The following is a 57108-nucleotide window of genomic DNA, read 5'->3' as shown; positions in this document are numbered from 1 at the left end:
ATTCGGCTTAGGTCGGGCATCCATCCAGACCACGGACACTCACATGACAAAATCATTTGGTGCGATGTCGATCGCGCAACTCTCCGTTCTCTTCCAGAGCGGCGCCGCCGATCCGGTCAACGTCACCGAAGCGGTACTCGAAGGCATAGCGGCGCATTCCGACCAGTCGATCTTCACCGAACTGCTGGCCGACCGCGCGCTTGCCGAGGCCAGGGCATCCTCGGCGCGCCTGAAGAGCGGTCGGTCGCGTGGGTTGCTCGAAGGCATTCCCGTTGCCTGGAAGGACCTGTTCGACATCAATGGGCGCGCGACGACCGCCGGCTCCAAGGTCCTGCGTTCCGCTTCCGTGGCCAAGGACGACGCCGCTGTCGTTAGCGCGCTCGGCCACGCTGGAATGATCGCCGTCGGGCGCACCAACATGAGCGAATTCGCTTTCTCTGGCCTCGGCATCAATCCGCACTACGGTACGCCGCACAATCCACGCGGCAAGGATGAGCCGCGCATTCCGGGCGGTTCATCCTCCGGCGCGGGTGCCGCGGTTGCCGCAGGCCTTGTCCCGGTGGCGATCGGGACCGATACCGGCGGATCGATCCGCATCCCCGCCGCCTTCAATGGCATCGTCGGCTACAAGGCGACCCGCGGCCGCTATCCAATGGGCGGTGTCTTTCCATTGGCCAAAAGCCTGGATCTGCTCGGCCCCCTCTGCCGAACCGTTCAGGACGCGATCTGGATCGACGCGGCAATGCGAGGCGTCACCGCCGCGCCCGCCATTACCCCCCGTTCGCTCCGTGGCGTGGATGTGGTCGTTCCCGACAATGTCGTGTTCGATGGCGCCGAGGCGGGCGTCGTTGCCGCCTTCGAGCCAAGCCTGGAGTGGCTGATCGCCGAGGGTGCGTCGGTCAGCCGCGTCACGATCCCGGCCTTCGACGAGATCCTTGCGCTGATGGGCAAATACGGCAGCCTGGTCACCGCCGAAGCCTTCGCCCTGCATCGCGAGCGGCTCTCCGGACCGGAGGCCGATCAGATGGACCACCGCGTCGTGCAGCGCACCCGCCTCGGCCAGACGACCACCATGCCCGACTATATCGCCATTCTGGAGGCGCGAGAACGGCTGATCGCCGAGGTCAACCGGCTGGTCGGCGACAGCTTAATCGCCTATCCGTCCGTCGCCCATGTCGCGCCACCCATCGCCGCCCTCGAGGCAGACGACGATCTCTTCTTCGCGACCAACGGCAAGACGTTGCGCAACACCATGCTCGGCAACTTCCTCGACTGGTGCGGCGTTTCGATCCCCTGCGGGACCGGCGACGCGGATATGCCGGTCGGCCTGCTGCTTTCGGCAATCGCCGGCCGAGACGAGGCGCTGCTTGCCGCCAGCCTTTCGGCCGAAGCAATCATCGCGGGAGATTCCGTTTGAAATTCCAAGGCGTTGCTGCCTAGATACGGCGGGGCGAAGAGGAGGAATGGAATGATCGAGGATATCGAGAACGGACGGTTCGCCGTCTCTACGTGGTCGCTGCACCGGGCGCTCGGCGCGGTCTACCCCTATAGCCCCGACCCGGCCAGGGACGCGGCGATGCAGGAGCCTTACGGCACAGGCAGCGTCGAGCTCATCGACGTTCCGCGCCAGCTTGCCGATCGCGGCATTTACAGGCTGGAAATCTGCTCGTTCCATCTGCCGAGCCTCGACGCGGATTATCTGCGGCGGCTGCGGGCAGCACTCGATCAATCCGGCGTCATGCTTCAGACCCTGTTGGTCGAGGATGGCGACCCGAGCCATCCCGCAACGGCGCAGCGTGACATCCGCTGGATCGCCGGCTGGATCGAGATCGCAGCCGCACTCGGCGCGCGCAACATGCGCGTGATCGCGGGAAAGCAGCAGCCGAGCGACGAGAACCTCGCCCGCGCCTCCGGACATCTGTCATGGTTGGCGGAACGGGCAGAAGAGAGCGGTATCCGTGTCGTCACCGAAAACTGGTTCGATCTCCTGCCGTCGCCGCGAGAAATGAACTGGCTGCTTGACGATCTCCGCGGCAAAATCGGCCTCAACGGCGATCTCGGCAACTGGTCGGCGCCGGAGAAATACGCCGGCCTTTCCGACATCATGCGCCGCGCCGAGATCTGCCACGCCAAGGCCAATTATACCGCAGCGGGCATGGACACCGGCGACTATGGCAAATGCCTGGACGCCTGCCGGCAGGCCGGATACGCCGGTCCCTACACGCTGATCTACGATTCCTCGTTCTTCGCCGACGAATGGGACGGCATCCTTCTGCAGAAGGCTTTTATCGAACAATTCCATCAAGATGAGCGGCGCGCCGCGGGCTGAGCTGCTAAAGGAGACTGGCATGCCTGGTTCAACTGCGATCAACGATTTTTCCAAGCTTCTCAGGAGCGGCGAAGGCGGTGGTCTGATTTCCGCATGGATCGGCATACCCGATCCGCTCTTCGTCAATCATCTCTCGCAGGAAGCATTCGATGCCGTCGTGCTCGACATGCAGCACGGCGTCTGGGACATGGTGGCTGCCGCAAACGGCATTGGGCAGGGCAGGCTTGCCGGCAAGCCGGTGGTGGCGCGTATTCCCGTCGGTGACTTCTCGACCGCGTCACGGCTGCTCGATGCCGGCGCCTCGGGGATTATCGCGCCGATGATCAATTCGGTCGCGGATGCGGATGCCCTGGTCAAGGCGACCAAATACCCGCCACTCGGCGAACGCAGCTGGGGACCGACGCTGGCGATGAACCATACCGGCCTCGCCGCCACGACCTACCTGGCGACAGCGAACATGGAGACCGTCGCGATCGCCATGATAGAGACGCGTGCGGCGCTCGAGGCCGCCGATGACATTCTCGGTGTTGAGGGCATCGACGGCATCTTCATCGGCCCATCCGACCTTTCCATCGCGCTTTCGAACGGCGCGCGGCTGGCGCCCGATACGGCGGAGATGGACGTCGTGCTGAAGCAGTTGCTCGATCGGTGCCGCGTGCATGGCAAGTTCGCGTGCATCTTCGGCAGCAATGGCGAGCGCGCCGGACAATTGCTGAAGATGGGCTTTGATCTCGTTATCGCCGGCGCGGACACGCAGCAGCTTCGCGCAGGCGCCGCGAATGCCATCGCCACGGCCCGTAAGGGACAGGCAGGCTGAGCTACTTCTTCTGTGCCAGCCAGATGACGTGGCGCGCGCCGCCACGTTTTCCGTTGGCGCGCGAATTGACGGCCTCGACCGCAAAGCCGCTGTCGCGCACGCGGCGCGTGAAGCCGGCATCGGGGCCGGACGACCAGACGGCGAGCACGCCGCCGGGGCGCAAAGCGTCGCGCGCGGCCTTCAACCCGCCGAAGTCGTAAAGCCCATCATTCGATTGGCGGGTCAGTCCATCCGGTCCGTTGTCGACATCAAGCAGGATGGCGTCGAATCTTGCCCGGCTGGAACGAATGAGTTCAGCCACATCTCCCTGGTGAATGCCGACGCGGGGATCGTCAAGGCATCCCTTGAACACTTCAGCCATCGGCCCCCTCGCCCAGCTGACGACGGCGGGCACGAGTTCGGCGACGACAACCGCAGCGTCCTTCGGCACGACGGCCAGCGCCGCGCGCAGCGTGAAGCCCATGCCGAGACCGCCGATCAGGATGCTCGGGCGCGGCCGACCTTTCAGCTTATCATAGGAGAGCGTCGCGAGTGCTTCCTCGGAACCGGAGAGGCGGCTGTTCATCAACTCGTTCGATCCGAGCATGATGGAGAATTCGCTACCGCGCTGCTTCAGGCGCAATTCGCCGGCCTCGCCGGGAATGGGAGCGGAATCGAGCTGGATCCAGGGCAGCATGTCTTAGGCCTCGCGTTGAGCCGCCCCACTAGCACAAAAGATCGCGCCAGCGAAACGCAAACACGAGGCCCGGAGCCAGGCTCTCAGCCGGATCACTGTCCGTTGATGCAGGCCGGATTGGTCGACTTGCGGTTGGCCGCATTGCGCTGTTGGGGCGGACAGCGTGTCCACTGCGCCGGTGCCGAACTCGTGGTGCTTTCGGTCTCGAACGAATCGAGGGGAATGGAAAGACCGCTCGACTGTTCGTCCTTCGGACCTGTTCCAAGCGGCGCGGAGCCGTCGAACCGGCCACTGCTGTCCATGCCCATGTTCATCTGCGCGAACGCGCTGCCGGCAAGGCTCATGATGACGACAGAGGTAATTGCGAGAAGCTTGCGCATGCTGGAAACTCCTTCACGTTCAATACCATGAAGAAATAGCGCGCGGTCGGTCATGTTCCAACCGCGTGCTAATACCTATTTCGCGCAGGCTCAGCGCGCCGCCCAGTTTGCCCCTCGGCGGAAGATGGCGCGCATTTCGGGAACGGAAAACTCCTTGGCCTGATGGCCGAGCGAGGAATAGAAGACGCGCCCCTTGCCGTACTTGCGCTTCCAGGCGACCGGCATCACCACGCCATCGATCCAATAGGCGTGATCGCCGGTAAACGTCGTCGTCGCAAGGACTTCGTTGGAGGGATCGACGTGCATGTAATACTGCTCCGACGTGTAGTCGAAATCGGCAATGCCTTGCATGACGGGATCGTCCGGCCTGACGATATTGACCCGGTAATCGATGATGTTGCCGGGATGCGCGACCCACTGGCCGCCGACGATGAACTGGTATTCCACGCAGTCGCGGAAGCTGTCGCCGGCGCCGCCGTGATAGCCTGCAAGACCGACACCGCCTTCGATGGCCGCCGCGAGGTTCTTGATCTCTTCCTTTTCGATCTTCGACATCGTCACGATCGGCACGACAAGGGAAAGGTCGTGAACGGATGGGTCGGCGAAAGCCTCGGTGGTATGCTCGACATAGACCTTGAAACCGTCTTCCTCGAGCATGTCCTTGACGATGGCGGCGCATTCCTGCGGCTCGTGGCCGCTCCATCCGCCCCAAACGATCAGTGCTTCACGCATAAAATTTTCTCCTCCATCATTACTTGCCCAGACGTCCGTCGACGAGGGATTCCGAGATCGGCGCAGGCCGCTCCGTCTGCGTGGTGATCGTCACGGTACGGCCGGTTTCCGATGCGGTCTGGAAGGCTTCCATGACCTCCAGCACATGCAGCGCCAGGCTGCCGTTCGCGCGATGCGGCCGGTTCTGACGGATCGCATAGGCGAGATCGGCGACACCGATCGACCGGTAGTTTCCATCGGCGTAAGGCGCTGTCAGCGGCTGGCTTTCGAACGACCCGCCCTTTCGCAAGAGCTCGACTTCGCCGCCGAAATGATTGGGATCCGGCACGATCAGCGTTCCCTCGGTGCCGTAGACCTCGAGCGGTACGTGCTTGTGGCCGGCGACATCGAAGCTCATGCCGATCTGCACGACCGCACCATTGGCAAAGGCCATCAGGCCGGACACATGGGTCGGCACATGCACGGGGATATGCTCGCCGTTTCGTGGCTCGCTGGTGATGACGCGCTCCTTGCGCGGCGTAACCGCGAAGCCCGCGACCTGCGCCACCGGCCCGAACAGATTGACCAGATCGGTGATGTAGTACGGTCCCATATCCAGCATCGGATCGCCGCCGACCTCGTAGTAGAAGGCGGGATTGGGGTGCCAGCGCTCGTGGCCGGGGCACATGAAAGTGGCGGTGCCGCCCACTGGCTGGCCGATCACGCCCTGGTCGATCAGCGCCCGCGCCGTCTGGTGGCCGCCGCCGAGAAAGGTGTCGGGCGCCGCGCCGATGCGTAGCCCCCTCCCCTTGGCCGCTTCCGCCAGCTGCTTGCCTTCGGCGAAGTTGATGCCGAGCGGCTTTTCCGAATAGGTGTGCTTGCCGGCGGCAAGCGCCTGCAGGCCGACGGCGACGTGCGCCTTCGGAATGGTCAGATTGACGATGATCTCGACCGACGGATCCGCGAAGAGCGCATCGACGCTTCTGGCCGGCACGTTGAACTCGGCTGCCTTTGCCTGCGCCAGTTCGCTGTTGAGATCCGCCACGCCCCTGATGTCGAGAATGGGGAAAGACGCCATGGCCTTCAGGTACGCGCCCGATATGTTGCCGCATCCAATGATGCCTATGCCGACTTTATCCATGATTTCCTCCCATAGATTTTGGTTCTGAAAGCCTCAGAGCGCCGGGCCGGTTGTGTTCCACGGCGACTCGTAAAGTTCATAAAGGGCCACGGCCGCGCCCCTGAGCCCAGAAGTCGTCGCTGGAATCATCGAAGACGAGTTCCGCGACGCCCTTCAGCGAGGGTGGTATGGCCAGCGCATACGCGCTGCGCAGGCTGGCCAGGAAATGCTCTCCAAGCGCGAGGCTGGACCCCACCAAGATCACGCGCGGCGGCGCGAAGAGGGTCACGATATTGGCAACCGCGACACCGACGGCCTCCCCCGCCCGGATCGCCGCGCTGATCAGCGCATTGTCCTCGGCCTTGATCAAAGCCTGCGCGTGCGCCATGCCGCGTCCGAGGCGGATCGCCTCGGCAAAACGTCCGCCCGCCGGCTGCTCGCCGAGAATTTCGCTTTCGCCCGCCTGGCTCGACAACCGCACGATCCCGAGCGGCCCCATGCCCAGCACGAGATCGCCGAGATTGTGGCTGAGACCACCGGCGCCGCGAAACAGCTGGTTGCCGTGGAGCACGCCGAGCCCCAGCGTCTGCTCGAGCGAGATCAGCACCATGTCTTCCAGATCGCGCGCCTTGCCGAACCAATGATGTGCCAGCGTGATCGCATGCGCGTCGCTTTCGACGATCGTCGATGTGTTCAGCCGTGCGGTCATCTCGGCGGCGAAATCAACGTTGACGTCCCGGAAGATCGGGCTGCTGCGAATGTGGCCGGTGCGATGCTCGATGACACCGGGAAGGCTGAGGCAGACGCTGTCGACATCTTCAAGCGACAGACCGGCATCGACGACACAACGCCGCACGCCGTCCTCGACCAGATCGGCGATGACGCCGATCGGCTGGCGATCGATCCGGATCGGCAGAGCAAGCTTCGAGAGCACGTCGCCGCGAAAATCGGTGACGACGAAGACCATGCGGCTGGCCGCGATCTTGGCTCCCACGACACGCGCAGCATCGGGATTGAGCTCCAGCATGACACGCGGCCGTCCCCGCGCCGCTTCGTTGCGGATGTCGCCTTCATGGCGCGGCAGGATGAGCCCGTCGTCCAAAAGCGAGGCGGTGATGGCCGAAACCGTGGTGGTCGACAGTTGCGTGCGTTCACTGATCTCGACGCGCGCGATCGGCCCATGGCGGCGAACCGTGTCCAGCACGTTCAGGCGATTGATCGCACGCATCAATTCGGGGTCTGCGGTCTTCATCTATCGTGCACGGCTCTTCTGGCGACCGCCGAAGCAGCGCGTTATTTTTGTCGGAATGCGAATTAAATAACGTGGAGATTCAGCCCTCTGTCAAGGCGAATCTGCCAAATTCGCCCAAGGGAGTTGACATTCTTGCAAAGCTGCCGATCATTTATTCCGCATAAGGGACAAAATTGTAGAGGACGATTTTCCCTTGAGGAGGAGACCTTATGTTCAATGATCAAAGGGCGAAAGCCCTGCTCAACAGCCGCGCCTTTGTCCGCTCGACCGCGACCGCCCTGGCACTTCTGATCGCCGCTGGCAGCGCCATGGCCGAGACCACGATCAAGTGGATGCATCTCGAGATCGATCCAACCTATATCGGCGTCTGGAAACAGATCGTCAAGAATTACGAGGCCGAGCGTCCGGGCACGAAGATCGAGATGCAGTTTCTCGAAAACGAAGCCTTCAAGGCGAAGCTGCCGACGCTGCTGCAGTCCAGCGACGCGCCGGATCTCTTCTACAGCTGGGGTGGCGGCGTGCTGAAACAGCAGCTGGCGACGGGCGCACTGCTTGACCTCAGCGAGGCGATGAACGCCAAGGATGGCGCATGGCTGAAGACCTACAATCCCGCCTCCGTCAAGGGCCTTACCTATGACGGCAAGATCGGCGCGGTCCCCTACTCCGTCGGCACGGTATCCTTCTTCTACAACAAGGCATTGTTCGCGAAGGCAGGCGTCGACGCGACCACGATCAAGACCTGGGACGACTACCTAGCCGCCGTCAAGAAAATCAAGGATGCCGGCATCGTGCCGATCGCCGGCGGTGGCGGCGAGAAATGGCCGATCCATTTCTATTGGAGCTATCTGGTGATGCGCAACGGCGGCCAAAAGGTCTTCGACGCAGCCAAGAATGGCGAGGGTGAAGGCTTCAACGACCCGGCGATGATCAAGGCCGGCGAGCAGCTCGCCGAACTCGGCAAGCTCGAGCCATTCCAGCCCGGCTATCTCGGCGCCACATGGCCGCAGACGCTCGGTGTCTTCGGCGACGGCAAGGCGGCGATGATCCTGGGCTTCCAGAACACCGAAGCCAACCAGCGCACCAATTCCGGCGACAAGAAAGGCCTGAGTGCCGACAATATCGGCCGCTTCGCCTTCCCCGCAGTCACCGGCGGCGCGGGCGCGGTCACCGACACCCTGGGTGGCCTGAACGGCTGGGCGGTGACGAAGAAGGCGCCACCGGAAACGCTCGACTTCCTCGCCTACCTCACCAATGCCGAGAATGAGCGGACCATGGCCAAGGCCGGCATGATCATCCCGGTCGCGGTCGGCGCCGAGGATGGCGTGACCGACCCGCTGGTGCATCAAGCGGCCCAGCAGCTGGCGGGCTCCACGTGGCACCAGAACTTCTTCGACCAGGATCTCGGCCCTTCGGTCGGCCGCGTCGTCAACGACGTGTCGGTTGCCATCGTCTCCGGGCAGATGACGCCCGCCGATGGCGCCCAGCAGATCCAGGACGCCTTCGAGCAGGATCAGTTCTGATCGAGACCATCGCGGCGCGGGACAGGATCTCGCGCCGCCATTTCATGTCAGGAAGGTGAGGTCCCCATGGCCAATGTCAGCGCCGCCACCACGATCAGACCCGCGCGCATACCGGCCACCCAGTCCGCCCGGCGCAAGCATCCGGCCGTATCCGGCCGCCTGCCCGTGCTGCTCCTCTTCCTGCCGCCGGCCCTCCTGCTGTTTTCGATCTTCGTGATCCTGCCGATGGGGGAAGCGGCCTGGTACAGCCTTTACAAATGGGACGGATACGGCCTGCCGACGCAATATGTCGGCATGCGCAACTTCGAGCTTCTGTTCAAGAACGGTGCTTTCCTTACCGCGCTGAAAAACAACGCGATGATCATGGTCATCTCGATCGCGATCCAGATACCGCTCGCCATCTGGCTGGCGATGATGCTCGCTCACCGCATTGCCGGCGTGGTCGTCTTCCGGCTGATCTTTTTCCTGCCCTACGTGCTCGCCGACGTCGCGGCCGGCCTGATCTGGCGCTTTGTCTATGACGGCGATTACGGGCTCTTCGCCTCGATCGCCGGCCTGCTCGGCGTCGCGACGCCCTATGTGCTGGCAGACAAGGATCTCGCGATGTACGCGGTTCTGGCCGTGATCGTCTGGAAATACTTCGGCTTCCATATGATGCTGTTCATCGCCGGGCTGCAATCGCTCGACAAGAGCGTGCTGGAGGCCGCCGAAATCGATGGCGCCAGCGGCTGGCAGCGGTTCCGCTACATCACCCTGCCGCTTCTCGGATCGACCGTGCGGCTCTCGGTGTTCTTCGCAGTCGTGGGTTCGCTGCAGCTGTTCGACCTCATCATGCCGCTGACGGGCGGCGGTCCGTTCAACGCCACGCAAACGATGGTGACCTTCCTGTTCAACTTCGGCGTCGCCCGCATGCAGGTCGGGCTCGGAAGCGCCGTCGGCGTGGTGCTTTTCCTGATCTGCGTCACACTCGCCTTCAGCTACAAACGGATATTCATGCGCCATGACTGACGTCGTTTCATCCGACCGGCTCAATGCCGGCACCAAGGCCTATCTCTATACCTCGCTGGTCATCATATCGGCCATCGTCCTGATCCCGCTGGTGACCACGGCACTTGGCGGTTTCAAGGACCTGGGCGACCTGCGCACCAATCCATTCGGCCTGCCGGTGGAGTGGCAGGTCAAGAACTACACCGACATCTTGTTCGGCGATCGCTACTGGCGGCAGATGGCCAATTCGCTGCTCATCGCCGCGCTGACCGTCTTTCTCACCGTATCGGTTTCGGCAATGGCGGCCTTTACCTTCGCGCATGTCCGCTTCTTCGGCGCCGATTTCCTGCTGAACTACTTCCTGATCGGGCTGATGTTTCCAGCCGCCACCGCCATTCTGCCGCTCTTCATCCGCATCCGCGATCTCGGGTTGCTCAACACATATTGGGGCGTGGTACTGCCGCAGGTCGCCTTCGGGCTTGGCATGAGCATTCTCCTGTTCCGGAATTATTTTCGCAACCTTCCGGAGGAATTGTTCCAGGCAGCTGTCGTCGACGGCTGCGGCTACATGCGCTTCTTCTGGCATATCTGCCTGCCTCTCTCGCGACCGATCATCGCGACGGTCAGCATCATTTCCTTCGTCGGCAGCTGGAACAGCTACATCCTGCCGCTGATCATGCTGAATTCCGAGAAGATGTATCCCTGGCCGCTCGGCATCATGGTCTATCGCGGCGAATTCGGCACCGCCTGGCAGCTGGTGCTCGCCTTCATCACGCTGACCATCATGCCAACCGTAATCGTCTTCTTCCTGGCACAAAAACACATCATCGCCGGCCTGACCGCGGGCGCGGTCAAGTCGTGACGTTCAGCCGACGGCGTCAGCCAAAGACAAGGCCGCCGTCGACGATCAGGTTCTGGCCGGTGATCGCCCGAGCCCAGGGGCTGGCGAAGAACAGCACGGCGTCGGCGGCCTCCTCCGGCGTCGTCACGCGGCGCAGCGGCGTGCTGCCGGCGATGAGATCGAATACCGACTCGGGCGTTGCGGCGCTGGCATCGGTGGTCCGTAGCAATCCACCGGAGACCATGTTGACGGTGATGCCATCGGGTCCGAGCTCAGCCGCGGCGGTGCGGGTCAACGCCAGCAACGCGCCTTTCGCCGCCGTATAGTCGTGATAGGGCACGACGGGGTTCTGGAAGAGATTGGTCCCGATCGTCACGACACGTCCGAAGCCGGCAGCCGCCATGGCAGGGCGCGTTGCCTGGATGAGGTTGAGAGCGCCCTTCACCGCGGTATCGAGCTGCGCTGTCATCGCTTCCCAGCTGAGCTCGCCGAGTTTCAGGCGCGCGTCGCCGTTGAAGCTGAAATCGGCGAGCGCATTGTGCACGACCGTCGTCGGCGGCCCCAGCCTGCGCGTGACATCGGCCAGCATTTCGCTCACGGCCGCGCCGTCGCGGATATCGGCCTGAAACGCATGCGCCCGTTCGCCGAGGCTTTCCGCCAACGCCTCGGCCTGTTCCCGGCTGTTGCGATAGTTGATCGCCACCTTCGCCCCCTCGCGGGCAAAAGCCCGGGCGATCGCCGCCCCGAGCCCGCGCGCTGCGCCGGTTACGATCACCGTCTGCTCACTGAGCGGCAATGTCATTTCGCGTATCCTTCCTCTGTCGTCCAAAGTGCGTGAAAGTGCTGGACCGGGCCATGTCCCGAGCCGACGTCGAGCCTGTCGGCCGCGCCACCGCGCCGGCGAGATACGACTTCGCGGCGGCCACCGCTTGCGGCAGCGCCACGCCGTTGGCGAGCTCCGCCGCCAGCGCGCTCGACAGCGTGCAGCCGGTGCCGTGGGTGTTTGCCGTCGGGATCCTGACGGCCTCGAACCAGGTGAGACCATCTTCCGTTGCCAGCACGTCGGGGCTCTGGTCGCCCCCGAGATGGCCACCTTTCACAAGGACGGCGGCTGGACCCAGCGCGCGCAGCGCCTCGGCCTGCTCGCCCATCTCCCGGCGGCTCTTGGCCACATCGATGCGCAGCAGCGCGGCCGCTTCGGGTAGATTGGGTGTCAGCAGCGTCGCAAGCGGCAACAGCCGGCGCAGAAGGACATCGACGGCGGAGGGATCGAGAAGCTTCGCCCCACCCTTGGCCACCATGACCGGATCGAGCACGATCGGGATATCAGGATGAAGCTGGAGCACGTCGGCGACCGCATCTGCGATTTCGGCACTGGCGATCATGCCGATCTTGACCGCATCGACGCGGACATCCGCGAACACGGCCTGGATCTGATCGGCCACGAAGCCGGGCGGGACAAGGTGAACGCCGGATACGCCCCGCGTGTTCTGCGCGGTCAACGCGGTGAGCGTCGCCATGCCATAGACGCCGCGCGCCGCGAATGCCTTCAGGTCAGCCTGGATGCCGGCGCCGCCGGATGGATCGGAGCCGGCGATGGAGAGAGCATTCCGGATCATCGCGACCTCCCCTGGATAGCCTCTGATAGCTCGCGGGCGGCACCGTGAGGGTCCGATGTTCCACAGATCGCCGAGACGACGGCGATCCCATCGGCGCCGGCGGCAAAAACACCGCTGACATGCGCCAGCTTGAGCCCACCAATCGCGACCGACGGAACCGGGCAGACGGCGGCGAGACGCGCCAGGCCGTCGAACCCGATCGGCGGCTTGTGGTCCGGCTTGGTCTGCGTCGCGAAGACCGGCCCGATACCGGCATAGTCGACCGATGCGGGATCGACAGCCCTCGCCAGGACCTCTGTCTCCACCGACAGGCCGAGGATCATGTCAGGCCCGATCCGCTCGCGCGCGGCGCGCACGACCATATCGTCCTGGCCGACATGCAGCCCATCGGCGCCGATCGCGATGGCCGCATCGACATCATCGTTGACGACAAGCAGTGCACCGGTGCCGGCGAGCGCTTCCTTCAGAACAAGGCCGGTCTCGATCATCCGCGCGGTGGAGGCGGTCTTGTCGCGGAGCTGCACCACGGTGGCGCCACCGTCGACGGCTCGCCTTGCGGTTTCGACCATGCCAATGCCGGCGCAGAGCTCGGGATCGAGGACGAGATAGAGCGATAGATCGATCCTTCTCATAGCATCCGCACCCGTGCATTTTTGTCGACGGCGATGCCGTCGATCGCAGCGAGGGCGTCGAGGAACCGCCAGGAAAATGATCCCGGCCCGTCAGCGACCCGCGCCGCCTCTTCGCCGGCGACGGCGAACAGCGCGAGCGCCGCGACTGTCGCCTCGAACGGCGCATCGGGCCGGCTGGCTGCGAAGGCGCCGACGAGGCATGTCAGCGAGCAGCCGAGCGCCGTCACCTGCGGCATCAGCGATGAGCCGCCCTCGATGCGGCAGCCGCGCGCGCCGTCGGTCACGAAATCGACCTCGCCGGTGACCGCCACGATGGCGTGGTACTTGCTCGCGATTTGGCTTGCCGCAGCTTCGGCCTGTTCCACGGGGTCACGGCTGTCGACGCCATGCCCCCGGCTTTCGCCACCGGCGAGCGCGATGATTTCGGACGCGTTGCCGCGAATGATGGTCGGACGAAGCGCCAACAGGTCCGCGACGGCCCGTTTGCGAAAAGCGGTCGCGTAGTGCGCGACGGGATCGAGAACCCATGGCCTGGCGCTGGCGCCCGCCGATGCGGCGGCGGCGCGCATGCCGTTCATCCAGCTCGGCGAGAGCGTGCCGATGTTAACAGTCAGCGCGCCGGAGATGGCCGCGAACTCGCCGGCCTCTTCCTCGGCATGCACCATGGCGGGCGAAGCGCCGGCTGCCAGCAGCACGTTGGCGGCGATATTCATCGCGACGAAATTGGTGATGCACTGAACGAGCGGCTTTCGCGCGCGCATGGCATCGAGCATAGAACCGGGAGATCTGTCGTCTTTCATCATGCCCCTTTCGGGCGGGGCAAGACGCGGGAACCCTGATAGCAATGCCGAAGGGTCCGAGCGACTCCCTCCGCCAGCATTATCTGGTTCAGGTTCGAAGGGTACTTCTCAGTCTGCCGTCGGCAAACGCCCCTGTCTCTCAATGGCTCTGTTCTGTCAGAGAAGACGATTGCTGTCACGCGTAAAATGATGGCGGCTCAAAGCCGCCGGTCAGGCGCCGTTCTCCTTGATCGCTTCCATTGCAACGAAGGTCGACGTGTTGGCGACGAAGGGAAGACTGGAGATCTTTTCCCCCAGAACGAGGCGATAGTTGGCGATATCGGACGTGCGTATCTTCAGGAGATAGTCGAATGCGCCCGCGATCATGTGGCACTCCTCGACTTCCCGCAGCTTGCGAACCGCGACGTTGAACGCGTTCAGCGCATTCTCCCTGGTATCGGAGAGTTTCACCTCGGTAAACGCCACATGGTTGCGGCCGAGCTTGTTGACGTCGATGATGGCGCGGAAGCCGAGAATATAGCCATCCTCTATCAGCCGCTTGAGCCTGACCTGGCAGGGCGTATTGGAAAGACCCACGCGCTTGGCAAGGTCTGTCACCGACATCCGGCCATCGGCGACGAGCGCGTCGAGTATGCGCTGATCGAATTGGTCGATTTCCCTGATATTTCCGGCGCTCATCACAAGAATTCCCCTCCGCACGAATATTGATTAGCGCGTTAGATAACTAAACGCTCGAAATCAAGTGAAATTGACTTTCTGAAATCTGCTAGCTTCGCGACATTGGCGGATCAGGAGCCCAGCATGACAAACACCACCGACGCGGTAGCGGCCGAAGTCACACTAGAGCAGGCAAACGGCTCTGCAAATCCCTTTGACGGTTTCGCCCCGCCAATCCGCCAGCAGAGCGACCTGCGCCGCGCGATCACGGCCGCCTACCGCACGCCGGAAACGATCTGCGTGCCACGTCTGGTTGAGGCCGCCGCCCTTCCCGATCACGTCAGAAAGGCCGCTGCCGACACCGCCCGCAAGCTGATCGAGGCGTTGCGCGCCAAGCACAAGGGCACCGGCGTCGAGGGACTGGTCCACGAATATTCGCTCTCCAGCCAGGAGGGCATCGCGCTGATGTGTCTGGCCGAGGCGCTGCTGCGCATTCCCGACACGGCCACGCGTGACGCTCTTATCCGCGACAAGATTTCCGAGGGCGACTGGAAGGCGCATCTCGGCGGCGGTCGCTCGCTCTTCGTCAACGCCGCGACCTGGGGCCTCGTCGTCACCGGCAAGCTGACATCGACCGTCGCCGACCGCAGCCTTTCGGCCGCGCTGACCCGGTTGATAGCCCGCTGCGGCGAACCGGTGATCCGCCGGGGTGTCGACATGGCGATGCGGATGATGGGCGAGCAGTTCGTCACCGGCGAGACCATCGACGAAGCTCTTCAGCGGGCGAAGCCGCTCGAGCAGCGCGGCTTCCGCTATTCCTACGACATGCTGGGCGAAGCCGCGACCACGGGCGCCGACGCGAAGCGCTACTACAAGGATTACGAGACCGCGATCCACGCCATCGGCAAGGCGTCTGATCGCCGGGGCATCTACGAAGGGCCGGGTATCTCGATCAAGCTTTCGGCTCTGCATCCACGCTACGCGCGCGCGCAGAGCGCCCGCGTCATGGACGAGTTGCTGCCGAAGGTGAAGGCGCTGGCGCTGATCGCCAAGTCCTACGATATCGGCCTGAACATCGATGCCGAGGAGGCCGATCGCCTCGAACTGTCGCTCGATCTGCTGGAGACGCTCTGTCTCCACCCCGATCTGGAGGGCTGGAACGGCATGGGCTTCGTCGTGCAGGCCTATGGCAAGCGCTGCCCATTCGTGCTGGATTTCATCATCGACCTGGCGCGCCGTGCCGGCCGCCGCATCATGGTGCGCCTTGTGAAGGGCGCTTACTGGGATGCGGAAATCAAGCGCGCGCAGGTCGATGGCCTCGCGGACTTCCCGGTGTTCACCCGCAAGATCTACACCGACGTTTCCTACATCGCCTGTGCCAGGAAGCTTCTGGCGGCAACCGACGCCGTCTTCCCGCAGTTCGCGACCCACAACGCCCAGACGCTGGCGACCATCTACCAGATGGCAGGTTCGGACTATTATGTCGGCAAGTACGAGTTCCAGTGCCTGCACGGCATGGGCGAGCCGCTTTACGACGAGGTGGTTGGCCGACAGAACCTGAACCGCCCCTGCCGCATCTACGCGCCCGTCGGCACGCATGAAACGCTGCTTGCCTATCTCGTGCGCCGCCTGCTGGAGAACGGCGCCAACTCGTCCTTCGTCAACCGCATCGCCGATCCTGAGGTTTCGATCGAAGACCTGATCGCCGACCCGGCCGAGATCGTCTCGAAGATGCCGATCGCCGGACAGAAACACGACAAGATCTCGCTCCCCGGCGAACTATACGGAAACCGCATCAACTCCGCGGGCCTCGATCTCTCCAGCGAAGCGGTGCTCGACCACCTGTCCCGTCTCCTGGGCGAAAGCGCCGCGGAGGGCTGGCGCGCGCTGCCGAGCCAGGCGACCGATATCAACGGCGCCCGCGACGTGCTCAACCCCGCCGACCACCGGGACGTGGTGGGCCAAGTTCGCGAGGCAACGCCATCCGAAGTCACGGCCGCGATGCAGGCGGCGCAGGCGGCAGCGGCATCCTGGGCCAGCGTCTCGCCCGCCGACCGCGCGGGGCTCCTCGACAGCGCGGCCGATATCATGCAGACTCGCATGGAAACGTTGCTCGGCCTGATCATCCGCGAAGCGGGCAAGTCGGTACAGAACGCCATTGCCGAAGTGCGCGAGGCGATCGACTTCCTGCGCTACTACGCCGAGCAGGCCCGCCGAACGCTGGGCCCGTCGCACGCACCGCTGGGACCCGTGGTCTGCATCAGCCCCTGGAACTTCCCGCTGGCGATCTTCAGCGGCCAGGTTGCAGCCGCGCTCGTTGCGGGCAATCCGGTTCTGGCGAAGCCCGCCGAGGAGACGCCGCTGATCGCCGCCGAAGCCGTCAGGATCCTGCATGAGGCGGGCGTTCCGCACGATGTCGTGCAGCTGGTCCCCGGCGAAGGCAGCGTCGGTGCGGCGCTTGTCGCGGCGCCGGAAACGGCGGCCGTCATGTTTACCGGCTCGACCGAAGTTGCCCGCCTGATTCAGGCCGAACTTTCCAAGCGGCTCTCGGCCGATGGCAAGCCGATCCCGCTTATCGCCGAAACCGGTGGCCAGAACGCGATGATCGTCGATTCCTCTGCGCTCGCCGAACAGGTCGTGGGCGATGTCATCGCATCGGCCTTCGATAGCGCCGGCCAGCGCTGCTCCGCGCTGCGCATCCTTTGCCTTCAGGACGATGTCGCCGACCGCACGCTGACGATGCTGAAGGGCGCACTGCGCGAGCTGACGATCGCCAACACCAATCGCCTCTCCACCGATATCGGTCCCGTCATCACCACCGACGCGAAGGAGATCATCGAGACCCACGTAAAGTCCATGCAGGCGCTTGGCCGCCAGGTCGAACGCATCGAGCTGCCGACGGAGACACAGCATGGTACGTTCGTCGCCCCGACGATCGTGGAACTCAACAACATCGCAGAGCTGAAGCGCGAAGTGTTCGGCCCCGTTCTGCACGTCATCCGCTGGCGCCGGCAGGATCTGGACCGGCTGGTCGATGAGATCAACGCCACCGGCTATGGCTTGACCTTCGGCCTGCACACACGCCTCGACGAGACCATTGCCCGCGTGACTTCGCGCATCGAAGTGGGCAACGTCTACGTCAACCGCAATGTCATCGGCGCCGTCGTCGGCGTCCAGCCCTTCGGTGGGCGCGGGCTTTCCGGCACCGGCCCCAAGGCCGGCGGACCGCTCTATCTCGGCCGGCTGGTGAAGACCCCACCGATCCCGCCGCAGCACAGCTCGGTCTATAGCGATCCGGCGCTGTCGGATTTCGCCAAGTGGCTCGACGAACACCAACGGCATGACGAGGCGGAGATGGCCCGCAATCTCGGCAGCCAGTCGGCTCTTGGCCTGGAGAGCGAGCTCACCGGCCCCGTGGGGGAACGCAACATCTACGCGCTGCACGCGCGCGGCACCATCTTCTGCGCACCGGTCTCGGAAGTGGGGCTGCATCGTCAGATCTCTTCCGTGCTGGCGACCGGCAACAAGGCGTTCATCGAATGCAGCGACAGTCTTCGCGGCAGCTTGAAGGATCTTCCCGTCAGCGTTTCGCAGCGCATTGTCTTCGGCAATGGCAGGAGCACCAACGAAACCCTCTCGGGGGCGCTCATCGAAGGCGACAGCGCGCGCATCGCCTCGATGCAGCAGGAAATCGCCGCCATGTCCGGCCCGCTGCTCCTGACGCAGGCCGCGTCGACGGCGGAGGTGGAGCGCAATCCGGAGGCCTATTGCCTCAACTGGCTGCTGGAAGAGGTCTCCACCTCGATCAACACGGCTGCCGCCGGCGGCAATGCGAGCCTCATGTCGATCGGCTGATCTTCCTGAGCTGCAATCACGTCACGCGACGTCGCGTGACGTGATTGATTGTGCGCCACAATCCGAAACCGCGTGACATTCCTGTTCCGCGTTCCTACCAATGGAGCGAAGCACGGAACAGGATCGACCAATGACCGGATCATTCAACCAGCCCATCGATGCAGCCGAGGTCCCGCGCTTCGCGGGTCAGGCGACCTTCATGCGCCTGCCAACCGCCGACACGGCAAAGGGGCTGGACATCGCACTCGTCGGCATCCCCTGGGACGGCGGTACGACGAACCGGGCCGGTGCGCGACACGGGCCAAGGGAAGTGCGCAGCCAGTCGAGCCTGATGCGCCGGGTGCATCATGTCTCCGGCACCGAGCCCTACAGCATCGCCAATATCGCCGATGTCGGCGATCTCTCCGTCAATCCGATCAATCTGATGGATGGTCTGAGCCGCATCGAGGCAGGGATTGCCGAGATCGTCGCCGCTGGCGCGATCCCGCTCTCGGTCGGCGGCGACCACCTGACCACGCTGCCGGTTCTGCGCGCTGTCGCCAAGGCTCGCCCCGTGGGCCTCATCCATTTCGACGCCCATTCCGACACCAACGACACCTACTTCGGTGACAACCCCTATACGCACGGCACACCGTTCCGGCGCGCGATCGAGGAAGGCTTGCTGGACCCGAAGCGGATCGTCCAGATCGGCATTCGCGGTTCGGTCTATGAGCCCTCGGAGCATGATTGGGCGAGAGCGCAGGGTGTGCGCGTGATCTACATGGAGGAGTTCGTCGAGCGTGGCGCGAAGGACGTGATGGCGGAAGCGCGCCGGATTGCCGGCGACCAGCCCACCTATGTCACCTTCGATATCGACAGCATCGACCCATCGATGGCGCCGGGAACCGGAACGCCCGAGGTCGGCGGCTTTACGACGCGGGAAGCGCAGCAGATGATCCGGCTGCTTGCCGGCGTCAACATCGTCGGCGCCGATGTCGTCGAGGTCGCGCCACCATTCGACGTCGGCGGCATCACCGCCCTCGCCGGCGCGACGATGATGTTCGAACTCCTCTGCGTCATCGCCAAACAGGTGGCGGACAAACGCTGATTAGCTCTCCGGCCGGGCGCTCAAGTTCCCGGCCAGTCTCCTGTAGCCGCCGCGCCAGTAGAGCAACGGCTCCACGTCCTCGCGCGTCTCGATCGCGCGCACGCGGCCGATCAGAATGGCGTGCGAATGGTGGTTGAGAACCGTGTCCAGATCGCAGTCGAGCACCGTCAGAGCGTCCGACAGTGCCGCGGTCCCCGTCGCTAGCTCATGCCATTGCGCGCCCTCATAGCGCTCGGCGCCGCGACGGCCATCGAAGCCGGCGAAGGATTGCGCGACGTGCTGCTGGTCGGCGGAAAGCACATTGACGCAAAAGCGACGATACTTATCGACGGCGGGCCATGAGGAGGACGACCGATTGACGCTGACGATCACGGAGGGCACGTCGGCGGAGAGCGATGAGACCGATGTCGCGGTGAAGCCCGTCCGCTCGTCTCCCTCTCCGACCGTGATCACGCTGACGGCGCCGGCCAGATGCCGCATCGAGAGCTTGAACGCCGTTTGATCGACGACAGGTTTGTGCAGCATCGCCAGCCCCTCATTCTCGGCTTTTCGCGAAGCGATTGGCGGGCATCGAGAGGCCGAGGTTTTCGCGAAGCGTCGCGCCCTCGTACTCCTCGCGGAACAGGCCACGGCGACGCAATTCCGGAAGCACGAGCTTGACGAAATCATCGAGGCTCGCCGGCAGCGTCGGGAACATCAGGATGAAACCATCCGCCGCCCGCGTCTCGAACCACTCTTCCATGAAATCGGCGATCTGCTTCGGGGTGCCGGTGATGCCGTTGCCGGTGTGCTTTTCGGCATAATGGCGCACCAGTTCGCCGACGGTGCGGCCGCTCTTGACGAAATCGACGAGCTCGTCGAACAGGGCGCGCGATCCCTTCGGCGCTTCAGGAAGCCGGTCCATGGGGAACGGCTGGTCGAGCGGCACGCCGGTCAGATCCGCCTCCAGGAATTCCGACAGCATCAGCCTGCCGACATCCGGGTGCATCTTGTCGATCAGATAATCGACCTTTGCCTTCGCCTCCGCTTCCGTCTCGCCGACATTCAAGACGACGCCGGGCATGATCTTCAGGTCATCGGGATTGCGGTCATAGGCCGGCATCCGCGACTTGACGTTCTGGTAGAAGGCACGATTGCGATCGATGTTCGACGCCAGACTGAAGACGATTTCCGCCGTTCGCGCCGCCATGTCCATGCCCGGTTCCGAGCCGCCCGCCTGGGCGATCACAGGCCGGCCCTGCGGGGAGCGGGCTATGTTGAGCGGGCCGCGCACCTGGAAATGCTTGCCCTTGTGATTGAGCGTGTGATGCTTGGTCTTGTCGTAGTAGACGCCGCTTTCGCGATCGAGCAGCAGCGCGCCCTCCTCGAAGCTGTCCCACAGGCCGAACACGACATCCACGAATTCGTTGCCGCGCTCGTAGCGCAGCGCATGCGGATCGAGACCTTCCCGGTTGAAGTTATAGCCGGTCTCGTCATGATCCGACGTGACGACATTCCAGCAGGCGCGGCCGCCGCTCAGGTGGTCGATCGAGGCGAACAGGCGCGCGACGTTGAATGGCTCGTAGTAGCTGGTTGATACGGTGGCCACCAGCCCGAGCTTCTCCGTCGATACCGCGAGCGCCGACAAAAGCGACAGCGGCTCGAAGCGGTTCATCTTGGTCGGAATGCGCGACAGCGCATCTGGATCGCCGACGGCGGCGGCGGGCGAATCCGCCAGGAACATGAAGTCGAGCTTCGCTGCTTCCGAGCGCTTGGCGACGTCGAGAAGATGGCTGAAATTGTTGGCGCCGTCGACGTTGCTGTCGGGATGCAGCCAGGAGGCCGGATGAAAGCCGAATGTGTAGACGAACGTGCCCAATTTCATCTTGTCGCCGCGCGCCATCGTCGTCTCCCAAAAGTTGACCGCCATCAATTGCGCAAGCTAACGCCACGCGACTTTTTTCATCAATATCGCGCAGCTATCTTCCGTTTTAGTTTTTCTAAAGAGTCGATTGTGCCGAGACCTGCCCCTGCTGTCGCGAGAGCGCGATCATCCAATCGCGGAACTCCGGCCCATAGGCCCTTTGAAGCGCCGATCGGTCCCAGGCCAGAAAATAACTCTCGCGCAGTGGGATGCGGATATCGACAGGAATGACGAGCGTCTGCGCCTCGAGTTCATCCGCGATCATCGACATCTGCGCGAGCACCACGCCGCGCTTGTTGACCGCCGCATCGATGGCGCTACTGGAAAGCGTAAAGGAGAGCCCGGGTGTCGTCTCCTTAAGATCGACGCCGACCTTCGAGGCGAATTCCGACCAGCGCGGATAGGGCGTGAAATGCCGCTCCCACTCCACATGCAGCAGCGGATAGCGCAACAACTCCGCAGCCGTCGGCCTGCCCGCTGCGATCAATGCCGGAGAGCAGGCGGGAACCACCCAGTCGCGGAAGAGCTCGGTGTAATGATCGTGCTGCAGCACGTCGGAGCCATAGCTGACGCGAAAATCGACCTCGTCGAACCCCATGCGCGGCTCCCGGTCGCGGCCGATGACACGGATATGGGCGGCCGGGTGAAGGGCCTGCCAGTCGAAAATGCGCCGTCCGATCCACTTGTTCACCACCGAGGACAGGGCGCTCAACACCAGCGCATTCTCGTTTCGCGCACGCTCCAGCACCTGCTGCGCGATCGCGAACTGCTCGAAGCCCTTGGTGATCTCGCGGTGATAAAGGCGGCCCCAGACCGTCAGCTCCGCGGTCCGGCCGCTGCGCTCCAGAAGTGTTACGCCGAGAAAGCTCTCGATCTTCCTGATCTGCTGACTGATCGCACCCGGCGAGACGTTGAGCTCTATCGCCGCCGCCGTGACGCTGCCGCAACGCCCGGCCACCTCGAAAGCCTGCAGCGCCTTCAGCGGGAGCGCCCTGAATTGTTGCTCATCGGTCAAGTCGGGCCTCGTCAGGGTTGGCGCCGCGAGCGCTTTTCAGCCGGCTGGAAGACGCTCGCGAACTGGAATCGATCGCCGGGATGCATGATCTCGACATGCGTCACCATACGCTCGTTCTGCCACGTCTGGCGAATGAGATTGAGGCAGGGCTCGCCACGCTCCATCAGGAGCACACGCGCCGTCGATGCGTCGGCCGAGACCGCCCGGATCACATGTCTCGCCTTCGACCATGGCACCTGCGACAACAGCCATTTCGCCGGCGGGGCGCCAGCAAAGCTCTCATCTCTTGCGAGCGGCACCGTGTCGAGCAGGATCAGCCGGCGCTCGATGGCGATGGGCTTTCCGTCAACGATGTGCAGGCATTGAAGCCTCAGAACCTCCGAGCCTTCGGGCGCCTGCAGCTGCGCCGCCTCGGCCGTGTCCAGCCGTTCGATCTTGCGCGACAGGATTTCGTGCCGGTGCTCGTATCCGGCAAGGGCCGCCTCGGTGCTTATATCCTGGATATCCATCACCGTCCGGTCGATCTGCGGCGAGGCGACGAAGGAGCCGGCCTTGCGTCGACGCACGATCAGCCCGCGCTCGACGAGGATGGCTAGCGCCTTGCTGACCGTCATGCGCGAGCACTGATATTGCTCCACGAGATCATGCTCTATGGGGATGCGATCTCCGGGCCGCCAGTCACCACTCAGAATCCTCGCCTCGATGTCCTTGAAAATTCGCTGATGAATCGCGCCCAATACGTCACCTTTCCTCCGGCGGGAGACAGAAATCCGCGAATACCGATCCGGCCGCCGCTTATCCCTGGCACACGTGCCCGGCACAAAAATTGCTTTCCTGGAGTTTGGCGTTGACACACTAGGCCAGCCTATATCTATTTGTATAGTCAAAAGCGGACCAGAGAAGTGCGCTCAAACGACTAAAAAATCGGGAACTCGTGCTCCTCCACCGGGGGAGCAAACACTGGAGAGAATGAAGATCATGATCGCAAACTCATTGCTCAAGGGCCTTGTCGGCGCCGCATTCCTGTTCGGCGCAACGCTTTCCGCGCACGCCGCTGATACGCTTGCCGCCGTCAAGGCAGCCGGCACGCTGAAGGTCGGCACCGAGACCGCCTTCGCGCCGTTCGACTTCATCGATGCCGGCGAGCACGCAGGCCTCAACGTCGATCTCTTCGCCGAAATCGGCAAGGAACTCGGCGTCAAGATCGAGTGGGTCGCCCTTCCCTGGGATGGCGTCTTCCCGGCGCTCGAAGCCGGCAAGTTCGACGTGGTTGCCGGCCCGGCAACGATCACCAAGAAGCGCATGGAACGCTACCGCTTCACGCCGCCGATCGCCGAAGCAACGATCGCGATCCTGAAGAAGGCCGGCGACAGCTCGATCAGCAAGCCTGAGGACATTGCCGGCAAGAAGATCGGTGTCGGCAAGGCGACCTCGCAGCTCGATCAGCTGAAGGAGTTCTCCGATACGCTGGCGACCAAGGCCGACATTCGCGAATATCCGGCCTTCACCGAATCCTACGCCGACCTCGCCGCCGGCCGCATCGCCGGTGTCGCCAACTCGCTGCCGAACATCGCCTTCGTCGCCAAGCAACGCGAGGGAACCTTCGAAGTCGTTCAGCCGCCTTTCGGCAAGAAGTCCTATTTCGGCTTCATCGGCCTGAAGGATGCCGATCATGCGCCGCTGATGGACGCGATCGACGGCGCCCTCCTGAAGATCAAGGCTGACGGCCGCATGGCCGAGCTGCAGAAGAAGTGGTTCGGCGCCACCTTCGATACCCCTGACGCGGTCAAGGACCCGGCGTTCTGATTTTACAGACCAGCGATCGATCGCGCTCCGGCGATACCGGGGCGCGATCAGGTTTTGTGAGCGCCAGACAGGCTAAAGCCACATATGTCCCTAAAACTCTTCGAATTGCTTCTGCAGGCGTCGATCTACACGGTGACGATTAGCGTCGTGTCGATCCTGATCGGTTTCGCGATCGCCATCGGGCTGTCAGGCATGCTCCTGTCGAAGAAGACGCTTTTCGTTCTTCCTGCCCAAGTTTTCATCAGCTTCTTCCGTGGCGTGCCTCTGCTCGTCCAGCTTCTGCTGATCTACAATCTGCTCCCCGCCATCGGGCTCAACGTTCCGAGCATCGTCGCGGCGATCGCCGGTATGTCGCTCTGCACCGCAGCCTATCAGGCCGAGAACCTTCGCGGTGGCTTTGCCAGCGTATCTGTCGGACTGATTGAATCGGCCGAGATGGTCGGCATGACACCGGGCCAGATCTTCCGCCGCATCAAGGCGCCGATCGCGCTCCGGCTGACATTCCCGGCCCTCGTCAACGAAGCAATCCTCATTCTCAAGGCATCGTCGCTGGTCTCGGTGGTCGGCATCATCGAGTTGACCCGCATGGCGCAGGATCTTGCCGGCAGCACCTTCCTGCCGCTGCAGATCTTCGCGGCCGCGGGCCTCATCTATCTCGGCATCAACTGGATCGTGGCGATTGCCGGCGGTCTGATCGAGCGCTCCCTGCCGGGAGTTCCGCGATGACATTCGATATCAACGTCATTCTCGACCAGATGCCGGCCATCGTCAGCGGCGCAGGCGTGACGCTGATGACCTGGATCGTCGGCACCATCGCCGCCGCCGTCCTCGGCTTCTTCGTCGCGGTCGGCCGTCGCTTCGGCGGCATGGTGCTCGACAAGGCGCTCGGCCTTGCCGTCGCGGTGCTGCGCGGCACGCCGTTCCTGATCCAGATCTTCCTCGTCTATTACGGCGGCCCCTTCATCGGGCTTTCGCTCGATCCGATCCCGGCGGGACTGATCGGCATCTCCATCTACGGCGCGGCCTATTACAGCGAAATCTTCCGCTCCGGCTTTCTCGCCGTCCCGAAAGGTCACATCGAGGCCGGCGAATGCGTGGGCATGACGCAGGGGCAGATCATCCGGCGCATCCTTCTGCCCGAAATGACGATGCTGGTGCTGCCGCCCTCGCTCAACATGGCGGTTCTCCTGATGAAGGAGACGGCGGTTCTCTCGATCATCACCGTGCCCGAGCTGACGGCGACGCTGAGCGCCATCGGCGCGCAGCAATATGCCTTCGTTGAAGCGCTGTCGGTGCTGGCGCTGTTTTACTGGGTCCTTGTCGAGATCACCGGCAGGCTTGGCCATCTCGTCGAAACGAAACTCACACGATTCAGGTTTTTCAACGCATGAGCCTTCCCGCGATCGCAGTCAAAAATCTCGTCAAGACATTCGGCGACACCACCGTTCTTCACGGCATCGACCTCGAGATTCCGCAAGGCCAGGTCTCGTGCCTGATCGGCCCATCCGGCTCCGGCAAGAGCACGCTGTTGCGCTGCATGGCCTTTCTCGAGGAGGCGACATCGGGGACGATCGCCATCAACGGCGAGACGCTTGGCTTCACGGAAAACGCGCAAGGCGTGCGAGAGCGCATTCCGGCCGGGGCCAACCGCGCGATCCGGGCACAGATCGGCATGGTGTTCCAGCAGTTCAACCTGTGGCCCCACATGACCGCCCTCGGCAATGTCAGCGAGGCGCTGAAGCTGGTGCAGAAAATGAACAGGAAAGCGGCCGAGGAGCTGGCCATGGCGCAGCTCGTCAAGGTCGGGCTCGAAAGCCGCGCCGGGCACTATCCGTCGCAGCTATCAGGCGGGCAGCAGCAGCGCGTGGCGATTGCCAGGGCGCTGGCGCTGAAGCCGAAGATCATGCTTTTCGACGAACCGACCTCGTCGCTCGACCCGGAGCTGACGGGCGAAGTTCTGAACGTCATGCGCGATCTCGCGGCGGAGGGGATGACGATGGTCGTGGTTTCCCACGAGATCGGCTTCGCCGCCACCGTCGGCCAGCAGATCACCTTCCTCGACCACGGCAAGGTGCAGTTCTCCGGACCACCTCAGGAGGTCTTCAGGAAGCCGCGCAATCCGCGTCTGGAACAGTTCCTCGATACCTATCTGGATCGCGGCGCCTCGATGCTGATGTAGGCGGTTCGGTTGCGCAACATGTCGCGCTATCATTCTGAGACGAGCCGCCCGTCGGAGCGACCGCTGACCGCGCCTAGACCAGATACTTGTTGAACCAGGCGACCGTGCGTTCCCACGCGAGCTTGGCGGCCGCTTCGTCGTAACGCGGCGTCGAATCGTTGTGAAAGCCGTGATTCACGCCGGGATAGACATAGGCCTCGTACACTTTCTTGTCGGCCTTGAGCGCCGCCTCGTAGGCCGGCCAGCCGTCGGTGATGCCCTTGTCCAGTTCGGCATAATGCAGCAGTAGCGGCGCCTTGATGCGTGCCACGCTGTCGGCGCTCGGCTGACGTCCGTAAAACGGCACGGCGGCGCCGAGTTCCGGATAGGCGACGGCCGCGGCATTGGCGACACCGCCGCCGTAGCAGAAGCCGGTGATGCCGACCTTGCCCGTGGTGAGGTCGCTCTTCATCAGAAACTCGATCGCGGCGAAGAAGTCGTTCATCAGCTTTTGCGGATCGACCTTCTGCTGCAGTTCGCGGCCCTTTTCGTCATTGCCCGGATAGCCGCCGACAGACGTCAGGCCATCGGGCGCCAGCGCGATGAACCCGGCCTTGGCGACACGCCGCGCGACGTCCTCGATATAAGGATTAAGGCCCCGGTTTTCATGAACGACGACCACGCCCGGCACCTTCCCCGTGGCCTTCGCCGGCCGAACGAGATAGCCACGCACATCGCCATTTCCCTTGGGCGAGGGATAGGTGATGTATTCGGCGATGATGTCGGGATCGGTGAACTCCACCTGCGTCGCAAGCGCATAGTTCGGGCTCATGGAGGAGAGGATTGCGGCGGCGGTCAGGCCTCCGACCGCGAATTTGCTCGCTCGGTCTAGGAATTCGCGCTTGGTGATCCTGCCGTGCGCGTAATAGTCGTAGAGTTCGAGCAACTCTTGGGGGAAGTCCTTCGCGGTCATCCGGTTCATGATTGATCCTCCATCCATCCGTTCCGGCGGCAATATTACACGAGCGCTTCCCCTCGTCAGTTCAACATTGCGAGACCGCCGTGCCGACAACACGGATCATATGAGCGCCGCCGAAGCCGCCAGGCCGTCATCGTGTCAGTTGCTTCCTGTCACTCGGTCCAGCGCGCCGAGAAGCGCGCCTGCGGGAGGTAGCTGAAGTCGCGATCGAAGGGAAAGGCTGGTCGCGCGCGGCGGTTGCTGACCAGCCCCTCGATGTCCTGATTGACCACGCCCTGCGTCAGCGCCATCAGGTTGGGGTTGGCGATCGGCGCCAGTTCCGGCGAGAGGTAGCCGGACTTGACGACCAGAAGCCGCACCGCCTTCGGATCAAGTCCGAGCAGGGCGAAGTCGGCGATGTTGTGATAGGGCCGGCGGCGCGCGGCGAGCACGACGGTGATCCCGCCGATGCGCACGACCGCCTGGCGCTCGGCGGCCACACCCGTATCGGACAGCAGCACCACCTCCGCCTGCACCTTGGCCGGCGTGCTCGAGCCATCGAGGCTGCCGCCGATCGTCAGGGCAAGCGTGGCGCCCTTGCCGGCGGCAAAGCAGGCCTCGACGGCGGGGCGGTCGGTGATCCCCGCGATCAACGCGCCGTCAAAGCCGCGCGCGATCAGCGCGTTCAGCACGTCGGCACGATCGCCAACACCGCCACCCGTCGGGTTGTCGGCGGAATCGGCAAGGATGACAGGCGAGGTCTCGGCCTTCTCGGCGATATCGAGCATCTCCGCCAGCGGCCCGGTGACGGGACCGAAGCGGAAATCCTCGCGTGCGTTCCAGTAGGAGAGCGCGATCTCTTCCGCGGCCTTGGCAGCGGCACCCTTGCTGGTCGCCGTGATGACCGCGCAGGCGGTTGCGCGCGGCTCGTCGGCCCAGACATAGCCGACCATCAGATTGGCGTCGAGAACGCCCGCTCGTTGATCGAAGACCGGCAGCGCCTCATAGAGCGCCTTCGCCGGCTGATCTTCCGTCGAAGTGCGCTCGCCGGGCCAGAGCACCGGCACCGGCGCCCAGGCGACGCCAGGGCGCGTGCCGCTTTTCAAGGCATCGACCAGCATCGACCAGGCGCGCACCATCGTCTCGCGTACATCGATATGCGGCGCGGTCCGGTAGGCGGCGAAGATATCAAGTTGATCTATGATCTTCTGGCTGACATTCCCATGCAGGTCATAGCTCGCCGCCACGACGACATCGGCCCCGACCACGGCGCGAGCAGCCGAGATCCAATCGCCCTCTGCGTCGTCCATGCCCTCGACATTCATCGCGCCATGCATGGCGAGATAGAGCCCGTCGATCGGCAATGCGGCCTTCAAGAGAGTGAGGAACTCGCTTTTGAAGGCTTCGTAGGCGACGCGCGAGACCGGGCCTCCAGGCACGGCGCGCGCGTGCAGAAGCGGCAGATGTTCGACGCCTTCGGCCTTCAGAAAGTTGAAATACTCGGCCCCCAGAAGGTCCGCGCCCTTGAGGACGCGAAAATCCTCGATGGCCATCAGCACCGGCGAATAGGTGCTGCACTCCGTATGAATTCCGCCAACAGCGATCCGCATCGTCAGCTCCTTAAAGTTTCGGGCTCAGCGGCACGATGGCCGAGAAGCGATCCCAGTTCTTCTTCGCCTTCGGCGTCCAGGCGGCCTCGGCAATGGCAGGCAGGCGCGGGAAGACAAGACGGTTGAAATAGCCGCGTGACAGGAAGTGCTCCGACCAGATGCAGGCCTGCACGCCCTTCATCCTGTCCTTCAGCTCTTCGGGGAAATCGCCCTCGGCCTCATAGCCATATGTGTGGGCCGGCGGCACCGTTCCCGCCCAGCTGGCACCGGGCTCCTGGAAGGCCTCGGCCTGCACCATGTCGAGATAATAGGCCTGGCCGGGGGTCATGACCACCTCGTAGCCTTCCCTGGCAAGCTCGATGCCGACATCAGGGTTTTCCCAGGCCATCAGCAGCGTGTCCTTGGCCGCGACGCCGCCGCCATGGGCGACCTCGTTCCAGCCGGCGAGCTTGCGCCCGCGCGCAGTCAGCATGTCCTTGACGCGCTTCAGGAAGTAGGATTGCAGCGCGAAGGTGCCCTCGATGCCTTCCTGCTCCATCAGCTTCTTGGCGAGCGGCGACGCCAGCCAGGAGCCGTTCGCCACCTCGTCGCCGCCGATATGCAGGTACTTCGACGGGAAGAGCTCGACCATTTCGTCGAGCACCTTTTCCAGGAAGGTGTAGGTCAGCGGAATGGCCGGGTTCAGCGCATTGTTCGGATAGCCCTGGACCGAATGATAGCTGTCGGGTGCTTCCTGGCCATCGGTCAGCTCCGGCAGCGCCACGAGGGTCGCCGTGCTGTGGCCGGGAATATCGATCTCGGGAACGACCTCGACGCTCAACGTCAGCGCGTGCGCGACGATCTCGCGGACATCCCCCTGCGAATAGAAGCCGCCGACCGGCTCCGCGCCATTGCCGAGCTGCGGCAGGAGCGGTGCGTCCGGCCCGCGCAGCACGCCGGTCGTCGTGAGCTCCGGATAGGCCTTGATCTCCAGGCGCCAGGCTTCGTCGTCGGTCAGGTGCCAATGGAAGATATTGAGCTTCAGCCAGGCCAGAATGTCGACCAGCCGCTTGATGTCGGCCGCCGGATAGAACTGGCGCGAGACATCGAGATGGCAGCCACGCCAGCCATAGCGTGGCTTGTCGGCGATGGTGCCCGAGATCGGGAAACGGAACGTGCCGGGGCGGCTGCGCGCGCCCTCCAGCATCTGCGCCAGCGACGTCAGGCCATACTGCCGACCGGCGGCGTCCGCATAGGCGAGCGTGATTTCATCGGCCGAGAAAGTGAGCTTGTAGCCTTCGGCCGCAATGGCGGCATCGGTGATGAAACGCAGTGCGCGACCCTGCGGCGACGGCTGGAGATTGAACGGCGCATGCGCGCTTTCGAACAGGCGGCGGACCAGCGAGGTGACCGTGGACATGGCGCGCAGATCATCCGAGGAGGCACCGGCCGCAGGATAGAGCGCGACAGGAAAGCCGTCGCCCGGCTTGGCGTCGATCTCGGCCGGCCAGGGCTGCAGCGCGAATGGCAGGTCGAGCTTGCCCTCCGGCAACAGCACCGGTGGCGGCTCGCTGACGCGGCCTTCGAGCAGGAGATCGGACACGGCGACCGCGACGTGACTGCCATCGGCGAGCGTGACATAGGCCGACTTGGCGCCATCGGTGCAGTGCTTGGCCGGGCGGTGCAGACCGCTCACCGTAAAGGTCCAGCCTTCACCCGGCGCGATTGACAGGCCTGTTGGTGGCGCGAATTCATGGAAATTGGCGTTGCGGCGCAGGAAGGTCGCGTTCTCGCAAGCTTTCTTATCAATCACCCGTGTCAGCGACGTGTAGACGATCTTGAAGTCCGCGAGCGGCGCATCCGACAGGTTGAAAAGGGTGAAGGTGAAGCGACCATTCGGACCGCCGTCCGGCTGCCAGGAGCTCTCCAGACGATAGGGGACCGTGTCCATAACTGTTCCTCTCGGTATTCTTTTTTTGATCAGTAGTCAGCGGATTGGGAGAAGGTGCGGGCGAGTTCCGCTTGCCCGCGGTGAGGCCGCAATCGACGGGCAGGCAGACACCGGTAATGCCGTTCGCCTGCGCACTCGCCAGGAAGCCGACCGCGTTGGCGACATCCTTCGGATCGACGACACGCTGCAGCGGATACCAGCGGCGCGCTTCCTCGAAGACATTGGGGTTGGCGGCGGCGCGGGCTTCCCAGGCCTGCGTGCGCACCGTGCCCGGCGCGATCGCGTTCGAGCGGATGCCGAACTTGCCGTATTCGACGGCGACCAGCTTGGTGAAATGCAAAAGACCGGCCTTGGCGGCGCTATAGGCCGGATGGCCGAAGACGTGCATGCCGTTGACCGAGGCGATGTTGACCACCGAGCCCTGCGTCGCCTTCAGGAGATCCGCGACGGCGCTGAAGCAGAGGAACGGCGCCTCGAGGTTGAGCGCGTTATCGGCGCGCCAATCCTCCGGCTTCGTCGACTGCAGGCTGACCGCGCGCGCGGCACCTGCATTGTTGACCAGTGTTTTCAGCGCGCCGAGCGACGCTGCGGCCTTGGCCATTTCGGCAACGCTGTGTTCGCTCGTCACATCGCAGCTGACGGCGACGAAGCGCTCAGCCGAACCCAGCGCACGCGCGGCCTTTTCGGCGGCAGCGCCGTCGATATCGACAAGCAGGATGACATCATGGTCATCCGCGAGCCGGCTGGCGATGGCACGGCCGATATCGCCCGCAGCGCCGGTCACGATCGCTACCGATTTTGTCATTCTCAGTCCTTTCCTGACATGAGATCCTCAGTCCCCGAGCAGCTGACGGTCATCGCCGTCACGGTGGGCAACGAGTTGTTGTTTGATGCGTCGAAGAGTGACCGCCGCCTGCGGGATATTATAGGCGACGAGGCTGGCCAGGATATCGACGGCGGCCAGATAGGCGATGCGCGTCGAGGTCGGCCGGAAGATGTTGTTTCCCTCGGCAAGATCGATCGGAATGACGATGTCGGCGGCCTTGGCGACGAGGCTATCGGCCTGCGTCAGCGCGATGGTCGTGACCCCGGTCTCGCGGGCGAGCGTGAAGGAGCGTACGAGCTCGGTGTTGCGCCCGGAGAATGACGAGCCGATGATGACATGCGTCGACTTCGCCGCAGCCGCCAGCATCAGCTGCATGCCGTGGTCGGAGCTCGCGGTGACATGCAGGCCGAAACGAAAGAGGCGGTTCTGCAGCTCGCTGGCGATCATCGAGGAATTGCCGCCCGAGCCGAAGGCATAGATCATCTCCGCCTTGGCGATCTTCTCGGCCGCCTGCTCGATGGCGGCAAGGTCAAGCGAGCGATGCAGCAGGAACAACGCGTTCTGCGCCTTGGTGATGATGTCCTGGGCGACGTCACCGGGATCGCGGCTCTTCGGCTCGGGCCTGAGATAGCGCATGCCGACATAGGCCGTGCGGGCGAGCTGAACCTTGAAATCGGAAAAGCTCTCGCAGCCGACACGGCGACAGAAGCGGGTGACAGTGGGCGGCGAGACATCCGCCTTTTCCGCCAGCTCGATGATCGAGGCATTGACGGCGAATTCGAAGTCGTTGAGCAGTATCTCCGCGATACGGCTTTCCGACGGCGAAAGCCGGGCCTTCTCTTCCTGCAATGTCGAGAAAATGTCCACGCCCGGCTCCCCTTGGTCTATCGCGCTATTTGTCTTTCGCTTTATACGCGACGCAATCGATTTCGATCTTGCAATCGACCATCATCGACGATTGCACACAGGCGCGTGCCGGCGGGTGCTCGCCGAAATACTGCTGATAGATACCGTTGAAGGTCCAGAAATCACGGGGATCGTCGAGCCAGACGCCGCAGCGCACGACATGCTCGACGCCATAACCGACCTCTTCCAGGATCGCGATCACGTTCTGGATCGTCTTGTGCGTCTGCGCGACGATATTGCCGTCGATGATCTCACCATTTTCCATGGCAACCTGACCCGACACATAAAGCCAGCCGTCGGCTTCGACCGCACGGGCAAACGGCAGCGGCTTTCCGCCTGCGCCGGTCTGAACGGTGCCATAACGCTTGATGGACATTGACCGATCCTTGCAAATTATTTTCGTGATAAGTTGACAAGTGACCATATTAAGCGGAATTTGACCAGAGAAAAACGTCATTCATGAAAAGAATTTCAATCGGGAACACCATGCGCGATCCTTTCAAGAACCCCTTCCCTGCTTCCGATACTGCCCGGCATTCGATCTGGGAGATGCTCGTTCACCGCGATATCGACGCCTTCCTCGCCGCCGATTGGTCGATGGTGAAGCACGATTTCGTCGAGGACGGCTTCATCGGTATCGACGGCCGCAGGCAAGTGAGCCCCGACAAGTGGCGCCTCGCCTTCCCGACGCTCGCCGCCTATCGCGATGAGTGGGTCCGCCAGGCCAAGGATTTCGCGACGCAATCCTTTGCCGAGGACACCCGCACCGCTATTTTCACCACGACCACGCTCGAGGATATCGAGATCGAGGGCGACATGGCGCTGGTGCGCAAGAAGTTCGACGGCGGCATCGCCAAGGCCGATGGCAGCCGCGATATCATGCAGTGGCAGACCCTTTATTATTGCCGCCTGCACGAAGGGCGTTGGAAGATCTCGGGCTTCACCGGCTATCTTCCGAACCCGATGGGTTGATCAACACAAAGGCCGAGACATTGCGGATTTTCACGGCGGCTCTCGCAACCGAGACCAATACCTTCTCCCCCATCTGCGTCGATCGGCGTGCTTTCGAGGCGTCACTCTATGCGCCGCCGGGCCAACACCCGGAAACGCCGACGCTCTGCACCGCACCGATCACCGTCGGCCGGCGCGTATGCGCGGAGAAGGGCTGGACGCTGATCGAAGGCACCGCGACCTGGGCGGATCCGGCCGGCCTCGTCAGCCGCGCGACCTATGAAGGCCTGCGCGACGAAATTCTCGGGCAGCTCCGCGCCGCCATGCCCATCGACGCCGTGGTGCTTGGCCTGCACGGCGCCATGGTCGCCGCAGGCTATGAGGACACGGAAGGCGATACGCTGACACGCATTCGCGAGATCGTCGGCGCCGACATTCCCGTTTTCGCCGAGCTTGATCCGCACAGCCATCTGACGGCAAAGCGTTTCGCCGCGGCCAATGTTTTCGTGTACTTCAAGGAGTTCCCGCACACCGATTTCGTCGATCGCGCCGAGGACCTTTGGGGTATCGCCGTCGATACGATCGAGGGCCGCGTCAAACCCGTCATGTCCGTCTTCGATTGCCGGATGATCGACGTGTTTCCGACCTCGCGCGATCCGATGCGCTCTTTCGTCGACAAGATCATGCGAATCGAGAAAGACGATCCCGATGTACTCTCCATCTCCGTGGTTCACGGCTTCATGGCGGGTGACGTGCCGGATATGGGCACCAAGCTTCTCGTCGTCACCAACGACCGCAAGGACAAGGGCGATGCGCTGGCGCATGAACTCGGCATGGAGCTCTTTTCAAAGCGCGGCACCTTCATGATGCCGCAGATCGACGAGAGAGAGGCTGTGTCGCAGGCGCTGGCGGCAACCGCGTGGCCAGTCGTGATCGCCGACATGTGGGACAACCCCGGCGGCGGAACAGCCGGCGACGCGACAGTGGTTCTAGGCGAACTCCTGGCGCGCGGCGTCACCGATGCGGCGATCGGCACCATCTGGGACCCGATGGCGGTGCAGATCTGCATGGCGGCCGGGGAAGGCGCAGAGATCCCGCTTCGCTTCGGCGCCAAGTCCGCACCCGGTACCGGCAACCCGATCGACGGCCTCGTCAAGGTCATCAAGATCGTGCCGAACGCCGAGATGCGCTTCGGCGAGAGCTTCGCGCCCTTCGGCGATGCGGCGCATATCGTGCTCGATGGCATCGACATCATCCTGAACTCGACGCGCGCCCAGAGCTTCGATCCGAGCCTGTTCTCAGTCATGGGCATCGACCCGACGCGGAAGAAAATCCTCGTCATCAAGTCGACGAACCACTTCTACGCCTCCTTCTCAAAGATCGCGTCCGAAATCCTCTATTGCGCAGCGGGCACGCCTTATCCTAACAATCCAGCGAAGACGCCGTATCGGCGCGCGCGCAAGGATATCTGGCCCATGATCGCCGATCCCCACGGCGCTTAACATGGAGTAGCGTGAGATGCACAACAGCCCATTTGCCGTCGTCGCCAAGCCCGGCGACAAGGTCGCGGACCTTTCGACGCCTCGCCCTGTCATCGACGAGGATCGGATGGCGGCCAATATCGCCCGCACGCAGGCCTATATGGACGCGCACGGCATCGACTTCCGCCCGCACATCAAGACACACAAGATCCCGGCACTGGCCGCCCAGCAGGTCGCCGCGGGCGCCAAGGGCATCAATTGCCAGAAGGTCACCGAGGCCGAAGTCTTCGCCGAAGCTGGTTTCGGGGACATCCTCATCACCTTCAACATCATCGGCGCCGAGAAGCTCGAACGCCTCGCGGCGCTGAACGAGCGCATTTCCGGCCTGAAGGTGGTCGCGGATAGCGCCTATACCGTCGACGGCCTTTCGGCCTATTTCGCGGCGCGCAAGCCGCTTGTGGTGCTGGTCGAGTGCGATACCGGCGCCGGACGCTGCGGCGTGCAGAAACCCGCTCAAGCAGCAGCGCTTGCCAAGCGCATCGACGCGGCGGCGGGCCTGGCATTTGGCGGGCTCCTGAACTATCCGAAACCGGGCGCCGCTACCGAGGTACAGGCGTTTCTTTCGCAAGCGCTCGCGTTGATCGAGGCCGAGGGCGTCACCTGCCCCATCGTCAGCAACGGCGGATCGCCGAGCCTCTTCGACGCGCATCTGGTCCCGGCCGCGACGGAACACCGTGCCGGCACCTATATCTATAATGACCGCTCCATGGTCCGCGCCGGCCATTGCACGGAAGACGACTGCGCCATGCATATCCTCGCGACGGTCGTTTCGCGCCCGACGGGGGATCGCGCCGTGATCGATGCGGGGTCGAAGGCGCTGACATCCGATCTGCTCGGCTTCACGGATTATGGTCAGGTGGTCGGCTATCCGCAGGCTTCGATCACCGGCCTGTCTGAAGAGCACGGCGTGATCGACCTGTCGAAATGCGAGGGCGCGCGGCCTGCGATCGGCGACAAGATCCTGATCATCCCGAACCATACCTGTGTCGTCTCCAACCTTTTCGACACCATGGTTTTCCACCGCGACGGCGTCGTCACGCGCGTCGAGGACGTCGCGGCGCGCGGGCTGGTCTGGTAGCCAGAACCACGCGTCGGCGGCCGTTCGCCGGCCGCCGACGCCATCGTACGAGACCTCCTTGAAGTTTGCCTTGTCCGGCGCATCTTATGGATGCGCCAATATTCCGGCGATGTCCTGGGAGGTCATTCATGAGAATTCTGATCGCATTGGGAATAGCAGCAAGCTTCGCGTGCGTTTCGGCCGCGCAGGCGCCGGCGCAGTGGCAGACCTATTCCGGCGTCCGCGTCGATCCTGACCCGACCATTCTCGCCCGCTTCGACCGCACATATCCTTATTGCGAGCAGGAAGCGTTTCGCCGCGGCTCGACCGACGTCAACAGCCTGTGGCACGTGACGGCGTTGCGCAACTGCATGTATCGCCACGGCATCGTTGACCGGGGCTCATACTCCTACCCGGCCAACGCCTTGTTCTACAATTTCATCGATCGCTGATGACGCGACCGGCGCTCGCGATCAGGCAAGCGCCGTCGGGTTCAACAGATTGAGATCGATATCGGTCAACGCCACGTGGCGTTCGAACGCGATGCCGGCGCCGTCGAAGAGGTGGCAGTCCGCAGCGTTGATGCCGACCAGCATGGGCTGCTCCGGGCGCACGCCGACGCTGCCGGATAGCGTGGCGCAGAAGTTCTCACCCTCGCCATCCAGCGCGGCATAGGCAACGGTCTGCGCGCCGAGACGCTCGATGACGCTCGGGGTGATCGTGAGCGAGATATCGCCCGATGCGAGCTGGATATGTTCAGGACGGACGCCGAGTGTCAGCGCCTTGCCCACGACACCCTCGCGCGGCGTGACCGGCACCGTCAGCGTCTGGCCCTTGTAATCGACCGTCACGCTCTTGTCGGCTGCACCGGTGCAGGTGACTGGCAGGAAATTCATCTTCGGATTGCCGATGAAGCCGGCCACGAACATATTGGCGGGCTTGTGATAGAGTTCGAGCGGCGCGCCCGTCTGGGCGATCTCGCCGGCGTTGAGCACGACGATGCGGTCGGCCATCGTCATCGCCTCGACCTGATCGTGGGTGACGTAGATCATCGTCGCCTTGAGCTGGCGGTGCAGTTTCGCGAGTTCGATGCGCATGTCGGAGCGCAGCGCGGCGTCGAGGTTGGACAAAGGTTCGTCGAACAGGAAGATCTTCGGCTCGCGCACGATCGCGCGGCCGATCGCCACGCGCTGGCGCTGGCCACCCGAGAGCATGCCCGGCTTCTGCTGCAGACGCTGGTCGAGATGCAGGATGCGGGCGGCGTTTTCCACCTTGGCCTTCAGCTTCCCCTCTTCCATCTTCCTCGACGCGCAGCGGAAAGGCGATGTTTTCGAAAACGCTCATATGCGGATAAAGCGCGTAGGACTGGAACACCATGGCGATGCCGCGCTTGACGGGTGGCAGATCGTTCACCCTGACGCCGTCGATCACGATGTCACCCGCCGAGGTTCCGTCCAAGCCTGCGATCATGCGAAGCAAGGTGGATTTGCCGCAACCGGATGGGCCGACGAACACGACGAACTCGCCATTGTTCACCTCGAGCTGAACGCCCTTCAGAACCTCGAAGTCGCCGTAAAATTTCTGAACCTTGTTGAGAAGTAGCTGTCCCAAAACCTGTCTCCGCTCACCGCCACGCGCGGCGCATACTCTCGATAGCGAAGGGATCGCGGGTGTTGCGCCCCGCGATCCCCAACAAAGGCTTACTTGAACGCCTCGATATCGGTGGCGGCCTTCTTGAGGGCGTCGGCCGGCTCGGCCTTGCCCGTCACGACGGACTGGACCATCTCGATCATGGAATTCTGGAAGCCCTTGTAGTCCTTGAACAACGGCTCCGGGCCACCATAGGCGATGCCGTCGATGAACGGCTTCCAGAAGGGCTCCTTCTTGACGAATTCATCGACCTGGGCCGACGGACGCAGCGGCGTCAGGCCGGCGCCACCCTGGAGTTCATACTCGCCCTGCGGACCCGGAGAGGTGATGAACTTGGCGAACTCGGTTGCCTTTTCCTCGACGCCCGAACCCTTGAAGATCGCCAGGCTGTCGGTAATGAGCAGCGTGCCCTGGCCCTTGGCGGAGGGACCGAGCGGCAGCGGCGCGACGCCCCATTCGAGCTTCGTGTCCTTGAGGCGATAGGCGGCGCCCGAACCGGCCTGGATCATGCCGACCTTGCCGTCGAGGAAGATGGCGCGGATTTCGTTCTGTTCGTAGGCGGTGGCACCTTCGACTGAGTAAGGCGTGATGTCCTTGTAGGCCTGGAGAGCGGCAAGAACCTCAGGGCTGTCGGCCTTGATGTTGCCCTTGTCGTCGATGATCGTGCCGTTGTTGGTGTAAACCCAATGCATGAACTGGTGCATCGTGTTGTCGAAGGTCTTGGCTGGCAGACCATAGCCCGGAATGCCCGTCTTTTCCTTGATCGCCTTGGCAAAGGCGATTTCCTCGGCCCAGGTCTGCGGCGGCTTTTCCGGATCGAGACCAGCCTGCTTGAACAGGGCCTTGTTCCAGTAGAGCGCCTTGGTCGAGAAGGCGATCGGAACGCCCCACTGCGTGTCGTCGAACGTCACCGTGCTGACGATGCCCGGATAGTAGCTCTTCTTCTCGTCATCGCTCATCGGAACCGGGACGATCAGGTCGTTTTCCGCGAATTCCTTCAGCGTGCGCGAGCCGACATAGGCCATGGCCACGGGCGTTCCCGCCGCGGCAAGCGTCGTTGCCTTGTCCTGGCACTGTTCCCAGCCCACGACCTCAGGCTTCACCGACCAGCCGGCGTTCTTGCCTTCCCATTCCTTGATGTATTTTTCATGGATCGGGTCGATCTTGTCGCCGCAATAAATCCACGAAATTTCCTGATTGGCGGCCTGGGCCACAACGGTGCCAAGCGCCGTGGAACCAAGCAGGGCCAACGCTGCGAGCCCAGTTCTAAAAGTCATGTTCACGAAAGTCACTCCCGTTCTCTGGTGGTTGTTTATTGTTTCACCGCGCCAGCGGTAAGCCCGCTGACGAGATAGCGTTGCAGGAAGAAGATCACGACCAGAGCCGGCGCGATGCCGACGAAACTTGCGGCCATGAGCTCATTCCATACGACCTCCTGCCGGCCGAAATAGGCGAACAGCCCGACCGGCAGCGGCATGTATTCCGTTTTTGAGTTGAACGTCAGCGCATAGATGAACTGCTGCGCGTAGGCTTCGATGAACGAAGAGATGGCAACAACGACAATGCCGGGCATGGCGATCGGCAGAATGACCCGCCGCAGCGTATAGAACTGGCTGGCTCCATCGACATATGCCGCCTCGTCGAGTTCGCGCGGAATACGACGCATGTAGGTGTAGAGTAGCCAGATTCCGGTTGGGATGATGAACGCGACACCCGGCACGATCATCGCGAAATAGGTGTTCAGCACCCCAAACGAGCGCATCAACCTGAACAGGGGGATCAGCAACACGGCACCGGAGAACATCTTGACCGCAAGAAAGCCGCCGAGAAGCAGACCCGCGCCCCTGAACTCGTAGCGGGCGAAAGCGTAGGCGGCAGGCACGACGAAGATCAGCACGACGATGGTGATGATCCCCGAAATCAGGAACGAGTTGAAGATATACCAGGCGAAACCGGGCACGCTCACCCACATCGTCCTATAGGCCTCGAACGATCCGTTTTCGGGAATGAACCGATAAGGCGACGAAAACAGCTGTGACAGCGGCTTCAGCGACACCAGGAACCCCTCGATGAAAGGTGCAAGCACGAAGGTGAGGAAGATCAGGATTCCGAGATAGATCCCGACGATTTCGTACCAGCGGTAACGGTTGATCATCGACGTCGACTGGCTCATCGCTTTTCTCCCCCGGTAAAGCGGCTGGTAATCCTGAAGTAGCAGAGGCAGAAGATCGACAGGAAGATGCAGATCAGAACGGCGCGGGCCGCCCCTTCCCCGTATTTGTTCGAACCGATCGCGGTCTTGTAGGTGTCGATGATCATCGTCGTCGTTTCACCATTCGGTCCGCCGCGCGTCAGAATCCAGATGATGTCGAAGGAATTGAACGTCGAGATCAGGGACAGCATCGACATCGTTACCATCGACGGAACGAGAAGCGGCAGCGTGATGCGGCGGAAGCGGTACCAACGGCCGGCCCCATCCGTCCATGCGGCTTCGTAGAGATCCTGCGGCACCGATTGCATGGCGGCAAGCATATAGAGCGTGACCATCGGCACGCCGATCCACACGTCGGTGATGATCGTCGCCCAGAAAGCCGTGTTGCCGTATGCAAGAAAGGCGACCGGACCATCGACGAAGCCCATGCGCTGCAGCATGCCTGAGATCATGCCGAACTGGCCGTTATACATCCAGCCCCACATGAAAATGCCGATAGCCATCGGTACGATCCACGGCGGCATGGTCAAAATTCGAAACAGAGCCCGTCCCGGAACTGCTGCATTGAGCATAGCCGCGCCGAATGTGCCAATGATCATCTTGATCGAGACGGAAAAGAACGTCCAGATGAAGGTCCGGAGGATGACCTGAAAGAAGGTGTCGTTGAAAATCTTGCTGTAATTCGCCCAGCCGACCCAGTTCGTCGTCCTCTTCAGCGACGCGTCGGTGAAGGACAGAATGAAGGTGTCGACCAGCGGATAGGCAACGATGACGGTGACATAGAGCAGAGCCGGCAGAAGCAGGATCCAGGCGAAGATGAGTGTGCTACGTTGAACGCTCATTCCGCCGTCTCCTTATGCCGCCCGTGCGTGAAGCGCCTCGTCGAACCGGTCCCATACGGGACGCAGATCCACGACCGATCGCTTCATGCGGGCCTCGTCCATCGAAAGCGCAAGAATACCCGCCTCCAGCGCATTAAGCGTCGACACAGGCAGCACCGTGCCGGTGCGAACGCTGTCGAGAATATCGACGGCCATCTGTTCGTCGGCACCATAGTGCTGCGACAGCTCGGTGGCGGCGTAGGTGTTTTCGACGACCTTCTTGCCGGTCAGTTGCTCATGCACGTCCAGATAGCCGCGAACGAAATCGCCTTCGGCCATGCCGCGCGATCCCATGATCGCAAAGCGGCGGAACTGGTCGGGTACGTTGAGATTGGTGTGGAAGTTCATGCCGACGCCGTTGGCGTATTCGACGATCGCGACCTGATAGTCGATGATGTCGGCGTCACTGTCGAACACCTTGTCGGTGCCCTTCCAGCCGCTCGGCTTGCGATGGAACAGTTCGAGATCGTTGATGCCTTCGCGGGCCGGATCGTTGTCAGGCGTGAAGCTCTTGCGTCCGCCGAAGCTTGCGACCCGTTCGGGCCGCGCGCCGACGATGCCATTATACAGGTCGAGATCGTGGCAGCACTTCTCCAGCATGAAGCTGCCGGAATAGCGCTCGTAGCGGCGCCAGTCGCGCATGAAGAAAGCGCCGTGATAGGGCTCGATGTGCTCGGATGCCTCGATCGAAACGATCTGGCCGAGATTGCCCGCCGCCTGAACCGCCTGCAGGTCGCGGTAAAGCGGCGAGTAGCGCAGCACCAGCCCGACCATAAGCCGCTCATGGCCGAACTTGGCCATCAGACGCGCGAGCTCGACGCTTTCGGCAATCGTCGTCACGATCGGCTTTTCGCAAAACACCTTGAGACCGGCTTCGAGACCGATACGGATATGTTCGAGATGGAAGAGATTGGGCGAGCCGATCATCAAGAGATCGAGCTTCTCGTTGGCGATCAGCTCCTGCGGAGAGGCATAGGATTTACCAACGGAAATGCCGTTTTCGACGAGACCCGGCAGGCCCGCGGGCTCGGGATCGACATAGCCGACGATCTCGAAGCTTTCATCAATGGACTTGAAGACATAGCCAAGATAGCCGAGCCGGAATCCTAGCCCGATAATTCCCACTTTCATGCTGTTCTCGTTCCCATTTACGTAATTTATTTTCGTCAGGTTGAGACAAAAATTCGATCTCGTCAACAAGAAACACGGAAAAAGTTGGAACTGTGAAATTGATTTTCATAATGGTTGTTCGAAGACTGTTTTGATTTTCACCATCGGCGTGGCGACCACCATCCACCCGGCCTCGGCCAAGAGCATGCTCGCCGCCCATCTTTACGGGGCGGGCGTCGCGACATGCCGTCCGCATTCCAGGCGCGCTCGATTTGAGCATTGACAGAATTGGTGCCGTCTCTCACAAGTTCGAGGAAACATACCAACATCGATTGCGAGGCGTGTCAAATGAACGATCCCACCGCGAATATCGATGCATTCGACATGAAGATCCTCAGCGCCATGCAGCACGACGCGACCTTGTCGCAACGCGATCTGGCGGAGAAGATCGGCCTCTCGCAGAACGCCTGCTGGCGACGACTGCAACGGCTGCATTCGCTCGGGCTGATCCGCGGATCGCACAGCGACATCGACCTCAAGGCTCTGGGCTTCGACCTGACGGTCTTCGTCATGATCCGCACCCGCCATCATTCGAAGGACTGGAGCGAGGGTTTTCGGGCGCATGTCGAGCGGCTGCCCGAGGTGATCGACTTCTATCGCATCGGCGGCGATTGGGATTATCTGATCAAGGTCGTCACGAAAGGCATGTCCGGCTACGACGCGTTCTACCAGAAGCTCATCACCAATTTCGATCTCGCCACCGTCACCGGCTTCTTTTCGATGGAGGCGATCATCAACAATCGCCCGGTGGATTTGACCCGATTGCGCTAGCGACCCGGCCCGGTGACGCGTGGATGTCGGCGACCGACAACGTACGCAGCGCCTTACACTTTCCAGTCTCTCGACGCCGCTTCTACAGCCGAACAGCAGCATCTAACTTTGACGACGCTAAAGTGTCGCGGCCAAATGTAGCCATCGCTACTGTAAAGCAGGGGAAACACCGAGCCGGCGGTTGAGAAATTCCTTGAAACGCGTCACAAAACTGCCGCACTTACAAACCGCGCGCTGCGAAAGCGTGCTGACCCGAGGTCCATTGCAATGAAAATCGGCGTTCCGAAAGAAATAACCGTCGGCGAGGCGCGTGTGGCGATGACGCCGGACTCCGCGCTGCAATTGCAGAAACTCGGCTATGACTGCGTCATCGAAACCGGCGCGGGTCTCGCCGCCGGCTTTTCCGACGAGACCTACCGTGCTGCCGGCGTCGAAATCGCGCCCTCGGCCGACAGTCTCTGGGCATCGGCCGACGTCATCGCCAAGGTGCGTCCGCCGGAGAGCACAGAGACCGAAAGGCTTGGGCCCGAGAAAACGCTGATCTCCTTCTTTTATCCGGCTCAGAACGCGGCACTTCTGGAGCAGGCGAAGGCGACCGGCGCCAACATCGTGGCCATGGACATGGTGCCGCGCATTTCGCGTGCCCAGAAGATGGACGCCCTGTCGTCGATGGCCAACATCGCCGGCTATCGCGCCGTCATCGAAGCCGGCAATAATTTCGGCCGCTTCTTCACCGGCCAGGTGACGGCCGCCGGCAAGGTTCCGCCGGCCAAGGTGCTGGTCATCGGCGCCGGGGTCGCCGGTCTTGCCGCGATCGGCACCGCCACCTCGCTCGGCGCCATCACCTATGCCTTCGACGTTCGCCCCGAGGTGGCCGAACAGATCGAAAGCATGGGCGCGGAGTTCGTCTTCCTCGATTTCAACGAGAGCCAGCAGGACGGCGCCGCCACCGGCGGCTACGCGGCCCCCTCATCGCCGGAGTTCCGTGAGAAGCAACTGGCCAAGTTCCGCGAACTCGCGCCGCAGATCGATATCGTCATCACCACGGCGCTGATCCCGGGCCGCGATGCGCCGAAGCTGTGGCTGGCCGACATGGTCACCGCCATGAAACCCGGTTCCGTCATCATCGATCTCGCGGCCGAGCGCGGCGGCAATTGCGATCTCACCGTCGCCGACCAGAAGATCGTCTCCGACAACGGCGTCACCGTCGTCGGCTACACCGATTTCCCAAGCCGCATGGCCGCGCAGTCGTCGACGCTCTATTCGACCAATATCCGCCACATGATGACGGACCTGACGCCGGCCAAGGATGGCAAGCTCGTCCATAACATGGAAGACGACGTCATCCGCGGCGCAACCGTCGCCTTCAAGGGCGCGATCACCTATCCGCCGCCGCCGCCGAAGATCCAGGCCATCGCCGCCCAGAAGCGGCCCGACAAGCCAAAGGAGCCGACCCCCGAGGAAAAGCGCGCGCGCGAGGCAGCCGCCTTCAAGGCGCAGACCAAGAGCCAGGGCTTCCTGCTCCTGATCGGCACGGCACTTCTGCTCCTGGTCGGCGCCTATGCCCCGGCAAGCTTCATGAACCATTTCGTGGTGTTCATGCTCGCGTGCTTCATCGGCTTCCAGGTGATCTGGAACGTCTCACACTCGCTGCATACGCCGCTGATGGCGGTGACAAACGCGATTTCGGGCATCGTCATTCTCGGTGCGCTGCTGCAGGTCGGGTCCGGCAACTGGCTGGTCGTCACCCTTGCCGCGCTATCGGTTCTCGTCGCGACGATCAACATCGTGGGCGGTTTTCTTGTCACGCGGCGCATGCTCGCCATGTTCCAGAAGTCCTGATCGGGCCAGGGATATCAAGGGATTTTCATTATGACGATTGGTATCGTTTCGGCCGCCTATATTTCCGCGGCTGTGCTTTTCATCCTCTCGCTGGGCGGCCTCTCCGGTCAGGAAAGCGCCAAGCGCGCCGCCTGGTACGGCATCGTCGGAATGGCGCTCGCCATTGTCGCGACCATCTTCGGCCCGGGCGTCGGCAACTGGCTCATCATTCTGCCAATGATCCTGGCGGGTTCCATCGCCGGCTACTTCGTCGCGAGCCGTGTGCAGATGACGGAGATGCCGCAACTGGTGGCAGCGCTCCACTCCTTCGTGGGCCTTGCCGCCGTGTTCATCGGCTTCAACGCCCATATCGAGTCATGGCGGATCGCCGGCATGGATGAAACCGCGCGCGCGGCCCTCGACGGCTTTGCCGGCATTCTCGCCCGCAAGACGCCGGTCGAGCTCGCCATCATGAAGGTCGAGGTTTTCTTGGGCGTCTTCATCGGCGCCGTCACCTTCACGGGCTCTGTCGTCGCTTTCGGCAAGCTCGCCGGCAAGATCGACGGTAAGGCGACGAAATTGCCCGGTGGCCATTTCCTAAATGCGAGCGCCGCGATCCTGTCGCTGATCCTGCTGCTCATGTATGCGAACGGGGCCGGTGTGTGGACCCTGATCCTGATGACGCTGCTGGCGTTCTTCATCGGTTACCACCTGATCATGGGCATCGGCGGCGCCGATATGCCTGTCGTCGTCTCGATGCTGAACAGCTATTCCGGTTGGGCGGCGGCCGCCATCGGCTTCACCCTGGGCAACGATCTCCTGATCGTCACCGGCGCGTTGGTCGGCTCCTCGGGCGCGATCCTCTCCTATATCATGTGCAAGGCGATGAACCGCTCCTTCGTCTCGGTCATACTCGGCGGTTTCGGCACGACGACCAGACCGGCGATGGAAATAGAAGGCGAACAGATCGCCATCGATGCCGAGGGCGTGGCCTCAGCGCTCAACGATGCCGACAGCATCGTCATCGTGCCGGGCTACGGCATGGCCGTCGCGCAGGCGCAACAGGCGGTTTCCGAGCTCACGCGCAAGCTGCGCGCCGCCGGCAAGACCGTCCGCTTCGCCATCCATCCGGTCGCCGGCCGCCTGCCGGGGCATATGAACGTGCTGCTCGCAGAAGCGAAGGTTCCTTACGACATCGTGCTTGAAATGGACGAGATCAACGACGACTTCCCCGAGACCGACGTCGTGATCGTCATCGGTTCGAACGACATCGTCAATCCGGCGGCGCAGGAAGACCCGAACTCACCGATCGCTGGCATGCCGGTTCTGGAAGTGTGGAAGGCCAAGCAGGTCTTCGTGTCGAAACGCGGTCAGGGCACGGGTTATTCCGGCATCGAGAACCCGCTGTTCTACAAGGAGAACACGCGCATGTTCTATGGCGACGCCAAGAAGAGCATCGACCGGCTGCTACCCGCGATCGGGTGAAGCCCGATCAGGGAGCCGAACACTCGATGGTCGGCTTTCAGTTGTGAGAGGTGCGTCGGAGATGCACAGACGGCAAAGGCTGTGACCACGGCGAGCGGATAGTGCTCGCGCATCGCCTTGCACAGCTTCTCGGTCATTGCGGTCTTGCCCGAACCCACGGGACCACCGATACCGATGCGCGGAGGACCGTTCTTCGACACCATCTGATCTCAACCTCCCAAACCGATGGCGCGAATGGGCGAACACAAGCCGAAGGGATAACACGTTCTTTATGCGTAAATCGTCCAGGAGATGGGCATCCCGTCCCTAATCTCACGCCAGGCCAAGACCGTTCGTTGACAAGGCGGCAACCCGGCAAATATCTCGCGAAGCTCTGTCCATGGAGAGGCAAGATGCGTCGAAACATATGGATTGCCTTCGTTTCCTGCCTGCTGCTGACCACGTCGCCGTCAGCCCCCGCCTATGCCGTGACCGTCAACATCAACGTCGGTTCCGATCTCAATTTCGGCCGCGCGATCAGTTGCAGACAGGGGCAGCAACTGCTTGAGAACCGCGGCTTCCGCAATGTCCGGCGTATCGACTGTCGGGGTCGGACGTTCATCTATCATGGCCGACGCGGCAGCAGCGATTTCGAGATTGCCCTCAGCGCGCAAACGGGCCGCGTGATCCGCATGACCAGGCTTCGCCGATAGTCTAGGCAGCCAATCATCCCGAGCCTGCTCCGAGTTTGGCTTCCGGCTCGCTCGGCGCACCGAGGATTTCCGCTATCCAGCGCGTCGAGGAAAAGCGCGCGCAGAAGGTGAGGATCGCGATCGTGATCGGCACGCCGATGAAGGCACCGAACACGCCCCAGACAAACGACCAGGAAAAGACCGAAAACAGCACCAGGAATGGCGACATCGCAAGCGCATAGCCCGCAACGCGCGGTTCGATGTAGCTCCCGATGACGAATTGTATGATGTTGAGCCCGGCGAAGATCAGGATCGCGGCCTCCGGCGATCCGAATTGCGCCAACGCATAGGCGCTTGGAAGCAATGTCGCCACGAAGGGGCCCATGAACGGAATGTAGTTCAGCGTGAAGGCGATGACGCCCCATTCGGCCGCGAAGCGCAGCCCGAAGAGCGCGGAAAGCACCCAGACGAGCGTGCCGGTAACAAGGCTCATGACCGTGCGCACCGCCATGTAGCGCCGCAGCTTGGCGGCCGTCTGCAACGCACCGCCAACGATCGCATCCGCCTTATCGTCGCTGAGGGCTTTTCGGATGTTGCGCGCGACGGCCTCGGTGTCGAGCAGCCCAAGGAGCACATAGACGACAACAACGATCCAGAAGGAAATCATCGTGTTCAAGCGGGCCGTCGCTCCCTGCAGGACGCGAAGCAGCGCGCCGAAATTGAAATAGTCCGCCCAGACGCCGGCGATGACGATGCCGTGCCCGTCGAGCCATTGCACGAGATTGCCATAGAGCAACTGGAACTGCGCCGCTTCACTCACGACGGAGCGACCGATCCGCCCGAAGCCCCAAGCGGATATCGAGGCGAGAACGATAAAGACGCAGACGATCACCGCCACCACCAGCGCAAGGGCGACCAGCTTGGGCAGAACGCGCTGCAGGCTGCTCTGAAGCGGCCAAACGAGACCGATGATGAAAAGCGCGCCTGCGACGGGCGCGAAGACGCCAGCCGCCGTCCGCAACACCCACAAGACCGCAACCGCGGCGATGATGGTCAAGAGAGCGATCACGGCTCGGCTGTTCATCCCGTCGACCTCTCCTCCAATTTCCGTGAACCGTGCCCCATCCTCACAAATATCGTTGGGCCGACAATGGGTTGGCCGTCCCAAAAGCATGCCTGACGTCTCTATTCACTGGGACGACGAATTGCCCGCGCGCCGGTGAGCCGCGTTGCCGATACCTAGTTGAAGGGCCATATCCGCGGCACGAGGAAGACGGCGACGATGAAGAACCATGCCATCAGGGGCGTGCCGAGCTTCCAGTAGTCGCCGAAGCGATATCCGCCTGCCCCCATGACCATCATGTTGGTCGTTGTCGCGATCGGCGTCATGAAGGATGCCGATCCGGCGACGCAAAGGCTCATGAGCAGCGGCTGTGGCTGGATGTTCATGGCCGCCGCCGCCGCCATCGCGATCGGAATGACCAGCATCGTCGTCGCCGTGTTGCTCATGACCTGCCCCAGCACGGCTGTGAGCATGAAAAGACCCGCGACGAGAGCGCCAGGCCCGGCCGAGCCGAGCGCGGAGACAAGTTCGTCGGCCACGAATTTCGCCGTACCCGATTGTATCATCGCCGTCGAAATCGGCATCATCGCGCCGATCAGGATAACCGTCGTCCAATGCACGGCCCGATAGGCCTGCTCGACCGTGATCGCGCCGGAGGCAACGAGCAGGCAGGCGCACAAGATGCCGGCGACGGCGGGCGGCACGATGTTCGACGCCAGCATGATGACAAGCGCAATCAACGTCGCCACGGCGACCTTGGCGCCCGGCCCCATCGGCACGGCATGGCGACGGACGAGATCGGGGGAATCGACGACGAGGACATCGGGATCGTCGAGGCGCAGATCGAGCGCCTCCCAGCTGCCTTCGAGAAGGATCGTATCACCTGCCTTGAGCCGCGGATCGGCATAGTCGATTTCCGCTCCGCCGCGATGCACGGCCAGGACAACGAGATCACCGCTCTCGGTGGCAAGGCCGGGAAACATCGACTGCCCTATCAGCTTGGATCGCGGAGGCACCATCACCTCGGCCAGGCCGGACCTGCGATTGAACGCGGCATTGCCACTTCCCTCGGGCGCGTCCTCGCGAACGGCCAGGTGAAGCCGCCCGGCCACCTCCGCGACCGCCTGGGCGGTACCGCGCACAAGCAGATAATCATCGGCTTTCATGGCCCTGTCGCGAACCGGCAGACCGGACGCCGACGCCTGGACGGCCATGACCTGCACGTCGCTGGCAGCATCAAGATCGATGGTATCGGTCGACAAGCCAACCAGCGGCGAATGCCGCCGGATCGAAGCCGGAAGAGGCCATCCTCCAGGCCGTAATGCTCGACCAGCGTCTGGGCATGGCCGCTGAAATCGGCGGGCAGAAGTGCGTGCGTCTGACGGGGCAGCAGATACTTGCCCAGCAACAGGACGATGAGGACAGTGCCGGTGAGAAGCGGCACGCCGACAAGGGCGAATTCGGTAAAGCCGAACCCTTTAAATCCGGCATCCTCAAGCGCTTCGGACACGAGGAAATTCTTCGGGGCGCCCGTCAGCAACAGGTTCGCGCCCGCATGAGCGGAGAAGGCCAGAGGCATCAGCAATTGCGCGGGCGACTGATTTAGCCGCACCGCCGCGAACACCGCGACGGGTATCAATGCCGCCACGGCCCCGCTGCCGCTGAGAAGCGACGTCAGGCCACCGACGGCGATCATGAGAACGAGCAGAAGCCGGCTGCGGTTGTTGTGGCCGGCGAGCGAGATGAGCGCTTGCCCGCACCACGCCGTGACGCCGGTTCTTTCGAGCGCGGCACTCACGACGAAGAGGCTGGCGACGAACAGGACGGCGCGGTCGCCGAAGCCGGCCAACGCTTGCTCCAGAGTGACGAGCTCCGCGGCCCAGAGCGAAAGCGCCGCCGCGAAGGCGACGGCGATGACGGGCAGCCTGTTCCACGCGAAGAGAATGATCGTCGCAAGGATTATGAAACCGGTGCTCTGGATCGCGGTCAAATAGGGCCTCCCCCGCCTAAGGCGTGGTATCGACGAAGCCTTTCCTGCATGGCGGCGTCACGACGTCGCCGCTGGCGCTGTCTCCACTTCCGCCTGGGCGGCGGACAGTGCCTCTCGCAACGCGGCCTCCCTGGTCTCGTCGAAGGACGTCTGCAGGAGCTCGCCGCCGACGCCCCTGAGATCGGCCAGCACCTTGTCGGTCGTCATCTTGCGCACCAGCAGGAACAGCCCGGCGGTACCCGGCTGCAGAACAGACGCGGCCTTCTTCATGAATTGATCGTTGATCCCGCCGTCGCTGAGTTCGCCGGCAAGCGCACCGGACGCCGCGCCCAGCGCGGTCCCCACCAGAGGCATCAGAAAGATCGCCCCGATCAGCGTTCCCCATAGGGCGCCGGAAGCAGCACCCCGCGTGGTGAGATTGACGAGCTGATTGAGTTTGATATGCGCCTTTTCGTTCTTCACGACGACAACGGCGTCTTCAAGTTCGATGAGGTATTCCTGTTGCAGCGACAGCACCTTCTGCCTGATCTCCTCGGCCTTGGCCTCGGTCGGGAACCCGATGAAAATCAGATCGCTCATCTCCGCCTCCTTTTGCTGAAAAGTCGACCTTTGGGGATACCGTGCAGCTGCCGCGAAATAGGGGTTGAAGAGCAATCGGAGCGGCCGAGCGAACACGGTTATCGCGACTACGCTAGCAATTGCGGCGACAATAATGATGCGCGGCAAATCCCAATATTGCGCTCGTCGTCCCATTTTCGTCTGGACAGAAAACGCGTCCAGCGACATCGGTCTACGGGCTGGTCGCCATGTCGAAGAGCAGGATGGGAGCGGCAACGGCAAAGGTCGCGGCTGCGCCGATCGCATCGACCGCCGTCGTGGGCCTCGCAAGGTCGGCGTCGGAGATCTGCTGCCCCTGCACCAGTCGATCGCCGATCAGGCGAACGGCTTCGGGGCTCGTGGCGAACAGCGCGTGATTGACCCGATCTCCCGAACTCAGCGCGCTCAGATCCAGCACCGTGACACCCTGCAAATCCGAGAGTGCTCGCCGGTAGTCGTCCTGCGAGGGGTCAATGCCGCCTAGACGGGCATCTCCGCGTGCAATGAACCGCGACAGGCGAAGCGCCAGGTCATTGCGCGCGGAGAATATCGTTATCTTGGGGCGTTTCGGCCCCATATCCTCGACCTGCCTGCGAAAGACCCCGACATCCAGGTCCGGAGACGCAAGAATGAGGCTCGAGACCTTGCTCGGCACGCCGCCGCGTCGCAAGGCGACCTGCCTGATCGCCTCGACCGCCAGCCAGGCGCCCATGGAGTGGGCAAGCACGACCACCTCGTTGATCGACTGGCTGTCGATCGCGGCCTGAAGCAGGTTCGCCAGATCCGATCGGGAGTAGGAGGCGTTATCGAGGTCGCGCTTATAATCGAGAAAACGCCCGCGCGACGGCCATGAAAACAGGATCGGAACGGCATCCGCATCTGAATCGTGCACGAGCTGCGCGAAACGGAAAACAGCGCGGTCGAAAGTCGTACTGTAGCCATGGACGAAAACGAAGGCGCGTCGCTTCTGTGGCCCTTGCGCACGAAACGCGGCGCCGATATCGGCGCGATTGATGGGGGTTACCGATGTCGCCGCGAAGGTCCGTTCGGGATCGGCGGGCGAGCGGCGGGGAAGCTCGAGCGTCCCCGCCTCGCGATTGCGGGGCACGGAAATGCCAATCCGGGTGTAGGACACGGATGTACCTCGCTCCCCGCCATATAGCACCGCCGGATCATCGACCGGAGCCCGGGTCGTCGCCGCGATGAGCGTGATCTGATCGGCGTTTTTCGTCGGAGGGGTAATGTTCAAAAGCCCTGGCTGCGGGCCGGCGCAGCCCGCAAGGCCAGCAAGAAAAACGGATACCATGACGAGCCGCCGCCAGCGCATCTCTACCTCGGCAGGTCACGGCGGCAACGCCAGACCCTTCCGTCGAAAAGCATGGTTACCATAGGAAAGACACACTCCACGACCCCTCGCGCTTACCTGCCGCCAGACCTCGGACAGGGTCAATAGCCGCAGTCGCGAAATCGCCTGGCCCCGAATAGTTCGGGACGCATGGCGTAGCTTCGGGACGCCCGGCTCATGACATATCGCATCGGCCGGCCCATCGTGAAGGTCGATCTCACATGCACCGACGGCCATCAGCGCGTTTGAAATCGTCTCAGGATTGGGTCTTCTCAAAGGGATAGTGGAATTGAATCCGGTAGCCCTCGTTGCGATCATCGTCGCTGCAGCGATCGTTCTATTCATGTGGAACAGGCTGCCGGTCGCGGTTGTCGCAATGCTGGTCTGCCTGTCCTTGTGGGCATCGGGAATACTCAGTCTCGAGCAGGCGCTCGCCGGCTTTGGCGATCCCGTCGTGATCTTCATCGCGACGCTGTTCGTTGTCAGCTCGGCGCTCGAAATCACCGGGGTAACCGCCTGGATCGGAAAGCACCTCATCCGGGCGGCGGGCGAAAAAGCCGCGCACGCTTCGTCGTTCTGATGATGGGCCTCACAGCGATGCTGACGATGTTCGTCGGAACGACAGGCGCTGTCGTGGCGCTTTTGCCTGTGGTTATCGTGATTTCGGTCCGGCTTGGCCGAAAGTCCTCGCAACTCCTCATGCCCCTCGCCTTCGCGGCGCATGCGGGCTCGATGCTGGCGCTGACCGGGACGCCGGTGAACGTGCTTGTTTCGGACGCTGCGGTCGACGCGGGGTTTGCAGGCTTCGGCTTCTTCGAATTCGCCCTTGTCGGGCTCCCGCTGCTCCTCGGCAGCATGGCGATCGTCGTCCTCCTCGGCGCGCGGCTTCTGCCGCAACGCAACGGCGCCGTCATCCCCGCGGATTTCAGCCGGCATGCCCGAACGCTGGTCGAACAATATGGGCTTGGCAATGATATTCACCGCCTGCGCATTCGCGGCTCTTCGCATTACGTCGGCAGAGCGCCGTCGACGATCGACCTGGCACCCGACGAAGGAATGCAGCTGGTGGCGGTGCATGAGGGTGACACGGCCAGACCGATCAGCCGGCCGCATATCGCCGAAGGCGATCATCTTCTGTTGCGCGGCGATGCCGATGTCGTCGCGAAATTCGCGGCGGACACGCACCTGTCCTTCCGCGACCATACGGGAGGCGCTGACGATATCCTCTTCACCCACAAATCGGGACTGGCGGAGGTGGCGATTCCGCCCCGCTCAGGCCTGATCGGGCAGCGCGTCTTTCCAGGGATGGTGACGGAGAGCGGCGATCTGATCGTCCTCGCGGTTCAGAAGGCCGGAGCACCGATCGATGAAATCGAGCCGCAGAGCCAGGCGGGCGCAGTCGTGCTCGGCGCCGGCGATACGATGCTGTTGCAGGGAACCTGGAAGGCGCTGGACACGCGCCTCAGCGACCCGGATGTACTGACCGTCGGCTCGCCGGATCTCGTTCGCAGACAAGCCGCGCCAATGGGCGGCGAAGCAAGACGGGCCGCCTTCATCTCGGCCGCGATGATCCTTCTTCTTGCGACCGGCCTCGTGCCTCCGGCGGTGGCGGGTCTGCTTGCCGCGGGAGCGATCCTTCTCTCGCGAATCCTGACCCCGGAGCAGTCCTACCATGCGATCGGCTGGACGACCGTGGTGCTCGTCGCGGCGATGAAGCCGCTCGGCACCGCGATGACGGAGACCGGCGCCGCGCAACTGGCCGCCGATCAACTCCTTTCCGTCGTCGGCCAGAGCAGCCCGACCATGCTTCTGGCGGGTCTTTTTCTGCTGACCGCCTTGCTTGGACAGTTCATCAGCAATATGGCGACCGCCTTGATCGCGATCCCGATCGGGGTTGCCGCTGCAGCCGGCATGGGCATTTCTCCGCGCCCTGTCCTGATGAGCACGGCCGTCGCGGCGGCGGCGGCCTTCCTGACGCCGATCGCGGCGCCGGCAAACGCGTTGGTCATGGGACCGGGCGGGTACACTTTCGGTGATTACTGGAAACTGGGCTTGCCGCTCCTTGCCTGGTTCTTCGTCGTTGCCGTCTTCATCGTCCCGCTCATCTGGCCGTTCTAGGTATCGAGCACGATGCCGTCATGTTGTCGATGCCTCAGCGGCGCATCGCAAATCACGTTGCGGCCGGGCAGCGTCGGCCCAATGAAATGAAGTCAGGGAGGATAACCCATGCTGCGGATCGGAGAGAAGTATCGCCACCTTATTCACGGCGCGGGGTGCGGCTGCTCGCATCCGGATCTGCAGAGGGCCTCGCGCAGGATGGATGCCTTCTCGCGACGTGACCTACTATCGGGGCTGGCGGCGACCGCCCTTGTTGGCGCGCTGTCCGCGCCGAGTCTCGCACAGACGGCTTCCAAGCCGACCGAGACCCTGCTGAGCAACGCCCGGCTTTTCGACAGCAAGGCCGGCGCGGTGATCGATAATGTTCAGGTTCTGATCAGCGGCAACCAGATCGCCGATGTCGATCGGTCCCGCTCGCCGCCGCCGGAGGGTGCGACTGTTCTAGACTGCCGCAACGGCGTCATCATGCCTGGGCTGATCGACGCGCACTGGCACACGATCTTCGCTGGGGTTCCGCTGAACCAGCTGCTGGGCGCGGATCCGGGCATCGTCTTCGCCGCATCGACCGCCGAAGCCGAGCGCACGCTGATGCGCGGCTTCACGACGGTGCGCGATCTTGGCGGCCCCGTCTTCTCGTTCAAGCAAGCGATCGACGGCGGCCTTATCCCCGGACCGCGCATCTACCCGTCCGGCGCGATGATCACCACGTCAGGCGGGCATGGCGACTTGCGTCTACCCAACGAGATCCCGAGGGATGGAAACAGGCTGAGCAGCAGCGAGCTCTTCGGTGGCGCCGCGATCGTCGATGGCATGGATGACTTGAAACTTCGGGTACGCGAGCAGCTGCTGCAGGGCGCATCACAGGTCAAGATCGTCGGCAGCGGCGGTGTTTCGTCGCCACGCAGCCCGCTGGATATGACCACCTTCAGCGAGGAGGACCTGCGAGCCGCGGCCGGCGTCGCCTCGGACTGGAATACCTACGTCACAGTCCATGCCTACACGCCGCGCGCCGTTCAACGCGCGCTACGGGCAGGCATAACCTGCATCGAGCACGCCCATCTGATCGATGAAGAGACGGCGGCCATGATCGCGGAAAAGGGCGCGTGGCTGAGCACGCAACCCTTCCTGACGATGGCGGACGCGGCGTCTCAAAGCGGACCTGGCGTCGAGCGTGCCAAGCAGATCTTCCTGGGAACCCCGATGCTCTACCAATACGCGCGCAAATACGGCATCAAGACCGCCTGGGGATCGGACGTGCTTTTTTCTCCGGAGCTCGGACCGCGGCAGAACATCATGCTGACCCATCTCGGTAACTGGTACCGGAACGCCGAAGTGTTGCAGATGGCGACATCAGGCAACGCGCAGCTGCTCGAACTATCCAACATGCGAAACCCTTACCCCGGCAAGCTCGGCGTTGTCGAGCAAGGCGCTCTGGCCGATCTGTTGGTCGTCGACGGCAATCCGGCGGAAGATCTCGCGCTCGTGGAGAACCCGCAAAAGAATTTCCTGGCGATCATGAAGGACGGACGCCTACACAAGAACATCCTTTGAAATCGGCGGCTCATGCCCAGACCGGATGGTGAGGCTGCCCATCCCCACCAACACGTTAGCCGGGAAATGTTGTGTGTTTGCATCTTTATTTTACATATCGAAAATTGTATGAATGGCCTTCGTTTGAGGTTTACCTTCTGCACACAGTCAACATTGTCGCCCTGATGCAAATCGGTTTCATTCGTCTTGCACCGGCGCGTGCTTCGATACTGGTCACTTCATGTTTGCTTAGTCTTGTGTTCAAGGGGCGATATCATGAATGCACGGGTGGAGTTGGGTTCGACATCGACCGCGGCTTTCGCGGACGAGCCACTGAGATGCGCAATCGAATGTGATACCGCCTGCGCTCGCGCGCCAGAGCGCTTCGAATGCTTCCGGAACTGGCACTCTTCCGTCATCGATGTGGGTTTGAAGAGCGGCGAGACAATTACCTTTGAAGCAACCGAGAATATCTGGCAACTCGGCGATATCGTGCTTGCCGTTATCAATGCGTCTCCCGATCATCTGCTGCGCTGGGAGCACAAGAAAAAGCCGGCCGTCGACAATTGGGTCGTATCGGTCAAGGACACTTGCGCATCCTGCACCGCCGATAGCGCCTCCCGGCGGAGGCTTCACTTGACCAACCTCACGGCGCCGCACGTCTGCGACAGCGAGGGGCGGCTGATCGCGCTTTTTCTCCCCTACCACACGATCGATGCGCCCCTCCAACCCGAGATCTCGGAGGAGGCCGCAGAATTCCTCGCCGATTACCTCACCCTGTTGCATCACAATCTCTCCCATTTGCGCCGAAGCAACGTCACCAAGGTCGCCGAAGCCACCATCCATATGCTCGCAGCCCTGCTCCTGCCGTCCCACGAAAAGCTGGCGCAAGCACAAGCGCCGATCGATGCCGTGATAGCGACCCGCACCATTCGCGCCATCGATGCCAAGCTTGCGGACCCCGCCTTGACGCCGGACTATCTTTGCAAAAGTGTCGGCGTTTCGCGTTCGCGTCTCTATAGAATTTTCGAACCTGCTGGCGGAATCTCCAGTTATATCCGCCGGAGACGACTGCTTGAAACCAGACGTGCGCTTGCCGACAGTTCCAATATTCACTCGATCGCGCAGATCGCGGAGAACATGGGGTTTACCGACCCATCGACTTACAGCCGTATGTTCAAGCGCGAGTTCGGGTTGTCACCGAAGGCAGTGCGCGCGCTGGGCTGGCAGGGAATGCTGCAATCAGGCTCGCCTGACATGAATCCCGGGGACAGCGGCAACCGTACATTGAACACCCTCCTGGTCAGCAATTCGCTGGGCATGTCGATCGACAGTTGAGAATGCCGGCACGTTTTCGCTTCTACGCCCGACGCGAAGAAACGGACACTACGCACAGCATTGGGATGGAATGCGTATATTCAAATCAGAACATATGAATAGAGTTGCGTAATATCGACAAGCAATTACGACGCCTAAGACCCCGCCTCTGCTTAATTTTCTAAGTTCGACGAAGGCACATCGGTCATCTGCCACACGAAGCTTGTGAACGCGGGTGATATCCTTTCCTCAAGCCAACCAACTTCCTGTCAGTGACAAGTGCTCAACGGTAGGATGCATTCATGCAGCACGACAGCAACATTGCCGCCAGGAACGATGGCCAGGTTCCTCTCAAATGCGTCGTCAACATCGATACATCGGTCGCACCGCCTGCCGAACAGTTCGATCTCTATCGATCCTGGAATTCAAGTCTTGGAGATGTCACGCTGCTGCGTGGCAAGTTCAGTTCCTTCATGGCGCGTCAACAGGTCTGGCAGCTAGGGAGCCTTGCGCTGATGTCGCTGGATTATCGCGGCACCGGCT

47 protein-coding genes, 7 pseudogenes and 1 riboswitch (1 of these 55 cut by a window edge) are annotated in these 57108 nt (G+C 62.6%); of the genes and pseudogenes, 24 read left to right on the top strand and 30 right to left on the bottom strand.

What is annotated here, in order from left to right; all coding sequences use genetic code 11:
- Positions 1–43: 43 nt before the first annotated feature.
- Genes P3R82_RS00550 through P3R82_RS00540 form a run of 3 tightly spaced genes read left to right on the top strand, consistent with a single transcriptional unit; the run spans position 44 to position 3146 of the window.
- A complete protein-coding gene (locus P3R82_RS00550; RefSeq protein ID WP_283192577.1) occupies positions 44–1417 on the top strand; it encodes an amidase in 1374 nt (457 codons plus the stop codon).
- A 54-nt stretch (positions 1418–1471) separates the two neighbouring features.
- Positions 1472–2329, top strand: a complete 858-nt coding sequence (locus P3R82_RS00545) for a TIM barrel protein (protein ID WP_283193466.1) — start codon at positions 1472–1474, stop codon at positions 2327–2329.
- A 19-nt stretch (positions 2330–2348) separates the two neighbouring features.
- Positions 2349–3146 carry an aldolase/citrate lyase family protein gene (locus P3R82_RS00540; RefSeq protein ID WP_283192576.1) on the top strand — a complete coding sequence of 266 codons (798 nt, stop codon included), beginning with the start codon at positions 2349–2351 and terminating at the stop codon, positions 3144–3146.
- A gap of 1 nt (position 3147) precedes the next feature.
- Here P3R82_RS00540 and P3R82_RS00535 read toward each other — a convergent pair whose 3' ends face one another.
- From P3R82_RS00535 to P3R82_RS00515, 5 genes and pseudogenes are all read right to left on the bottom strand, one after another.
- Positions 3148–3822: a hypothetical protein gene (locus P3R82_RS00535; protein ID WP_283192575.1), complete on the bottom strand. Its 675-nt coding sequence runs from the start codon at positions 3820–3822 to the stop codon at positions 3148–3150.
- Positions 3823–3914: 92 nt separating this feature from the next.
- Entirely contained in the window at positions 3915–4256 is a 342-nt protein-coding gene (locus P3R82_RS00530; RefSeq protein ID WP_283192574.1) for a hypothetical protein, read from the bottom strand.
- A gap of 36 nt (positions 4257–4292) precedes the next feature.
- Entirely contained in the window at positions 4293–4934 is a 642-nt protein-coding gene (locus tag P3R82_RS00525; protein ID WP_283192573.1) for a ThuA domain-containing protein, read from the bottom strand.
- 19 nt (positions 4935–4953) lie between these two features.
- Positions 4954–6054 carry a Gfo/Idh/MocA family oxidoreductase gene (locus tag P3R82_RS00520; RefSeq protein ID WP_283192572.1) on the bottom strand — a complete coding sequence of 367 codons (1101 nt, stop codon included), beginning with the start codon at positions 6052–6054 and terminating at the stop codon, positions 4954–4956.
- Positions 6055–6087: 33 nt separating this feature from the next.
- Positions 6088–7285: pseudogene (locus P3R82_RS00515) on the bottom strand (ROK family transcriptional regulator).
- Between the two features lie 209 nt (positions 7286–7494).
- Here P3R82_RS00515 and P3R82_RS00510 point away from each other — a divergent pair.
- From P3R82_RS00510 to P3R82_RS00500, 3 genes are all read left to right on the top strand, one after another.
- On the top strand, positions 7495–8805 hold the full coding sequence (locus P3R82_RS00510; RefSeq protein WP_283192571.1) for an extracellular solute-binding protein: 1311 nt from the start codon (positions 7495–7497) through the stop codon (positions 8803–8805).
- Between the two features lie 66 nt (positions 8806–8871).
- Positions 8872–9813, top strand: coding sequence for a sugar ABC transporter permease (locus P3R82_RS00505; protein WP_183898773.1), 942 nt, complete (start codon positions 8872–8874; stop codon positions 9811–9813).
- On the top strand, positions 9806–10654 hold the full coding sequence (locus P3R82_RS00500; RefSeq protein ID WP_283192570.1) for a carbohydrate ABC transporter permease: 849 nt from the start codon (positions 9806–9808) through the stop codon (positions 10652–10654). The genes P3R82_RS00505 and P3R82_RS00500 overlap by 8 nt, the downstream gene beginning before the upstream one ends.
- A 16-nt stretch (positions 10655–10670) precedes the next feature.
- Here P3R82_RS00500 and P3R82_RS00495 read toward each other — a convergent pair whose 3' ends face one another.
- The 5 genes and pseudogenes from P3R82_RS00495 to P3R82_RS00475 form a co-directional block, all read right to left on the bottom strand.
- Entirely contained in the window at positions 10671–11435 is a 765-nt protein-coding gene (locus P3R82_RS00495) for a 3-oxoacyl-ACP reductase (RefSeq protein ID WP_283192569.1), read from the bottom strand.
- A pseudogene (thiD, locus tag P3R82_RS00490) lies at positions 11432–12252 on the bottom strand (bifunctional hydroxymethylpyrimidine kinase/phosphomethylpyrimidine kinase). The gene P3R82_RS00495 and the pseudogene thiD overlap by 4 nt, the downstream one beginning before the upstream one ends.
- Positions 12249–12884: a thiamine phosphate synthase gene (gene thiE / locus P3R82_RS00485; protein ID WP_283192568.1), complete on the bottom strand. Its 636-nt coding sequence runs from the start codon at positions 12882–12884 to the stop codon at positions 12249–12251. The pseudogene thiD and the gene thiE overlap by 4 nt, the downstream one beginning before the upstream one ends.
- Positions 12881–13684, bottom strand: a complete 804-nt coding sequence (thiM, locus tag P3R82_RS00480; protein WP_283193465.1) for a hydroxyethylthiazole kinase — start codon at positions 13682–13684, stop codon at positions 12881–12883. The genes thiE and thiM overlap by 4 nt, the downstream gene beginning before the upstream one ends.
- A gap of 48 nt (positions 13685–13732) precedes the next feature.
- Positions 13733–13828: riboswitch (TPP riboswitch) on the bottom strand.
- A 66-nt stretch (positions 13829–13894) separates the two neighbouring features.
- Entirely contained in the window at positions 13895–14362 is a 468-nt protein-coding gene (locus P3R82_RS00475) for an Lrp/AsnC ligand binding domain-containing protein (RefSeq protein ID WP_283192567.1), read from the bottom strand.
- Between the two features lie 123 nt (positions 14363–14485).
- Between P3R82_RS00475 and putA the strand changes: the two genes are divergently transcribed.
- Together putA and speB are read left to right on the top strand one after the other, a co-directional pair.
- Positions 14486–18196: a trifunctional transcriptional regulator/proline dehydrogenase/L-glutamate gamma-semialdehyde dehydrogenase gene (gene putA / locus P3R82_RS00470; RefSeq protein WP_283192566.1), complete on the top strand. Its 3711-nt coding sequence runs from the start codon at positions 14486–14488 to the stop codon at positions 18194–18196.
- Between the two features lie 130 nt (positions 18197–18326).
- Positions 18327–19283 carry an agmatinase gene (gene speB, locus P3R82_RS00465; protein WP_283192565.1) on the top strand — a complete coding sequence of 319 codons (957 nt, stop codon included), beginning with the start codon at positions 18327–18329 and terminating at the stop codon, positions 19281–19283.
- On the opposite strand, the gene P3R82_RS00460 is transcribed toward speB, so the two are convergent.
- From P3R82_RS00460 to P3R82_RS00445, 4 genes are all read right to left on the bottom strand, one after another.
- Positions 19284–19808: a flavin reductase family protein gene (locus tag P3R82_RS00460; protein ID WP_283192564.1), complete on the bottom strand. Its 525-nt coding sequence runs from the start codon at positions 19806–19808 to the stop codon at positions 19284–19286.
- 10 nt (positions 19809–19818) lie between these two features.
- The gene (locus P3R82_RS00455; RefSeq protein ID WP_283192563.1) at positions 19819–21165 is read right to left on the bottom strand and encodes an LLM class flavin-dependent oxidoreductase; all 1347 of its coding nucleotides are present in this window, start codon (positions 21163–21165) and stop codon (positions 19819–19821) included.
- Between the two features lie 97 nt (positions 21166–21262).
- The gene (locus P3R82_RS00450) at positions 21263–22201 is read right to left on the bottom strand and encodes a LysR family transcriptional regulator (RefSeq protein WP_283192562.1); all 939 of its coding nucleotides are present in this window, start codon (positions 22199–22201) and stop codon (positions 21263–21265) included.
- A gap of 11 nt (positions 22202–22212) precedes the next feature.
- The gene (locus P3R82_RS00445; RefSeq protein WP_283192561.1) at positions 22213–22938 is read right to left on the bottom strand and encodes a UTRA domain-containing protein; all 726 of its coding nucleotides are present in this window, start codon (positions 22936–22938) and stop codon (positions 22213–22215) included.
- Positions 22939–23179: 241 nt separating this feature from the next.
- Here P3R82_RS00445 and P3R82_RS00440 point away from each other — a divergent pair, with 241 nt between their 5' ends.
- The 4 genes from P3R82_RS00440 to P3R82_RS00425 all read left to right on the top strand — a co-directional run bounded on the left by P3R82_RS00440 (position 23180) and on the right by P3R82_RS00425 (position 26186).
- Positions 23180–24007 carry a transporter substrate-binding domain-containing protein gene (locus P3R82_RS00440; RefSeq protein ID WP_283192560.1) on the top strand — a complete coding sequence of 276 codons (828 nt, stop codon included), beginning with the start codon at positions 23180–23182 and terminating at the stop codon, positions 24005–24007.
- An 84-nt stretch (positions 24008–24091) separates the two neighbouring features.
- Entirely contained in the window at positions 24092–24733 is a 642-nt protein-coding gene (locus P3R82_RS00435; RefSeq protein ID WP_283192559.1) for an amino acid ABC transporter permease, read from the top strand.
- Positions 24730–25398 (top strand): amino acid ABC transporter permease, encoded by a 669-nt coding sequence (locus P3R82_RS00430; protein ID WP_283192558.1) that lies wholly within the window; start codon positions 24730–24732, stop codon positions 25396–25398. Before P3R82_RS00435 ends, P3R82_RS00430 begins: the two co-directional genes overlap by 4 nt.
- The gene (locus P3R82_RS00425) at positions 25395–26186 is read left to right on the top strand and encodes an amino acid ABC transporter ATP-binding protein (RefSeq protein ID WP_283192557.1); all 792 of its coding nucleotides are present in this window, start codon (positions 25395–25397) and stop codon (positions 26184–26186) included. Before P3R82_RS00430 ends, P3R82_RS00425 begins: the two co-directional genes overlap by 4 nt.
- 73 nt (positions 26187–26259) lie before the next feature.
- Here the strand turns inward: P3R82_RS00425 and yghX are convergent, their stop codons facing one another.
- The 6 genes and pseudogenes from yghX to P3R82_RS00395 all read right to left on the bottom strand — a co-directional run bounded on the left by yghX (position 26260) and on the right by P3R82_RS00395 (position 32771).
- Positions 26260–27147, bottom strand: coding sequence for a YghX family hydrolase (gene yghX, locus P3R82_RS00420; RefSeq protein ID WP_283192556.1), 888 nt, complete (start codon positions 27145–27147; stop codon positions 26260–26262).
- A gap of 149 nt (positions 27148–27296) precedes the next feature.
- Positions 27297–28733, bottom strand: coding sequence for a M81 family metallopeptidase (locus P3R82_RS00415; RefSeq protein ID WP_283192555.1), 1437 nt, complete (start codon positions 28731–28733; stop codon positions 27297–27299).
- 10 nt (positions 28734–28743) lie between these two features.
- Positions 28744–30663, bottom strand: a complete 1920-nt coding sequence (locus tag P3R82_RS00410) for a beta-N-acetylhexosaminidase (RefSeq protein WP_283192554.1) — start codon at positions 30661–30663, stop codon at positions 28744–28746.
- Between the two features lie 29 nt (positions 30664–30692).
- Positions 30693–31468: pseudogene (locus P3R82_RS00405) on the bottom strand (SDR family oxidoreductase).
- Positions 31469–31495: 27 nt separating this feature from the next.
- Positions 31496–32356, bottom strand: a complete 861-nt coding sequence (locus P3R82_RS00400) for a MurR/RpiR family transcriptional regulator (protein ID WP_283192553.1) — start codon at positions 32354–32356, stop codon at positions 31496–31498.
- Between the two features lie 25 nt (positions 32357–32381).
- A complete protein-coding gene (locus tag P3R82_RS00395) occupies positions 32382–32771 on the bottom strand; it encodes a RidA family protein (RefSeq protein ID WP_283192552.1) in 390 nt (129 codons plus the stop codon).
- 110 nt (positions 32772–32881) lie between these two features.
- Between P3R82_RS00395 and P3R82_RS00390 the strand changes: the two genes are divergently transcribed.
- The 4 genes from P3R82_RS00390 to P3R82_RS00375 all read left to right on the top strand — a co-directional run bounded on the left by P3R82_RS00390 (position 32882) and on the right by P3R82_RS00375 (position 36396).
- On the top strand, positions 32882–33367 hold the full coding sequence (locus tag P3R82_RS00390; RefSeq protein WP_283193464.1) for a hypothetical protein: 486 nt from the start codon (positions 32882–32884) through the stop codon (positions 33365–33367).
- 20 nt (positions 33368–33387) lie between these two features.
- Positions 33388–34848 carry a M81 family metallopeptidase gene (locus P3R82_RS00385; RefSeq protein WP_283193463.1) on the top strand — a complete coding sequence of 487 codons (1461 nt, stop codon included), beginning with the start codon at positions 33388–33390 and terminating at the stop codon, positions 34846–34848.
- A gap of 16 nt (positions 34849–34864) precedes the next feature.
- Positions 34865–35965 (top strand): D-TA family PLP-dependent enzyme, encoded by a 1101-nt coding sequence (locus P3R82_RS00380; protein WP_283192551.1) that lies wholly within the window; start codon positions 34865–34867, stop codon positions 35963–35965.
- Positions 35966–36093: 128 nt separating this feature from the next.
- Positions 36094–36396: a hypothetical protein gene (locus P3R82_RS00375; protein WP_283192550.1), complete on the top strand. Its 303-nt coding sequence runs from the start codon at positions 36094–36096 to the stop codon at positions 36394–36396.
- Between the two features lie 21 nt (positions 36397–36417).
- Here P3R82_RS00375 and ugpC read toward each other — a convergent pair.
- The 5 genes and pseudogenes from ugpC to P3R82_RS00350 form a co-directional block, all read right to left on the bottom strand.
- A pseudogene (gene ugpC / locus P3R82_RS00370) lies at positions 36418–37555 on the bottom strand (sn-glycerol-3-phosphate ABC transporter ATP-binding protein UgpC).
- Between the two features lie 89 nt (positions 37556–37644).
- Complete coding sequence (locus P3R82_RS00365; protein WP_283193462.1) at positions 37645–38871, bottom strand: ABC transporter substrate-binding protein; 1227 nt, start codon at positions 38869–38871, stop codon at positions 37645–37647.
- Positions 38872–38906: 35 nt separating this feature from the next.
- Positions 38907–39767 carry a carbohydrate ABC transporter permease gene (locus P3R82_RS00360; protein WP_283192549.1) on the bottom strand — a complete coding sequence of 287 codons (861 nt, stop codon included), beginning with the start codon at positions 39765–39767 and terminating at the stop codon, positions 38907–38909.
- Positions 39764–40648, bottom strand: a complete 885-nt coding sequence (locus tag P3R82_RS00355) for a sugar ABC transporter permease (protein WP_283192548.1) — start codon at positions 40646–40648, stop codon at positions 39764–39766. The genes P3R82_RS00360 and P3R82_RS00355 overlap by 4 nt, the downstream gene beginning before the upstream one ends.
- A gap of 12 nt (positions 40649–40660) precedes the next feature.
- On the bottom strand, positions 40661–41818 hold the full coding sequence (locus tag P3R82_RS00350; RefSeq protein ID WP_283192547.1) for a Gfo/Idh/MocA family oxidoreductase: 1158 nt from the start codon (positions 41816–41818) through the stop codon (positions 40661–40663).
- A 327-nt stretch (positions 41819–42145) separates the two neighbouring features.
- On the opposite strand from P3R82_RS00350, the gene P3R82_RS00345 reads away from it, so the two are divergent.
- From P3R82_RS00345 to P3R82_RS00335, 3 genes are all read left to right on the top strand, one after another.
- On the top strand, positions 42146–42628 hold the full coding sequence (locus P3R82_RS00345) for an Lrp/AsnC family transcriptional regulator (protein WP_283192546.1): 483 nt from the start codon (positions 42146–42148) through the stop codon (positions 42626–42628).
- Between the two features lie 267 nt (positions 42629–42895).
- Complete coding sequence (locus P3R82_RS00340) at positions 42896–44470, top strand: Re/Si-specific NAD(P)(+) transhydrogenase subunit alpha (protein ID WP_283192545.1); 1575 nt, start codon at positions 42896–42898, stop codon at positions 44468–44470.
- 30 nt (positions 44471–44500) lie between these two features.
- On the top strand, positions 44501–45934 hold the full coding sequence (locus P3R82_RS00335) for an NAD(P)(+) transhydrogenase (Re/Si-specific) subunit beta (protein ID WP_283192544.1): 1434 nt from the start codon (positions 44501–44503) through the stop codon (positions 45932–45934).
- Between the two features lie 80 nt (positions 45935–46014).
- On the opposite strand, the pseudogene P3R82_RS00330 reads toward P3R82_RS00335, so the two are convergent.
- Positions 46015–46137, bottom strand: a pseudogene (locus tag P3R82_RS00330) (GTP-binding protein); the annotation flags it as partial.
- A gap of 189 nt (positions 46138–46326) precedes the next feature.
- Here P3R82_RS00330 and P3R82_RS00325 point away from each other — a divergent pair.
- On the top strand, positions 46327–46626 hold the full coding sequence (locus P3R82_RS00325; protein WP_283192543.1) for a hypothetical protein: 300 nt from the start codon (positions 46327–46329) through the stop codon (positions 46624–46626).
- A gap of 13 nt (positions 46627–46639) precedes the next feature.
- Here P3R82_RS00325 and P3R82_RS00320 read toward each other — a convergent pair whose 3' ends face one another.
- The 4 genes and pseudogenes from P3R82_RS00320 to P3R82_RS00305 form a co-directional block, all read right to left on the bottom strand.
- Positions 46640–47689, bottom strand: coding sequence for an AI-2E family transporter (locus P3R82_RS00320; protein WP_283192542.1), 1050 nt, complete (start codon positions 47687–47689; stop codon positions 46640–46642).
- 155 nt (positions 47690–47844) lie between these two features.
- Positions 47845–49658, bottom strand: a pseudogene (locus P3R82_RS00315) (SLC13 family permease).
- A 57-nt stretch (positions 49659–49715) separates the two neighbouring features.
- Positions 49716–50237, bottom strand: coding sequence for a DUF1269 domain-containing protein (locus tag P3R82_RS00310; RefSeq protein WP_283192541.1), 522 nt, complete (start codon positions 50235–50237; stop codon positions 49716–49718).
- A 211-nt stretch (positions 50238–50448) separates the two neighbouring features.
- Positions 50449–51561, bottom strand: a complete 1113-nt coding sequence (locus tag P3R82_RS00305) for an alpha/beta fold hydrolase (protein ID WP_283192540.1) — start codon at positions 51559–51561, stop codon at positions 50449–50451.
- A gap of 328 nt (positions 51562–51889) precedes the next feature.
- Here P3R82_RS00305 and P3R82_RS00300 point away from each other — a divergent pair.
- From P3R82_RS00300 to P3R82_RS00285, 4 genes and pseudogenes are all read left to right on the top strand, one after another.
- A pseudogene (locus P3R82_RS00300) lies at positions 51890–53718 on the top strand (SLC13 family permease).
- A gap of 108 nt (positions 53719–53826) precedes the next feature.
- On the top strand, positions 53827–55269 hold the full coding sequence (locus P3R82_RS00295) for an amidohydrolase family protein (protein WP_283192539.1): 1443 nt from the start codon (positions 53827–53829) through the stop codon (positions 55267–55269).
- A 408-nt stretch (positions 55270–55677) separates the two neighbouring features.
- Positions 55678–56586, top strand: coding sequence for a helix-turn-helix domain-containing protein (locus P3R82_RS00290; protein WP_283192538.1), 909 nt, complete (start codon positions 55678–55680; stop codon positions 56584–56586).
- 281 nt (positions 56587–56867) lie between these two features.
- A protein-coding gene (locus P3R82_RS00285; RefSeq protein ID WP_283192537.1) for a helix-turn-helix domain-containing protein crosses the window boundary here: on the top strand, positions 56868–57108 show its beginning. 812 nt of this gene lie beyond the right edge of the window; the window shows 241 of its 1053 coding nt (coding positions 1–241); its start codon is at positions 56868–56870; its stop codon lies beyond the right edge, outside the window.

The organism is Rhizobium sp. AN80A (assembly GCF_030053015.1).
Classification (GTDB): Bacteria; Pseudomonadota; Alphaproteobacteria; order Rhizobiales; family Rhizobiaceae; genus Rhizobium; species Rhizobium metallidurans.
Note: the sequence above shows the minus strand (reverse complement) of the source record. Positions and strands in the feature narration are given on the sequence as shown.

Excerpts from the sequence above, each read along its gene's own strand:
- P3R82_RS00540 (WP_283192576.1), top strand. The coding sequence starts at position 2,349 with ATGCCTGGTTCAACTGCGATCAACGATTTTTCCAAGCTTCTCAGGAGC.
- P3R82_RS00525 (WP_283192573.1), bottom strand. The coding sequence starts at position 4,934 with ATGCGTGAAGCACTGATCGTTTGGGGCGGATGGAGCGGCCACGAGCCG.
- P3R82_RS00325 (WP_283192543.1), top strand. The coding sequence starts at position 46,327 with ATGCGTCGAAACATATGGATTGCCTTCGTTTCCTGCCTGCTGCTGACC.
- P3R82_RS00365 (WP_283193462.1), bottom strand. The coding sequence starts at position 38,871 with ATGACTTTTAGAACTGGGCTCGCAGCGTTGGCCCTGCTTGGTTCCACG.
- P3R82_RS00360 (WP_283192549.1), bottom strand. The coding sequence starts at position 39,767 with ATGAGCCAGTCGACGTCGATGATCAACCGTTACCGCTGGTACGAAATC.
- P3R82_RS00415 (WP_283192555.1), bottom strand. The coding sequence starts at position 28,733 with ATGCGGATCGCTGTTGGCGGAATTCATACGGAGTGCAGCACCTATTCG.
- P3R82_RS00455 (WP_283192563.1), bottom strand. The coding sequence starts at position 21,165 with ATGGCGCGCGGCGACAAGATGAAATTGGGCACGTTCGTCTACACATTC.
- P3R82_RS00295 (WP_283192539.1), top strand. The coding sequence starts at position 53,827 with ATGCTGCGGATCGGAGAGAAGTATCGCCACCTTATTCACGGCGCGGGG.
- P3R82_RS00350 (WP_283192547.1), bottom strand. The coding sequence starts at position 41,818 with ATGAAAGTGGGAATTATCGGGCTAGGATTCCGGCTCGGCTATCTTGGC.
- P3R82_RS00410 (WP_283192554.1), bottom strand. The coding sequence starts at position 30,663 with ATGGACACGGTCCCCTATCGTCTGGAGAGCTCCTGGCAGCCGGACGGC.
- P3R82_RS00495 (WP_283192569.1), bottom strand. The coding sequence starts at position 11,435 with ATGACATTGCCGCTCAGTGAGCAGACGGTGATCGTAACCGGCGCAGCG.
- P3R82_RS00510 (WP_283192571.1), top strand. The coding sequence starts at position 7,495 with ATGTTCAATGATCAAAGGGCGAAAGCCCTGCTCAACAGCCGCGCCTTT.
- P3R82_RS00460 (WP_283192564.1), bottom strand. The coding sequence starts at position 19,808 with ATGCTGCACAAACCTGTCGTCGATCAAACGGCGTTCAAGCTCTCGATG.
- P3R82_RS00380 (WP_283192551.1), top strand. The coding sequence starts at position 34,865 with ATGCACAACAGCCCATTTGCCGTCGTCGCCAAGCCCGGCGACAAGGTC.
- P3R82_RS00550 (WP_283192577.1), top strand. The coding sequence starts at position 44 with ATGACAAAATCATTTGGTGCGATGTCGATCGCGCAACTCTCCGTTCTC.
- P3R82_RS00440 (WP_283192560.1), top strand. The coding sequence starts at position 23,180 with ATGATCGCAAACTCATTGCTCAAGGGCCTTGTCGGCGCCGCATTCCTG.
- speB (WP_283192565.1), top strand. The coding sequence starts at position 18,327 with ATGACCGGATCATTCAACCAGCCCATCGATGCAGCCGAGGTCCCGCGC.
- P3R82_RS00345 (WP_283192546.1), top strand. The coding sequence starts at position 42,146 with ATGAACGATCCCACCGCGAATATCGATGCATTCGACATGAAGATCCTC.
- P3R82_RS00395 (WP_283192552.1), bottom strand. The coding sequence starts at position 32,771 with ATGTCCATCAAGCGTTATGGCACCGTTCAGACCGGCGCAGGCGGAAAG.
- P3R82_RS00430 (WP_283192558.1), top strand. The coding sequence starts at position 24,730 with ATGACATTCGATATCAACGTCATTCTCGACCAGATGCCGGCCATCGTC.
- P3R82_RS00305 (WP_283192540.1), bottom strand. The coding sequence starts at position 51,561 with ATGGTATCCGTTTTTCTTGCTGGCCTTGCGGGCTGCGCCGGCCCGCAG.
- P3R82_RS00530 (WP_283192574.1), bottom strand. The coding sequence starts at position 4,256 with ATGACCGACCGCGCGCTATTTCTTCATGGTATTGAACGTGAAGGAGTT.
- P3R82_RS00355 (WP_283192548.1), bottom strand. The coding sequence starts at position 40,648 with ATGAGCGTTCAACGTAGCACACTCATCTTCGCCTGGATCCTGCTTCTG.
- putA (WP_283192566.1), top strand. The coding sequence starts at position 14,486 with ATGACAAACACCACCGACGCGGTAGCGGCCGAAGTCACACTAGAGCAG.
- P3R82_RS00500 (WP_283192570.1), top strand. The coding sequence starts at position 9,806 with ATGACTGACGTCGTTTCATCCGACCGGCTCAATGCCGGCACCAAGGCC.
- P3R82_RS00535 (WP_283192575.1), bottom strand. The coding sequence starts at position 3,822 with ATGCTGCCCTGGATCCAGCTCGATTCCGCTCCCATTCCCGGCGAGGCC.
- P3R82_RS00340 (WP_283192545.1), top strand. The coding sequence starts at position 42,896 with ATGAAAATCGGCGTTCCGAAAGAAATAACCGTCGGCGAGGCGCGTGTG.
- thiM (WP_283193465.1), bottom strand. The coding sequence starts at position 13,684 with ATGAAAGACGACAGATCTCCCGGTTCTATGCTCGATGCCATGCGCGCG.
- P3R82_RS00425 (WP_283192557.1), top strand. The coding sequence starts at position 25,395 with ATGAGCCTTCCCGCGATCGCAGTCAAAAATCTCGTCAAGACATTCGGC.
- P3R82_RS00320 (WP_283192542.1), bottom strand. The coding sequence starts at position 47,689 with ATGAACAGCCGAGCCGTGATCGCTCTCTTGACCATCATCGCCGCGGTT.
- P3R82_RS00520 (WP_283192572.1), bottom strand. The coding sequence starts at position 6,054 with ATGGATAAAGTCGGCATAGGCATCATTGGATGCGGCAACATATCGGGC.
- yghX (WP_283192556.1), bottom strand. The coding sequence starts at position 27,147 with ATGAACCGGATGACCGCGAAGGACTTCCCCCAAGAGTTGCTCGAACTC.
- P3R82_RS00375 (WP_283192550.1), top strand. The coding sequence starts at position 36,094 with ATGAGAATTCTGATCGCATTGGGAATAGCAGCAAGCTTCGCGTGCGTT.
- thiE (WP_283192568.1), bottom strand. The coding sequence starts at position 12,884 with ATGAGAAGGATCGATCTATCGCTCTATCTCGTCCTCGATCCCGAGCTC.
- P3R82_RS00505 (WP_183898773.1), top strand. The coding sequence starts at position 8,872 with ATGGCCAATGTCAGCGCCGCCACCACGATCAGACCCGCGCGCATACCG.
- P3R82_RS00475 (WP_283192567.1), bottom strand. The coding sequence starts at position 14,362 with ATGAGCGCCGGAAATATCAGGGAAATCGACCAATTCGATCAGCGCATA.
- P3R82_RS00335 (WP_283192544.1), top strand. The coding sequence starts at position 44,501 with ATGACGATTGGTATCGTTTCGGCCGCCTATATTTCCGCGGCTGTGCTT.
- P3R82_RS00435 (WP_283192559.1), top strand. The coding sequence starts at position 24,092 with ATGTCCCTAAAACTCTTCGAATTGCTTCTGCAGGCGTCGATCTACACG.
- P3R82_RS00390 (WP_283193464.1), top strand. The coding sequence starts at position 32,882 with ATGCGCGATCCTTTCAAGAACCCCTTCCCTGCTTCCGATACTGCCCGG.
- P3R82_RS00310 (WP_283192541.1), bottom strand. The coding sequence starts at position 50,237 with ATGAGCGATCTGATTTTCATCGGGTTCCCGACCGAGGCCAAGGCCGAG.